The organism is Streptomyces sp. NPDC058955 (genome assembly GCF_042741435.1).
Taxonomy (GTDB): domain Bacteria; phylum Actinomycetota; class Actinomycetes; order Streptomycetales; family Streptomycetaceae; genus Streptomyces.
This window is the reverse complement of sequence record NZ_JBHYKM010000010.1, coordinates 61,505-103,195: the sequence shown is the minus strand read 5'-3', so window position 1 is coordinate 103,195 and position 41,691 is coordinate 61,505. Positions and strand designations below refer to the sequence as shown.

General features: G+C 73.8%; 44 protein-coding genes, 1 tRNA gene, 2 rRNA genes and 3 pseudogenes (1 of these 50 running past the window's edge). 29 read left to right on the top strand and 21 right to left on the bottom strand.

All coding sequences use genetic code 11. The features are described 5' to 3' along the window. The 3 genes from ACFW1I_RS07300 to ACFW1I_RS07290 form a co-directional block, all read left to right on the top strand. Positions 1-104, top strand: a 23S ribosomal RNA gene (locus ACFW1I_RS07300); the annotation flags it as partial. Between the two features lie 76 nt (positions 105-180). Next, positions 181-297 (top strand): 5S ribosomal RNA (rrf, locus tag ACFW1I_RS07295). Positions 298-428: 131 nt separating this feature from the next. Next, on the top strand, positions 429-800 hold the full coding sequence (locus ACFW1I_RS07290) for a hypothetical protein (RefSeq protein WP_384666911.1): 372 nt from the start codon (positions 429-431) through the stop codon (positions 798-800). 2 nt (positions 801-802) lie between these two features. On the opposite strand, the pseudogene ACFW1I_RS07285 reads toward ACFW1I_RS07290, so the two are convergent. The 8 genes and pseudogenes from ACFW1I_RS07285 to ACFW1I_RS07250 all read right to left on the bottom strand — a co-directional run. Further along, positions 803-1,141: pseudogene (locus ACFW1I_RS07285) on the bottom strand (transposase family protein); the annotation flags it as partial. Positions 1,142-1,665: 524 nt separating this feature from the next. Further along, a complete protein-coding gene (locus tag ACFW1I_RS07280) occupies positions 1,666-2,886 on the bottom strand; it encodes a VWA-like domain-containing protein (protein WP_384666909.1) in 1,221 nt (406 codons plus the stop codon). 14 nt (positions 2,887-2,900) lie between these two features. After that, the gene (locus ACFW1I_RS07275) at positions 2,901-4,136 is read right to left on the bottom strand and encodes an AAA family ATPase (RefSeq protein ID WP_384666906.1); all 1,236 of its coding nucleotides are present in this window, start codon (positions 4,134-4,136) and stop codon (positions 2,901-2,903) included. Further along, a complete protein-coding gene (locus ACFW1I_RS07270; RefSeq protein ID WP_384666904.1) occupies positions 4,133-6,019 on the bottom strand; it encodes an ankyrin repeat domain-containing protein in 1,887 nt (628 codons plus the stop codon). The genes ACFW1I_RS07275 and ACFW1I_RS07270 overlap by 4 nt, the downstream gene beginning before the upstream one ends. Beyond that, a complete protein-coding gene (locus ACFW1I_RS07265; RefSeq protein WP_384666902.1) occupies positions 6,016-7,170 on the bottom strand; it encodes a gala protein in 1,155 nt (384 codons plus the stop codon). The genes ACFW1I_RS07270 and ACFW1I_RS07265 overlap by 4 nt, the downstream gene beginning before the upstream one ends. A 57-nt stretch (positions 7,171-7,227) precedes the next feature. Then, positions 7,228-7,300 (bottom strand): annotated as a pseudogene (locus ACFW1I_RS07260). 17 nt (positions 7,301-7,317) lie between these two features. Then, the gene (locus ACFW1I_RS07255) at positions 7,318-8,970 is read right to left on the bottom strand and encodes a hypothetical protein (protein ID WP_384666899.1); all 1,653 of its coding nucleotides are present in this window, start codon (positions 8,968-8,970) and stop codon (positions 7,318-7,320) included. A gap of 158 nt (positions 8,971-9,128) precedes the next feature. Next, positions 9,129-9,845: a hypothetical protein gene (locus ACFW1I_RS07250; RefSeq protein ID WP_384666897.1), complete on the bottom strand. Its 717-nt coding sequence runs from the start codon at positions 9,843-9,845 to the stop codon at positions 9,129-9,131. A gap of 180 nt (positions 9,846-10,025) precedes the next feature. Here ACFW1I_RS07250 and ACFW1I_RS07245 point away from each other — a divergent pair, with 180 nt between their 5' ends. Continuing rightward, complete coding sequence (locus ACFW1I_RS07245) at positions 10,026-11,231, top strand: NAD(P)/FAD-dependent oxidoreductase (protein ID WP_384666894.1); 1,206 nt, start codon at positions 10,026-10,028, stop codon at positions 11,229-11,231. Between the two features lie 27 nt (positions 11,232-11,258). Continuing rightward, positions 11,259-12,215, top strand: coding sequence for a sigma-70 family RNA polymerase sigma factor (locus ACFW1I_RS07240; RefSeq protein ID WP_384666891.1), 957 nt, complete (start codon positions 11,259-11,261; stop codon positions 12,213-12,215). Between the two features lie 49 nt (positions 12,216-12,264). Here the strand turns inward: ACFW1I_RS07240 and ACFW1I_RS07235 are convergent, their stop codons facing one another. Beyond that, on the bottom strand, positions 12,265-13,125 hold the full coding sequence (locus ACFW1I_RS07235) for an alpha/beta hydrolase (RefSeq protein ID WP_384666889.1): 861 nt from the start codon (positions 13,123-13,125) through the stop codon (positions 12,265-12,267). A 113-nt stretch (positions 13,126-13,238) separates the two neighbouring features. Further along, the gene (locus tag ACFW1I_RS07230) at positions 13,239-14,261 is read right to left on the bottom strand and encodes an alpha/beta hydrolase (protein WP_384666887.1); all 1,023 of its coding nucleotides are present in this window, start codon (positions 14,259-14,261) and stop codon (positions 13,239-13,241) included. A gap of 242 nt (positions 14,262-14,503) precedes the next feature. Between ACFW1I_RS07230 and ACFW1I_RS07225 the strand changes: the two genes are divergently transcribed. Next, positions 14,504-15,499 (top strand): helix-turn-helix domain-containing protein, encoded by a 996-nt coding sequence (locus ACFW1I_RS07225; protein ID WP_384666918.1) that lies wholly within the window; start codon positions 14,504-14,506, stop codon positions 15,497-15,499. Between the two features lie 21 nt (positions 15,500-15,520). On the opposite strand, the gene ACFW1I_RS07220 is transcribed toward ACFW1I_RS07225, so the two are convergent. Continuing rightward, positions 15,521-16,159 (bottom strand): endonuclease, encoded by a 639-nt coding sequence (locus tag ACFW1I_RS07220; RefSeq protein ID WP_384666886.1) that lies wholly within the window; start codon positions 16,157-16,159, stop codon positions 15,521-15,523. Between the two features lie 159 nt (positions 16,160-16,318). Here ACFW1I_RS07220 and ACFW1I_RS07215 point away from each other — a divergent pair, with 159 nt between their 5' ends. From ACFW1I_RS07215 to ligD, 3 genes are read left to right on the top strand one after another with little or no spacing between them, the layout of a single operon-like run. Further along, positions 16,319-16,951 carry a DNA polymerase ligase N-terminal domain-containing protein gene (locus ACFW1I_RS07215; RefSeq protein ID WP_384666884.1) on the top strand — a complete coding sequence of 211 codons (633 nt, stop codon included), beginning with the start codon at positions 16,319-16,321 and terminating at the stop codon, positions 16,949-16,951. Continuing rightward, positions 16,948-17,355, top strand: a complete 408-nt coding sequence (locus ACFW1I_RS07210) for a hypothetical protein (protein WP_384666882.1) — start codon at positions 16,948-16,950, stop codon at positions 17,353-17,355. Before ACFW1I_RS07215 ends, ACFW1I_RS07210 begins: the two co-directional genes overlap by 4 nt. Then, a complete protein-coding gene (ligD, locus tag ACFW1I_RS07205) occupies positions 17,352-18,260 on the top strand; it encodes a non-homologous end-joining DNA ligase (protein WP_384666879.1) in 909 nt (302 codons plus the stop codon). Before ACFW1I_RS07210 ends, ligD begins: the two co-directional genes overlap by 4 nt. 208 nt (positions 18,261-18,468) lie before the next feature. Here the strand turns inward: ligD and ACFW1I_RS07200 are convergent, their stop codons facing one another. Beyond that, positions 18,469-18,843, bottom strand: a complete 375-nt coding sequence (locus ACFW1I_RS07200; RefSeq protein WP_384666876.1) for a hypothetical protein — start codon at positions 18,841-18,843, stop codon at positions 18,469-18,471. Between the two features lie 120 nt (positions 18,844-18,963). Here ACFW1I_RS07200 and ACFW1I_RS07195 point away from each other — a divergent pair, with 120 nt between their 5' ends. The 5 genes from ACFW1I_RS07195 to ACFW1I_RS07175 all read left to right on the top strand — a co-directional run bounded on the left by ACFW1I_RS07195 (position 18,964) and on the right by ACFW1I_RS07175 (position 24,415). Continuing rightward, on the top strand, positions 18,964-19,653 hold the full coding sequence (locus tag ACFW1I_RS07195; RefSeq protein WP_384666874.1) for a helix-turn-helix transcriptional regulator: 690 nt from the start codon (positions 18,964-18,966) through the stop codon (positions 19,651-19,653). 32 nt (positions 19,654-19,685) lie between these two features. Beyond that, complete coding sequence (locus tag ACFW1I_RS07190) at positions 19,686-20,174, top strand: DUF3291 domain-containing protein (RefSeq protein WP_384666872.1); 489 nt, start codon at positions 19,686-19,688, stop codon at positions 20,172-20,174. 72 nt (positions 20,175-20,246) lie between these two features. Continuing rightward, complete coding sequence (locus ACFW1I_RS07185) at positions 20,247-21,734, top strand: hypothetical protein (RefSeq protein ID WP_384666869.1); 1,488 nt, start codon at positions 20,247-20,249, stop codon at positions 21,732-21,734. Between the two features lie 327 nt (positions 21,735-22,061). Continuing rightward, complete coding sequence (locus ACFW1I_RS07180) at positions 22,062-24,047, top strand: MFS transporter (RefSeq protein WP_384666867.1); 1,986 nt, start codon at positions 22,062-22,064, stop codon at positions 24,045-24,047. Positions 24,048-24,163: 116 nt separating this feature from the next. Beyond that, positions 24,164-24,415 (top strand): hypothetical protein, encoded by a 252-nt coding sequence (locus ACFW1I_RS07175; protein WP_384666864.1) that lies wholly within the window; start codon positions 24,164-24,166, stop codon positions 24,413-24,415. Here the strand turns inward: ACFW1I_RS07175 and sigJ are convergent. Then, positions 24,393-25,328 carry an RNA polymerase sigma factor SigJ gene (sigJ, locus tag ACFW1I_RS07170; protein ID WP_384666861.1) on the bottom strand — a complete coding sequence of 312 codons (936 nt, stop codon included), beginning with the start codon at positions 25,326-25,328 and terminating at the stop codon, positions 24,393-24,395. The genes ACFW1I_RS07175 and sigJ overlap by 23 nt on opposite strands. A gap of 213 nt (positions 25,329-25,541) precedes the next feature. Here sigJ and wrbA point away from each other — a divergent pair, with 213 nt between their 5' ends. From wrbA to ACFW1I_RS07150, 4 genes are all read left to right on the top strand, one after another. Further along, positions 25,542-26,150, top strand: a complete 609-nt coding sequence (gene wrbA, locus ACFW1I_RS07165) for an NAD(P)H:quinone oxidoreductase (RefSeq protein ID WP_384666859.1) — start codon at positions 25,542-25,544, stop codon at positions 26,148-26,150. Positions 26,151-26,213: 63 nt separating this feature from the next. Continuing rightward, on the top strand, positions 26,214-26,660 hold the full coding sequence (locus ACFW1I_RS07160; protein ID WP_384666857.1) for a YybH family protein: 447 nt from the start codon (positions 26,214-26,216) through the stop codon (positions 26,658-26,660). Between the two features lie 44 nt (positions 26,661-26,704). Next, a complete protein-coding gene (locus ACFW1I_RS07155) occupies positions 26,705-27,175 on the top strand; it encodes a hypothetical protein (protein WP_384666855.1) in 471 nt (156 codons plus the stop codon). Positions 27,176-27,336: 161 nt separating this feature from the next. After that, positions 27,337-27,924: a hypothetical protein gene (locus ACFW1I_RS07150; protein WP_384666852.1), complete on the top strand. Its 588-nt coding sequence runs from the start codon at positions 27,337-27,339 to the stop codon at positions 27,922-27,924. 59 nt (positions 27,925-27,983) lie between these two features. Here ACFW1I_RS07150 and ACFW1I_RS07145 read toward each other — a convergent pair whose 3' ends face one another. Continuing rightward, positions 27,984-29,021 carry a winged helix-turn-helix domain-containing protein gene (locus tag ACFW1I_RS07145; RefSeq protein WP_384666850.1) on the bottom strand — a complete coding sequence of 346 codons (1,038 nt, stop codon included), beginning with the start codon at positions 29,019-29,021 and terminating at the stop codon, positions 27,984-27,986. A 131-nt stretch (positions 29,022-29,152) separates the two neighbouring features. Between ACFW1I_RS07145 and ACFW1I_RS07140 the strand changes: the two genes are divergently transcribed. Continuing rightward, the gene (locus ACFW1I_RS07140) at positions 29,153-30,121 is read left to right on the top strand and encodes a hypothetical protein (RefSeq protein WP_384666848.1); all 969 of its coding nucleotides are present in this window, start codon (positions 29,153-29,155) and stop codon (positions 30,119-30,121) included. A 42-nt stretch (positions 30,122-30,163) separates the two neighbouring features. After that, a complete protein-coding gene (locus ACFW1I_RS07135) occupies positions 30,164-30,721 on the top strand; it encodes a GNAT family N-acetyltransferase (RefSeq protein WP_384666847.1) in 558 nt (185 codons plus the stop codon). A 12-nt stretch (positions 30,722-30,733) separates the two neighbouring features. Here the strand turns inward: ACFW1I_RS07135 and ACFW1I_RS07130 are convergent, their stop codons facing one another. Beyond that, on the bottom strand, positions 30,734-31,219 hold the full coding sequence (locus tag ACFW1I_RS07130) for an SRPBCC family protein (protein WP_384666844.1): 486 nt from the start codon (positions 31,217-31,219) through the stop codon (positions 30,734-30,736). Positions 31,220-31,365: 146 nt separating this feature from the next. Here ACFW1I_RS07130 and ACFW1I_RS07125 point away from each other — a divergent pair. Beyond that, positions 31,366-31,440: transfer RNA gene (locus ACFW1I_RS07125), tRNA-Trp, on the top strand. Between the two features lie 160 nt (positions 31,441-31,600). Further along, positions 31,601-32,278: an HAD family hydrolase gene (locus ACFW1I_RS07120; protein WP_384666841.1), complete on the top strand. Its 678-nt coding sequence runs from the start codon at positions 31,601-31,603 to the stop codon at positions 32,276-32,278. On the opposite strand, the gene ACFW1I_RS07115 is transcribed toward ACFW1I_RS07120, so the two are convergent. Both ACFW1I_RS07115 and ACFW1I_RS07110 read right to left on the bottom strand, forming a co-directional pair. Then, entirely contained in the window at positions 32,234-32,977 is a 744-nt protein-coding gene (locus ACFW1I_RS07115; protein ID WP_384666838.1) for a hypothetical protein, read from the bottom strand. The two genes, ACFW1I_RS07120 and ACFW1I_RS07115, sit on opposite strands and share 45 nt — an antisense overlap. Before the next feature lie 111 nt (positions 32,978-33,088). After that, positions 33,089-33,280 (bottom strand): hypothetical protein, encoded by a 192-nt coding sequence (locus ACFW1I_RS07110; protein WP_384666835.1) that lies wholly within the window; start codon positions 33,278-33,280, stop codon positions 33,089-33,091. A gap of 118 nt (positions 33,281-33,398) precedes the next feature. Here ACFW1I_RS07110 and ACFW1I_RS07105 point away from each other — a divergent pair. After that, positions 33,399-33,757, top strand: a pseudogene (locus ACFW1I_RS07105) (class I SAM-dependent methyltransferase); the annotation flags it as partial. Positions 33,758-33,972: 215 nt separating this feature from the next. Here ACFW1I_RS07105 and ACFW1I_RS07100 read toward each other — a convergent pair. After that, the gene (locus tag ACFW1I_RS07100; RefSeq protein WP_384666832.1) at positions 33,973-35,064 is read right to left on the bottom strand and encodes a serine hydrolase domain-containing protein; all 1,092 of its coding nucleotides are present in this window, start codon (positions 35,062-35,064) and stop codon (positions 33,973-33,975) included. 95 nt (positions 35,065-35,159) lie between these two features. On the opposite strand from ACFW1I_RS07100, the gene ACFW1I_RS07095 reads away from it, so the two are divergent. Then, the gene (locus ACFW1I_RS07095; RefSeq protein ID WP_384666830.1) at positions 35,160-35,936 is read left to right on the top strand and encodes a MerR family transcriptional regulator; all 777 of its coding nucleotides are present in this window, start codon (positions 35,160-35,162) and stop codon (positions 35,934-35,936) included. Between the two features lie 66 nt (positions 35,937-36,002). Here ACFW1I_RS07095 and ACFW1I_RS07090 read toward each other — a convergent pair whose 3' ends face one another. Beyond that, complete coding sequence (locus tag ACFW1I_RS07090; RefSeq protein WP_384666828.1) at positions 36,003-38,030, bottom strand: hypothetical protein; 2,028 nt, start codon at positions 38,028-38,030, stop codon at positions 36,003-36,005. Between the two features lie 76 nt (positions 38,031-38,106). Then, positions 38,107-38,565: an Lrp/AsnC family transcriptional regulator gene (locus tag ACFW1I_RS07085; RefSeq protein WP_384666826.1), complete on the bottom strand. Its 459-nt coding sequence runs from the start codon at positions 38,563-38,565 to the stop codon at positions 38,107-38,109. Between the two features lie 62 nt (positions 38,566-38,627). Between ACFW1I_RS07085 and ACFW1I_RS07080 the strand changes: the two genes are divergently transcribed. The 4 genes from ACFW1I_RS07080 (at position 38,628) to ACFW1I_RS07065 (ending at position 40,466) form a co-directional block, all read left to right on the top strand. Further along, on the top strand, positions 38,628-39,377 hold the full coding sequence (locus ACFW1I_RS07080) for an AzlC family ABC transporter permease (protein WP_384666824.1): 750 nt from the start codon (positions 38,628-38,630) through the stop codon (positions 39,375-39,377). Continuing rightward, positions 39,370-39,696: a branched-chain amino acid transporter permease gene (locus ACFW1I_RS07075; RefSeq protein WP_384666822.1), complete on the top strand. Its 327-nt coding sequence runs from the start codon at positions 39,370-39,372 to the stop codon at positions 39,694-39,696. The genes ACFW1I_RS07080 and ACFW1I_RS07075 overlap by 8 nt, the downstream gene beginning before the upstream one ends. 204 nt (positions 39,697-39,900) lie before the next feature. After that, entirely contained in the window at positions 39,901-40,206 is a 306-nt protein-coding gene (locus tag ACFW1I_RS07070; RefSeq protein WP_384666820.1) for a DUF6247 family protein, read from the top strand. Beyond that, a complete protein-coding gene (locus ACFW1I_RS07065; RefSeq protein ID WP_384666818.1) occupies positions 40,203-40,466 on the top strand; it encodes a hypothetical protein in 264 nt (87 codons plus the stop codon). The genes ACFW1I_RS07070 and ACFW1I_RS07065 overlap by 4 nt, the downstream gene beginning before the upstream one ends. A 9-nt stretch (positions 40,467-40,475) precedes the next feature. On the opposite strand, the gene ACFW1I_RS07060 is transcribed toward ACFW1I_RS07065, so the two are convergent. After that, positions 40,476-41,240 (bottom strand): TIGR04222 domain-containing membrane protein, encoded by a 765-nt coding sequence (locus ACFW1I_RS07060; protein ID WP_384666816.1) that lies wholly within the window; start codon positions 41,238-41,240, stop codon positions 40,476-40,478. Between the two features lie 147 nt (positions 41,241-41,387). Between ACFW1I_RS07060 and ACFW1I_RS07055 the strand changes: the two genes are divergently transcribed. Then, positions 41,388-41,691, top strand: the beginning of a protein-coding gene (locus ACFW1I_RS07055) for a nitrilase-related carbon-nitrogen hydrolase (RefSeq protein WP_384666916.1). 611 nt of this gene lie beyond the right edge of the window; the window shows 304 of its 915 coding nt (coding positions 1-304); it begins with the start codon at positions 41,388-41,390; its stop codon lies beyond the right edge, outside the window.

Genomic DNA, 41,691 nt, shown 5'->3' with positions numbered 1-41,691 from the left:
TGAGAGGGTAAGGCTCCCAGTAGACGACTGGGTTGATAGGCCGGATGTGGAAGCCCAGTAATGGGTGGAGCTGACCGGTACTAATAGGCCGAGGGCTTGTCCTCAGTTGCTCGCGTCCACTGTGTTAGTTCTGAAGTAACGAACTCGCCAAGTTCCGGCTTGAGTTCAACTTCATAGTGTTTCGGTGGTCATAGCGTTAGGGAAACGCCCGGTTACATTCCGAACCCGGAAGCTAAGCCTTTCAGCGCCGATGGTACTGCAGGGGGGACCCTGTGGGAGAGTAGGACGCCGCCGAACAATCATTGTGGGAAAGCCCCGCACCTTCTGGTGCGGGGCTTTTCTGCGTTCTGCGGGACCCAGTGGCCGGAGCCGGCGGGGCAACCGCCGGCCAGCGCCATTGTCATGGGCGTCTGATATAGATCCTGCTCATGAAGTTCATAGTGCTGGTCGAGGGGGATGCTGGCGGATGGCACATCGATCGAGGTGCGCTGACGGAGGCGATCCGTGCTCGGTGGGCTGAAGTCGAGATCGATTCGTCGGCCCGTAGTGCAGTACGCAGTCTTATCTGGGAGTTCGAGTCGGAGAACGGCCCGGGTGAGGCTTATCTCCATGAAGACGGCACCTGTCTGTACGTGGATGCGTGGGAGGAGGATGCGATCTGGTTGGCGACGGCCTTCCGCGGGCTGACACCCATGCACCTTGACCTGGTGTTCTGCGATGAGGGGTACACCTTCGACGTGCGCGTTCCGGTCGGGACCACCAAGGCCGAACTGACCGCTCTGGTGAATGCCGCTGGCTGAGCTCAATCCGAAGTAGCGAGGTGGAGGACCAGGACGGCCTTCACTGTGGCGGTACTATGGGTCGTGCTGCACCGGAGCTTCCGCAGCAGGCGCCACTGCTTCAGGGCGGCTATGGCCTGCTCGTCCACTGCACGGATACGCGCATGGGACAGATGGACGGTTCGCTGACCTGTCGGAAGCCGCTCCCACCTGCCGCGGAAGGGTACTCGGACCGTCCCAGCGGCGACCTGATAGCCCTTGTCTGCCCAGCAGGCCAAGCCCGCGCCTCCACGATCAAGCACCAGTCCGAACCGGTCGTGATGTGCGTGGCTCCTGCCTCGCTGTCGATCAGTCACACGTCCAGCGGGCCGGACGGGGCCTCTGGTGCGTACCGGTGCCACCAGGCGATGACCTGCTCCAGACGTCGCCCGACCAGGTAGGCCCGGCGTTGATGAGCTCGTTCGTGGGTGGTAGGGAGAGTGGGTGACGTACTACGCGGACTTGACGCCTTACAGGTATGGCGGGGAGCAGGCGGTGGGGGAGGTCGCTGGGCGATGGCCTGGGGTTTCGGTGGTGAATGTGGGGTGGCTCGGGTGGGGGCGGGGGTTTCGCCGGGGGGTGGCTCCTGAGGGGCTGGCTTTGGTGTTGCGGGGGATGGCCGTGACGCATCGGGCTCGGCAGACACGTGGGCTTCACCCTTGCCCGTTCTGTCGCTCGCGGATGTTCGGGCGGCGGGACGGGGTGGCGGTGGGGAGTGCCGAGGTGTGGGTGAGGGGTGGGGAGGTCGCTTATGCGGCGCCCGAGTTGATCGCCCACTATGTCGAGGCGCACGGGTACGTGCCGCCGGCCGCCTTCAGTCGGGCGGTGTTCGCCTCCGTGGGGGATGTCAGGGGCGTGGGGGGATTCTGATCGTTTCCGCCCAGGGTGGGGGCTCGGGGGCGTTCGGGCCTATGAGGGCGGCGATCAGGCGGGCGGTGAGGGGTTCCGGGGGCCAGGGGGTGTAGCCGTCGGTGAGGACCACGATGATGTTCGGCGGGTCGGGGGCGGCCAGGGCCGTACGGATGCCGACGGTCATGTCCGTGCCGCCGCCGCCCGCCAGTTCGACCTGGTCCACGGTGGTCACCCGGGCGACGGCGTGGACGTCCGCGTCGCAGGCGAGGACGGTGACGCGGTTGCCGCCGACGCCTACTTCGCGGAGTACGCCGGAGACCTCGGCGAGGGCGGCTGCCAGGTCGTCCTCGGTCATGGAGCCGGAGGTGTCGACCACGATGGCGACGCGGGGCAGCGGGCGGCGGAGGGTGGGCAGGACCACGCGGCCGCCGAGGGCCGGGGTGCGGCGTGAGGGGCGGCGGTAGGTGTAGTCGACCGCGCCGCCCGCCCAGGCCGCCGCCTCGCGGACCGCGCCGGTGAGGGCCTTGCGCCAGTCGACGGTGGGCTCCAGGACCTCCTCCGCCCAGCGCTGCCAGCCCGCGGCGATCGTGCCCCGGGAGCGTACGTGGGCGCGGATGGCCTGGGCGGTCTGGCGGCGCAGGGCCTCGGCTTCCACCGGGCCCAGGCCGGTGGTGCCGGCGGAGCCCTGCTCGCCCAGGTCCCACGGCGCGGGGACGCCGTGCGCCCCGGAGCCGCAGTCCAGCTCGTGGGGGCAGGAGGGCGGGATGTCGCGCAGGTACTCCTCGAAGAGTCGGCCCGTCGGCAGGTCGAACAGGCGCGGCTCCATGCGTCCCGGGGGCAGCCGCAGTCCGTCGGCGACGAGGTCGTCGTTGATCTCGCAGTCCTGGGCGATGTTGACGCGCAGCCGGTCGCGCTGGTCGGCGGCGGGCAGCTGGTCGGCGCGGCCGTGATGGTCGCGCAGGAGGTGGGCCGCCTCGTGGATCCACACGCCGGCCAGCTCCTCGACGCCGGTCGCGTCGACGAAGGCGGGCGCGACGTAGCAGCGCCAGTACCGGTCCACCGCCATCGTGCGCACCTGCTCCGACGGGACGACGGTCAGGGCGTACAGGGCGGAGGCGAGGTACGGGCGCGCCTCCGCCGCCTTGTAGCGCGCGGCCAGCAGCTTGGCGCGGTCGAGTCGGGCGGAGCCGTCGGCCGGTGCGGGGTGCGGGGTCATGGCGTGGCGGCCGGTCAGCGCGCGCCCGGGAGGGCGCCGGCGAGCTGGAGCAGTTCGAGGAAGGCGTCGATGCCGGGCGGGATGGGCCAGTCGGGCTCGCGCATCGCGGCGAGGTCGCGGGCCGCCCGCGCCGCCACGTCGGGCACTCCGGCGTCCACGGCCTTGGCGAGGACCTCCCAGCCCGCCTCCCAGCGCGGACGGGTCGGCTCGCTCTGTACGGCGGCGACCACGGCGATGAGGAACGCCAGCTGGCGGTCGCCGCGTTCGGGCAGCGCGAAGGCCGACGGGTCGGCGAGCACCCGGTCCGGGTCGGGCAGGTCGAGGTTCTCCAGGTAGGCGAGGAGCTCGATGCCGGCCGCCTCGCCGACGGCGCCCATCAGGGCCGTGGCACGTGCCTCGCGCCCGGCGCCCGACGCGTACCCGGTGGCGAGGAGGCGCAGCGCCATCTCCCAGGTACGCGGTGAGGGCCAGGCGCGGCCTCGGCCCTCGGCCTCCTTCGGCAGGTGGTGCGCCAGGCCGGGGCGGGCGGTCAGGAAGCCGCTGATGACGCCCCGGGCGCGGGCGACCGCTCCGGACACCCGGCCCGGTTCCACCGTCGGCAGGGCGGTCTCGGGCCAGGTGCCGGCCATGCCGCGGGCCACCGTGCGCGGGTCGTGCGTCCAGTCGAGGTGGACGAAGCGGTTGGCGAGGGGCGGGCTCAGGTGCCAGCCGTCGGCGGCGCTGGAGGGCGGGTTGGCGGCGGCGACGATCCGTACCGACGCGGGGAGCGCCAGGCTGCCGACCCGGCGTTCGAGCACCACCCGCAGCAGCGCGGCCTGCACGGCCGGCGGCGCCGAGGACAGCTCGTCGAAGAACAGCAGGCCGTGCCCCGTACGGGCGAGCCGGACGGCCCAGTCCGGCGGCGCCATGGGCACGCCCGAGGCGGCCGGGTCGTCGCCGACGATCGGCAGGCCGGCGAAGTCGGACGGTTCGTGGACGCTGGCGACGACCGTCTCCAGGTGCACGCCGAGCGCGGCGGCGAGCTGCTCCATGCCGGCGGACTTGCCGATGCCGGGCTCACCCCAGAGGAGGACGGGCTGATTGGCCGTCACCGCCAGGGCCAAAGCCTCCAGTTGGGGGTTGTCGGCCGGTTCGGTTCGGGTGACGCTCAGGCGGGCGTTGAGGGCGTCGGCGGCCGCGAGAGCGGACACCGGCGGGGACGTCGGCGGGGACGTGGACGCGGAGGTGGATGCGGAGGTGGATGCGGTCATGGGTGGATCTCCTTGTCGTCCGCCGGGTCCTCCTCCGCGTTCCAGTCGACCTTGGAGGAGGACCGCTCGTCCATGTGGGCGTCGAACCAGTCGGAGCCGAGGCCCGGATGCTCCCGCAGCACGCGGCGGCGGAGGAACATGAGGTCGGTCCGCTCGTAGCGGCGGATCGCCTGGGCGAGGGACAGCTCCATCTCGTCGGTGACGTCGATCCTGGCGCCGGCGGCCAGCAGCTCCCTGACCAGGTCGACGGAACCGCCCTCGTGGACGGCGCTCTGGAGCGGGGTGCGGTCCGCCTTGTCCTTCGCCTCCAGGTCCAGTCCGGCGGCCAGCAGCCGCGGCAGCAGCTGCCGGTGGTCGAGCAGGTGGAGGACGTGCAGCAGACCGCGTCCCTTGAGGTCGCGGACGTAGGGGTCCGTACCGGCGTCGAGCAGCGCCAGTACGGCGGGCGTGTCACCGTGCTGGGCGTGCAGGAACAGCGCGTTCCGCTGCTCCCGCAGCGCGCGCGGCAGCCGTCCCTGGCCGCTGGTCCACGCCGCCTGCGCGGCGAAGCAGCCACTGATGGTGCCGCCGAAGGCGCGCAGCGCCAGTTCGCGCTGCCGTTCCTGTTCGGTGTGCGGGCCCGCCAGGACGCCGTCGCGCTGGACGACCTCGTGCCAGATCCCGCCGCAGCGGACCCTGACGGGCTCCGGCGTACGCGGGGCGGGCGGGCCGGACGCGGGTCCCAGGTGCGGGAACAGGGCGGCGACGACCAGCGGGTGCAGTTCCTCGGGCCGGATCCGGCCGGCCCGCAGCAGGCCGATGTCGGGCAGCCGCTGCCAGACGTACGAGGGGAGGCGCGGGATCCCGGCCTCCTGGCCGCGGTCGTGGCCGGAGACGCGCGGCGGGGCGCCGTCGGGGTCGGACGGGTCCAGCTCGACCCGCAGGTGACCGCGCCACTCCAGGTCGAGGCGGTGGCGCGACCCGCGGCCGGCGCGGGCGAGGAGACGGGTCTCGTGCGCCAGGCGGGTGAGGTCCGGGGCGATGAACGAGGTGAGCCCGGCGACGTCGAGCTGCCGGTAGGAACGCGGGCCCCGGGGCGGGGGAGTGAGGTCGAGGCCGAGTCCGGAGGCGGCGTACGCCTCGGTGTGCTCGCCGCGGGCCTGGAGGACCGCGATCCATTCCGCGAGGGCGGCCGGGCCGGCGCCGCTGCCGGGGGCCTCGTCCGGCAGCTCCTCGGGAGTGAGGGGCGTACCGTCGAGGTGCAGGAACGGCAGGCGGGCGGGGGGACCGGCGACGCGTGAGCCGACGGTGCCGTCGGAGAGGCCTTCGGCCGTGCCGCCGGTCGGGCCTCCGAGGGCGACGGCGTCCACGGCGCCGGCGCTCCAGCGCAGCTCGCCGGTGCGGCGGGCGTCCCAGAAGCGGCGGGCGGCGGTCCAGTCCTCCGTGACGTACCGCAGTCCGTGGAGCGTGTCGCCCTCGGCGGAGGGGCCGAAGTGCAGGCGGAGGCGCTGCGGTCCGGCCACCATCGGGGTGTTGGTCAGCGACAGGACGGGGCCCGGGCTGCCGTACGCGGCGAGGACGACGCGGCGGTAGGGGGCGAGGGTGGTGTGGCCGCCGAGGGTGCGCGGAAGGTGCCAGCGCAGCAGGTCGGGCGCGAGGTGCCGCAGGTCGTCGGCGACCTGGGCGGCGACCTCGGCGCCGTACCGGTCGGCGATCCGCTCGGGGTCGAGGTCGTCGGGCACGTCGACGGCGGCCGCGGCGCAGGCCGCGCGCCAGTCGCCGGACTCGCGGGCCTCCGTGGCGCGTTCGATCATCCAGCGGGGTACGGCGTAGCGGCGGACGCGGGCCCAGGAGGAGAGGTCCTCGGGGGAGAGGCCGCCGGGCAGGACCGGGCGTGTCGTCATCGGTACAGGCTCCCGATCGCCCGCAGGTCGGGGTGGGTCGGCCGGGCGGGCCGCAGCCGTTCGGCGAAGGACCGCTTGAGGCGGCGGGGCGTGCCCGGGCCGAGGCCCACGTATTCGAGGCGGTGCCCTGCGGGGAGTGAGGCGAGGAGGCTCTTGGCGCCGCGGCCGGTGATGCCGGTGTGGCGCAGTTCGAGGCGGCGCAGCGGGCTTCCGGGCAGGGCGGCGGCCAGCGCGCGGGCGCCGTCGTCGCCGGTGGTGTTGGCCGGTGAGCCGAGGCTGCGTTCGGACATGGCCCGGCCGAGGTCGAGGATCTCGATGCCGCCGAGGGCGTCGGCGAGGGCGCGGGCGCCGTCGGGGCCGATGCCGTTGCCGCCCAGGCCGAGTCGTACGGGCCGGGCCGGGTCGGTGGCGGCGGCCAGCACGGCGGTGCCCTCGTCGCCGAGGTGGTTGGCCGGCAGGTAGAGCTCGCGGACGCCGGCGTCGCGCAGGAGGGCGGCGAGCAGCGGGGCGTCGGCGGCCGTCAGGCCGTTGCCCCCGAGGAAGAGCCGTTCGAGCGGGGCCGCGCGGTCCAGGAGGGCGTCGAGGAGGAGCCGTACGCCCTCCGGTCCGATCCCGGAGTTGACGAGGTCGAGGGTGCGCAGCGTGCTGTTGCGGCGCAGCAGCCCGGCGAGGGTGCGGGCGCCGGTCGCCGTGACCGGGTTCCGCTTGAGCCACAGGGCGCGCACGGTGGTGTCCTCGGCGAGCGCGTCGGCGAGGGCGGTCACGCCGTCCGGGCCGATGCGGTTGCAGCCGAGGTACAGGGTGCGGAGGCCGTGGGCCGTGCCGGTGTCCTGTGCGGCGGTCAGGACGTCGGCGACGGACCGGGCGCCTTCGTCGCCGAGGGAGTTGGTGCCGAGCAGCAGGTGCGCGGCGTGCGGGGAGCCGGCGGCCGCCGGCAGCAGGTGCGCCGCTCCGTCGGGACCGAGCCCCTGCTTGCACAGGTCCACCCGGCCGTCGGCGCGCAACGTGCCGAGCGGGAACGCCTCGTCGGCGTCGACGGGCCGTGCGTCGGCGAGCCGGGCCACCAGGGGTGCGAGCAGCGCGGGGTCGGCGAGCGGTAGGTCGGGGTGCTCGATCGCGGGGCAGCGTACGGGCGTTGTCGGCTGGTTCATCACCACTCCACCGGTCCTCCGCCGGGGGCCGGCGTCCGCGTCGACATCAAGAAGGCGCAAGACCGGTCGGATTCGAACCGACGTCCTCCAGCTCGATGCGTGGGCGCGACGACCTCTGCGCTACGGCCTTGCTGCGGACGATCATAGTCACATCCGTTCCTGATTTCGATCATCAGTTTGATATGCGGGGGAAGGGTGAGCGGGAGGAGAGGGGAGGGGAGCGGGGGTGGTGCAGACCAGGACGCGACCGTCGGTGGTGCCGAGGAGCAGCCGGCCGGGTCCGGCGACGGTGAGGGCGCTGGCGACGACAGGCACTCCGGCGACGGTCAGGTGCCGACGGCGGCGGACGCTGCCGTCCTGCGGATCGAGCGCCACGATCTCGCCGTCGTCGTACGTGACGTAGACGGTGCCGGTGCCGGTGCCGGTGCCGTGGTCGAGGTCGAGGTCGAGGTCCGTGGCCTTCCGGTCGGTCCTGAAGTCCCAGGCGGGCCGTTCACCGCCCACCGTGCGCCGGACGACGAAGGAACCGCCCGGCTGCAGTCCGCGGCCGTCGTGGACGGTCCCGGCGTGGATCAGGTCGCCGTCGGCGGTCTCCACGCCGGGTCCGGCGAAGTGCGTCTCACCCGGCTCCCAGGAGTAGGGGGACACGTGGCGGGTGTCCGACCGTTCCGGCTCACGCGGACGTCCGGCATCCGGTACGGCCCCGAGGTCCACTGCCACCAGCCGGACTTCGCGACGCCCGTCCCGCCGCCGGCTCTTCCCTTCGGCGGTCTCCCGGAAGTAGATCCGGCTGCCGCGCCGGATGCGCAACCTGCTCCGCTCACCGTTCGCCCCGGCCGGCGCGAGGGCGGGCAGGCCGTCGGCACTCCGTACGAGGGACGCCGCGGTGGAGGGGGCGAGGTGGTCGAGCTGTGCCCCGTCGTGCAGCGCGAGCCGGACCACGGGACGGGCCCGATCCTGGGACGGAGGCCCGTGCAGACCGACCCAGGCGGTTCGCTCGTCGGGGGCGACGACGATGTCACGCCCGCCGTCGCCGTCGCCGTCGCCGTCGCCGTCGCGGTCCGGGACGGCCCACTGCCGCCGTCCCGAGGGCAGCCAGCACTCCAACCGGACGCCGTCGAGCGTCGCCACGATCCTGCCGTCGGAAAGCTCCTCGACCGCGCGCACGTTGCGTCGCGGGTTCCAGGCGGCGCTCAGGCCGGAGAGCGTCCGGCGGGCCTCCTCCCGGCGGTCTTCGCGCGGAGCGGTCACGCGTGGTCCGGCCAGGTCGCCCGCGCCGATCGACCGGGGCGGTACGGCCGTCCAGTCGGGCCGACGTATCACCGCGAGGTGGCCCTCGCGCCTGGCGGCCTCGTCCTGCCAGTCGTCGTACGGCGCCATCAGCACGCGCAGTTCGTGCTCGTCGAGCCATTCCAGGCCCAGGACCTGACGGCCCAGCGGGTGCTCGATGAGTGAGGTGGTCCTCCCCGTCTCCAGGTCCAGGAGGAGCAGCTCTCCCTCGAAGAAGTAGCCGCCGTCGTAGGCGCCGGAACCCACGGTGAGGAGGGGCAGGGTCGGATGGAACGCCATGGCATGCACGGGATGGCGGGCACGGAGAAGGGCCCTGCAGGCCAGATCGTCGGTGCCGTAGACGCCGACCGGCGCGACGAAGCCGAAGTCCGGCACCCCGGCGACCGGCAGGTGCCTGCCTGCCACGGCCATCAGGCCACGGCTCTCGTCGTCGACGGTGAGGACGGGCTCGCCGACTTCTGCGAAGGGGCGGTCGCCGAAGACGCGGTCGATGCGGAACGAGGTGGGCATGGTGTGATCTTCGCAGGGCCCTGGGGTTCCGTGCGGCGGTCGGGCCCCGGAAAACCGAGGGCGGCCGTGGAAGGTCGAGGGCGGCCACGGAAGGCCGAAGGCGGCCCCGGAAGCAGGCGGCCGTGGAAGGTCGCAGGCGATCAGGTCGGTCCGGAGCCTCACGCTCGGTCGGGTGGGCCCTGGTCCGGCCGCGGCTCGGCCGGGGCGGGTTCCTTGGGGCGGTCGGGGCGGGGGTGGGGGAATGCGTCGGCGAGGGGGGTGGGGTGGGTGTAGCCGGTGGGCTTGCTGGTGAGGTGCCAGACGCGGTCGTCGGCTTCGCAGCGGTAGGAGCGGGTCTCGGGGGGCCGGGTGTCCGGCTGGGCGGCTCGGACGGTGGTCACGTCCTCCAGGGCCGCCGCCGCGCGTGCGGCCGTCGGGTGCTGGACCTTGCCGCAGCGGCATTTGCTGGTGCCGACCAGGGGTTGCTCGGGGGTGCCCGGGGGCAGGTCGGCGTGTTCGGCGAAGTAGGGGAGGTCGGCGGTGCGCAGGCGCCGCCACCAGCCGACTCCCGGCCGGCGGAGGAAGTACGCGCGGACCCCGCCGCGCTTGGAGCTCCGGACGTCCGACGTGATCATGACGACGGCTCCGGAGGAGTGGAACGCCTCCAGACGGGCGCGGAGCGGGTGGACGGTCGTCTCGACCTTCCAGCCCGCTGCCTCCAGCACGGGGCCGAACGGGGCGATCCGCTCGGCGGGGGCCTCGCCGCGGATCCTGGGCGGCGCGACGCTGTCGCGCGCGGCTCGCTCGGCGGGGGTGAGCTGTTGCTCGCGGATGAGGGCGCGGGAGGCGAGGAACGCCGTGCTCGGCGGGGTGGGGCGTGGGGGCTGTGCGCTCATCCTGGATCCCGTCGGCGGCTCGAACCTCGCAGGGAATGATCATTCTTGCAGTTCCGGCCGGCGGGGGCCGGGGATCGACGCTCGGCGAGTGTGACCTGTATCACATCCGAGTTCTGTCAGGGATCGGGGTGCTGTCCCGCTCAACCGTCGGGAACGAATCAACCGACAGGAGTGACCCTCATGAAGCACCGCATCGTCGTCCTCGGCGCCGGTTACGCCGGTTCTCACGTCGCCGGGACCCTGGCCCGCCGGCTGTCCCCGCAGGACGCCGAGATCACCGTCGTCAACGCCGAGCCGGACTTCGTCCAGCGGCTCCGGCTGCACCAGCTGGCCGCCGGACAGGAGATCGACGCCCCGCAGCTCACCGATGTCTTCGCGGGCACGCAGGTGCGGCTGCGCCTCGGCCGCGTCACCGGCATCGACCCCGAGCGCCGGGCCGTCACCGTCGCCGACGCCGACGGAGGCGGCGAACTCGACTACGACACGCTGGTCTACGCCCTCGGCAGCCACTTCGCCGTCCACGGAGTGCCGGGTGTCGCCGAGCACGCCTTCGACGTCAGCGGACGTCCGTCCGCGCTGCGGCTGCGCGCGCGGCTGGAGACGCTCGAGGCACGGGGCGGGGAGGGGAACGTGGTCGTCGTCGGTGACGGGCTGACGGGGATCGAGACCGCCACCGAGATCGCCGAGTCCCGCCCCGCCCTGTCCGTGACGCTGATCGCCCGCGGCGAGCTGGGCGCCCGGCTCTCCGCCGGAGCGCGCGACCACCTGCGGCGGGCGTGCGACCGGCTGCGCATCACGGTCAGGGAGCACACCGAGGTCGAGGCCGTCGAGGCGGCTCGGGTGCGGTGCGCGGACGGCACCGTCCTGGCGGCCGACGCGACGGTGTGGACGGCCGGGTTCGCGGTCGGCCCCCTCGCGGCCGCCGCCGGGCTGCAGGTCACCGAGCACGGCCAGATCGTCGTCGACCGCACCATGAGGTCGGTCTCGCACCCCGACGTCTACGCCGTCGGCGACAGCGTGTACGCCCTCGGCGACAACGGCCTGCCGCTGCCGATGTCCTGCGCGACCGCCGGCGCGACCGGCATGCAGGCCGTGAAGGCGATCGTGGGAGGGCTGAGCGGCGGCAAGGTCGCCCACGCCAAGCTGGCCTACGTGGCCAACCACATCAGCCTCGGGCGGCAGGACGGGATCCTGCAGTTGGTCGACGGCGAGGGGCTGGCCAAGAACTCGTACGTGGGCGGGCGGAAGGCCGCGCGGGTCAAGGCCGGCATCGTCCGGATGTCGCTGTGGGCCACCTCGCACCCGACGTTCGGCCTCCCCCGGCGCAGCCACCGGGTGGCAATGGCGGTCGCGTCACCGGCCGCCGCGGAGAAGGCCGTTGTGTGACGGCCCGGGCAGCCTAGAGTGATCCACGTGGCCCACATCCCTGTCGACGGCTTCGACACCAGCCGGTTCGAGGCCAGCCGCAACCGGCTGGCCTCCCTGGCCTACCGTCTGCTCGGCTCCGCCACCGACGCCGAGGACGCGGTCCAGGACGCCTTCCTGCACTGGCAGGCCGCCGACCGGCAGCTGATCAAGGTGCCGGAGGCATGGCTGACCAAGGTCGTCACCAACCTGTGCCTGGACCGGCTCCGTTCGGCCCACGCCCGCCGCGAACGCACCGCCGGCGCCTGGCTGCCCGAACCGCTCCTCGACGGCGACCCCATGCTCGGCCCCGCCGACACCTTCGCCCAGCGCGAGTCGGTCTCCCTGGCGGTGCTCACCCTCATGGAACGCCTCTCGCCGCTCGAACGCGCCGTCTACGTCCTGCGCGAGGCGTTCTCGTACAGCCACGCCGAGATCGCCGGGATCCTCGACGTCACCGAGTCGGCCAGCCAGCAGCACCTCCACCGCGCCCGGCGGCGCGTCACCGCCGAGCGCCGCCGCGACACCGACGAGGTCGACCCGGCGTCGGCCCGCAAGATCGTCGAGGAGTTCCTCGCCGCCGCCTCCTCCGGACGCACCGAGCGGCTGGTGGCGCTGCTCACCGACGACGCGACCGCGATCTCCGACGGCGCCGGTCTGGCCGCGAAGCTGCTGCGGTACGACACCTCGGAGCGGATCGCCACCATCGCGCGCGCCGGCTTCACCCCGACCCCCGCGAAGCGGCGGCTGGCCGGCGGCACGCCCGCGATCCACTACGCGGTGGTCAACGGCGGCCCCGCCATCCTGTTCGTCGTCGACGACCGGGTCACCGGCTCGGTCACGTTCGACCTCGCCCACGGCCGGATCGCGACCGTACGGGGCATCGCGGCGCCCGCCCGCCTGACGCGGCTCACGGAAGCCTGGCGGCGACACGAGCCGGACGCGCCGCTCGTCGCCGAGTGGTGACGGCGGGGGTGTGTCCGCCGCCGCCACCCCGCCGGGCGTTCGTCCGCAGCTACGCCGCCGGGTCGGCGAAGCGGCGGACGAACGTGAGGGCGGTGTCGGCGACCTCGCGCCAGCCGTGGTCGATCGTCAGGGCGTGCCCGCGGCCGGGGATCTCGGTGATCTCGGTGACGGCGTGCTCGTTGCGCGCCTGCTTCTTGTAGGAGGCGTTGGCGATGGCCCAGGGGACCGTGTGGTCCTTCTCGCCCGAGATGACGAGGAGCGGCCCGCGGCCGGCGGCGGTGGTGTCCACCTTGACCTCGGTCCACGGGTTGATGTTGGCCGCCGCGGCCTGGAACAGCGGCTCGCCCGAGGCCGGCACGGCGAAGGTCGCGTACAGCTCGCGGGCCTCCTCCTCGCTCACGGCGTTGGCGAAGGAGTACCGGAACTGGTCGAACGTCAGGGGGACGGCCCGGTGGTGGTTGGCCGGGTTGCCCAGGACCGCGCTCGCCGCCCGCAGGGACGAGAGGGGCAGGGGCAGTACGCCGCGGAACGGGGCGGGGTCGATGGCGACGGACGCCTGGGACAGGCCGCGTCCGGCGACGATCTGGGTGATCAGGCCGCCGAAGGAGTGACCGATCACGGCGGGCCTGCGGTCCAGCCTGCCGATGAGGTCGCAGAAGTGGTCGGCCACCTGCCCCACGCTCTTGCCGGCGAACACCTCCGGGTGGGCGTTGGCCTCCTCGACCGTGTCCGGGTCGTCGGGCCAGCCGGGCAGGACCGGGGCGAACCCGGCCTCCTCGAAGACGGTGGCCCAGCGGTCCCAGCTGGTGGGGAGCAGCCACAGGCCGTGGATGAAGACGACCGGGATCCGGTCGGTGGCGTTGGCCCGTTCGATCTGCGCGAGATCGCGGGCGTGGGAGGAGGAGGTCACGGGGCGCTCCTTGTCGGGTGGACGGCGAGGGTTTCGGGGGAGGGGCGGGTAGGGGGGGCACCAGGCGGCGACGCGAAGCGCCGTGCGCCGCCGGACGGACGGTCGCCGCCCGGTCAGGCGTCGGCCAGGGCCCGCCGGAGCGTGCTGATGGCGAGTTCGATCGCCGACTGTGCCGCGTGGGTTCCGCGCAGGGCGTTGAGCATCACGAAGTCGTGGATGACGCCCTGGTAGCGGACCGCCGTCACCGGCACGCCGGCGGCGCGCAGCTTGTTCGCGTACGCCTCGCCCTCGTCGCGCAGGACGTCGGCCTCCGCGGTGACGACGAGCGCGGGCGGCAGACCGGTGAGCTGTTCGGTGGTGGCCCGCAGCGGGGAGGCGGTGATCTGGGCGCGCGCGGTCTCGTCGGTCGTGTACTGGTCCCAGAACCACCGCATGCCGTCGCGGCGCAGGAAGTACCCCTCGGCGAACTGCCGGTAGGAGCCGGTGTCGAAGGACGCGTCGGTGACCGGGTAGAAGAGCACCTGGTGGCGCAGGTCGAGGCCGCCGCGTTCCTTGGCCATCAGGGTGAGCGCGGCGCTCATGTTGCCGCCGACGGAGTCGCCCGCGACGGCGATCCGGGAGGCGTCCAGGCCGTGGGCGGCGCCGTCGGTGACGATCCAGCGGGCGGCGGTCCAGTTCTGTTCGACGGCCACCGGGTAGCGGTGCTCGGGGGAGAGGGCGTACTCGGGGAAGACGACGGCCGCACCCGTACCGACGGCGAGTTCGCGGACCAGCCGGTCGTGGGTGTGGGCGTTGCCGAACACCCAGCCCGCGCCGTGGAGGTAGAGGAGGACCGGCAGCAGGCCCGTGGCGCCCGCCGGTCGCACGATCCGGGCCCGGACCTCGCCCGTGGGTCCGCCCGGCACGGTCACCCACTCCTCGTCGACGGCGGGCAGGTCGACCGGGCCGGACTGGACCTCGTCGACGGCCTTGCGGCCCTCGGCCGGGGGGAGCTGGAAGAGGAACGGCGGCGTGGCCGTGGCCTGGGCGAAGTCGGCCGCGGCCGGTTCCAGGACCGGGGTGATGGGGGTGACGGGGGTGGCAGGGCTGACGGGGGTGGCGGGGCTGGCGGGGGTGGACGGGATCCGGTCGGTCATGATCCGGCGCCTCTCGCTCGGGACGGTCCGGCACGGCGGCGGGGGTCCGCCGGGCCGACCCCGCACGCGCACTGCGGGGCGGTTCCGAAAGCTATGCGCGTTCCCGCGGGCCGGGTCGCTCCTGGGTGCAGGGATCTTGCCCCTGTGTGCACGGTTCGCGCCTGCGGGGGCCGCCGCCTGCCGGAGAATGAAGGCCCGCGGGCATCCGACGAGCTCGGAGAAGAGGGGACCTCGTGCTGCTGATGGACCTGGACGCCTTCGCGCCGGAGGACCGGGCCGGTGCCTTCCACCACGCCCTGAACGACACGTCGGTGCCGAACGACGTCGTCCACGAGGCATCGGAAGACGGGATCCGCGCCCGGTTCGAGGCGTACCGGGTGGGGCCGCTGGACCTGTTCGAGATGCGGAGTACGGGATTCGAGGTGCGGCGGACGGCCCGGCACGTGCGGTGGCACCGCGACCGCCCGGTGGTCTCGGTCTCCCTCCAGACCCGGGGCGTCCACCGCGCCGAGAACGCCGGCGAACGCTACCTCCTCGGCCCGGACGACATCGCCGTCTTCCACGAGCTCACGCCCCGCCGCTACGGCTGGTCCGGCGAAGGCGCCTCGCAGGCCCTCACCGTCGACATGGAGCACCTCGGAGTGCCCGTGGACACGGTCGTCCGCGCCTCCGTACGGCTGCGGGACAGCCCCGTGCACGATCTGCTCCTGGCCCACCTGCGCGCCCTCTGGCGGGACCCCGGCCGCCTGGAGGCGGATCCCGGGGCGGCGGCCGTCGGCAACGCCACCACGGAACTCGTCCGGGCGCTGCTGACCTCGGCGGCGCACGGCGAGGACGACCGGCGCGTCCGGGCCGCGATGGACGATTCCCTCACCCACCGGATCATGGCCTACGTGCGCCGCCACCTGACCGACCCCGACCTCACCCCCGACCGCATCGCGCACGAACACGCCATCTCCCGGCGCCAGTTGTACGCGGTCCTCGGGCGGGCCGGCATCCGGCTCGAACAATGGGTCATCACCGAGAGGCTGGAGTCGGCCTGCCGCCTGCTGGCCTCCCCGCGCCACGCCGGACTGCCCGTCGCCGCGGTCGCGGCCCGCTGCGGATTCTCCAGCCCCAGCCACTTCGGCCGCCGCTTCCGTGCCGCGTACGGCGTCACCCCGCGCGACTGGCGTCGCCTGCGGAACGAGGACGCCGCACGGACCTCCCCGGGGACGCGCCGGGAGCGGGAGGCGTAGAGGATCCGTCGGGGCGACGGGTCACGCGGCCTGCAGCTCCCGTGCCGCGTCCTTGGAGAGGCCGACGCGGACGAGCGCGGCGGCGAGCCTCGCGTGGTCCTCCGGGGGCACCCGGCGCCCCAGACCGCGCGGCGTGTGCGGCAGGCCGAGGTCCCGCGCCACCGCGCACGCCCGCTCGTCGAAGTACGGGCGCAGCCACGGCCAGACCGCCTGCGCCTCGCGGCAGAAGATGTCCGCGCCGACCGGGCCGATCCGCGGAACCTCCTGGAGCAGCTCCCGCAGGGCGCCCGCGTCGCCGTCGGCCTCGTCGCGCATCCGGCGGAGGTCGCCGTGCCAGCGTTCGAGCACGAGCCGCGCCCCGTCGCCGAGGGCCGTGGCGGTGCTCTCGTCGTACCGCACGTAGTGGGCCCGGCCGAGGGCGTCCACGCGGTCCTGCCAGCCGGAGCGGGCCATCGACCGGGGCGTCCGGAATCCCGCCCGGGACAGCTCCCGGGCGGCCGCGACGGCCGTGTCGGCGCTGATCCGGATCGAGCAGAGCACCGTGAGCACGAGGAGCCGGTACAGCGGGGAGGGCGTGTCGCGCAGGGTGATGCCCGCCTGCTGTGCGTAGGTCCGGCCGTACTCGGACAACAGCCTGGAGGTCATCGTGTCGCCGGTCATGGCCCGCGCACCTCGCCTTCTCTCGGGGCGGCTGCCCCGCATCGGGGCCGTCACACCCGGCGTGTCGGCACCCGGCCGCCCCGCATCGGGGCCGTCACACCCGGCGTGTCGGCACCGGATCCGCGGGGTAGTCGCGGGGGCTGGAGAGGAGGAATGGCGATGGCCGGACCGGACGAGACGCTGACGGAGTACCGGCGGAAGCGGGACTTCCGCAGGACGCGCGAACCCGAGGGGGAGGGCGGCCGGGAGAAGGGGCGCGAGCCCGTGTTCGTGGTCCAGATCCACGACGCCACCACGATGCACTTCGACTTCCGCCTGGAGGTGGACGGGGTGCTCATGTCCTGGTCGGTGCCGAAGGGGCCCTCGGGCGATCCCCACGACAAGCGGCTGGCGATGCCCACCGAGGACCACCCCCTGGAGTACCGCGACTTCGAGGGGACGATCGCACCCGGTGAGTACGGCGGCGGCACGGTGATCATCTGGGACGAGGGCCGGTACGAGAACCGCAGCACCGACAGACGCGGCCACGAGATCCCCTTCGCCGAGGCGCTCGACGCCGGCCACGCCTCCTTCCGCCTCGCGGGGCGCAAACTGCACGGCGACTGGGCGCTCACCCGGTTCCGCCAGGGGGCCGACGGGGAGCGGGAGGCGTGGCTGCTGGTCGGACGCGGCCGCGGCGCAGGCGGCGGTACGCCCGACCCCCGGCGGGCGCGCTCGGCGCGCACCGGGCGGACGCTGAAGAAGGTCGCCGAGGAGGAGGAGACGAACGAGGGAGAGGCTGAGGCCGCATGAGTCTGACGGACCGGCTCTCCGGGGCCGAGCGCGCACGGCCGCGCAGCGCGGACACCGGCGTGGGTGCGCGGCGGCCGATGCCCGCCGTGCCCGGCGACCGCCGGACCGTCGCCGGCGGGATGCTGTCCGCGCGCGACGGCGTCCGTGTCGTCGCGATCCGCCGTGACGGTGGCGGGCCGAAGGGGCCGACGACCCCGGCCACCGGCATCCGGGTCGGATGCGGCGCGCCGCCCGTCGGCCACCGCCGGGGCGAGCGGCGCCGGTACGCGGGTGAGGGCGGCACCGGCTCCGACACGGCCGGACGGCGCGGGCCGCGCGGACGCCCGGACCGGCTGGGGCAGGACCAGGGCCCGCGCGGCGACGAGCGGCCCACCGACGTCATCCGCGAGCGAGGCACGCCATGACCACCACCGACATCCGCGTGAGCGGCCGGACCGTCGAGATCAAGCGGGCGGGCAAGGAGCTCTTCCCCGACGACGGCATCACCAAGGCCGACCTCGCCGACCACTACCGCCGGGTCGGCCCGCGCATCCTGCCGCACCTGCGCGGACGCCCCTTGATGCTGGAGCGCTACCCCGACGGCATCGGCGCCGGGCGTTTCCTGCAGAAGGACACCCCCGACCACTTCCCGGACTGGATCCACCGCGCGGAGCTGCCCAAGCAGGACGGCACCGTCACGTACCCGGTCTGCGACGACCTGGCCTCGCTGCTCTACCTGGTCGATCAGGCGTGCATCACCCCGCACCGCTGGCTGTCCAAGGCGGACCGGCCCGACCACCCCGACCGCCTGGTCTTCGACCTCGATCCTCCCGGCGACGACTTCGAACCGGTGAGGCGGGCCGCCGCCCACATGCGCGAGCTGCTCGACGAGCTCGACCTGCCGGCGGCCCTGATGACCACCGGCTCGCGCGGACTGCACGTCGTGGTTCCGCTCGATCGCCGCACCGCCTTCGACGAGGTACGGGCGTTCGCCGGCGACGTGGCCGAACTCCTCGCCGCCCGGCACCCGGAGCAGCTCACCACCGCGGTGCGCAAGCAGGCCCGCAAGGGACGGCTCTACCTCGACGTCCAGCGCAACGGCTACGGCCAGACCGCCGTCACGCCCTATGCCGTCCGCGCCCGTCCCGGCGCCCCGGTCGCCACCCCGCTGAGCTGGAGCGAACTCGACGCCCCCGACCTCACGCCGCGGCGCTGGACGCTGACGGGCTTCGACGCCCGCCTGGAGGACGACGACCCCTGGAAGCGGGAGCTGCCCCGCGGCCGCTCCCTGAGAGCCGCCCGCCGACGGCTGGAGAAGCTGATCCCGTGAGCTGGTGTGACCATGGAGAACGCCGCACGGACGGGGCCCCCGACCCGGCCGACCCCGCCGAAACCGGACGATCCGACGGGCCCCGGTGATCCGCTGGATCCGTCGAAGCCCCGCCCCGCGCCCCCGACGAACCCCTTCCCGCCGGGCACGCCGAAGCCTCCGCGGCCGGAACCGTACCCCGAGCCCGGGACCCGGACGCCGGGCGCGGTCAGCCGACCAGCGTCTCGAAACCGGCATCGCCGCAGTACGCCGTGACGTGGACCTCGGACTCGGAGTCACCCTGCTTGACCGCCAGCGAGGTCGCCTCGGGCAAGGTGCGGCCTCCCGTGACGTGCTCGTCCCGGAGGGCGCGTGCCGCGGTGAAGACGCTCTCGGCGGCCGGGCCGATCTTCCTGTACGCCGGGCTGTCCGGCGTCTTCGCGCCCTCGGCGCGGGACGCGTCCTGCCATCTGCCCAGCTCCTGGCAGTACAGCTTCCGCAGTTCGGTCAACCGCTGCCCGTTGCCCCCGTCGTCGGACGAGGAACACCCCGTCGTGATCGCCACCAGGGCGAGGACGGGAACGACGAATCTGCGCACGCGCACGCTGTGCCCCCCGGCTGTGGGTCCCTCCGCCGGTCACGGAGGTCTGGGAAACCCGGCAGCAGGCTACCGCCACCCTCCCGGCTTTCTATGTCCTATCCGCGTTGTCACTAGAATGCCTGGATGAAGGACATCGATGCGATCGTGGTGCTGCAGGACCCGGTGCGCCGCCGCCTCTACGAGTACGTGGTCGCGCAGGGCCGCGAGGTGGGCCGCAACGAGGCCGCCGAGGGGGTCGGGGTGGGGCGGACGCTCGCCGCGCACCATCTGGACCGGCTGACCGAGGCCGGGCTGCTGGAGAGCGGCAGCCGCCGCCTCTCGGGGCGTTCGGGGCCGGGGGCCGGCCGCCCCGCCAAGGTGTACACGCGGGCGCGGGGCGAGCGGTCGGTGTCGCTGCCCGGCCGCGACTACCGCACCGCCGCCGAACTGCTCGCCGAGGCCGCCGAACAGGCCGGCCTCGACGTCGGGCTCAACGCGGCCGCGCGCCGCCGGGGCGAGGCCCTGCGCGGCTCGGACGGGCCCTGCGTGGGGCTTGCGGAAGCCATGGCGGTGCTGGCCGAGCGGGGCTACGAACCGCACCTCGAAGCCGCCGAACCGGCCGACGAGGGAGCCGGCGAGGCCGAGGCCGTCATCCGTATGCGCAACTGCCCCTTCCACGCCCTCGCCGAACGCTTTCCGCCGCTCGTCTGCGGCATGAACCTCGCGCTCCTCGAAGGGCTGATCGGCGCCGACGGCCCCGTCCGCGCGCGCATGGACGCCCGGCCGGGGGAGTGCTGCGTGGTGATCGAGGCTTCTAAAAACAATCAAGATTGACATAGAAAAGCGGGGCGTGCTGGGATGGGGCCATGACCGCACCCCTGTCCGCCGCGCCCGCCGTCCACCTCGCCCAACTCAACGTGGCCACCCTCCTCCACCCCCTCGACGACCCGCGCATCGCGCCGTTCGTCGAGATGCTCGACCCGGTCAACGCCGCCGCCGACCGTGCGCCCGGCTTCGTGTGGCGACTGGTGGAGGACGGGACGGACGACGCCACCGGGCTGCGCCCCGCGGGCGAGAACGTCATCGTCAACCTCTCCGTGTGGGAGTCCCAGGAGGCGCTGTGGGACTTCACCTACCGCAGCGGGCACCTGGAGGTGATGCGGCGGCGCCGCGACTGGTTCGCGCGGCACGTCACGGCGCACCTGGTGCTCTGGTGGGTGCCCGCCGGACACGTCCCGACCGTCCACGAGGCCCTGGAGCGGCTGGCCGACCTGCGGGAGCACGGGCCCTCCCCGCGCGCCTTCACCTTCGCCTCCTCGTACGCCGCCGCCGAGGCCGCCCCGCAGGGCCACTAGGTCGCGGACGCCAACGGGTCCCGGGGCGGGGAGCGCGGGCCGGGCGGTGACGCCGTCTGGGAGCATCGCGGCATGACCACTCCTCCTTCTCCCGCGTCCGAGGCGCCGCGCTCGCCCGGGCGTTCCGCGTCCGCCATGACCGTGCTGGCGGCGCTGCTGGACCGTTCGGTGGAGCGGATGGCGGAGGCCGCGGCGGACGTCCGCCTGTTCGACCGGGAAGCGATTCGCGTCGCGGCGGATGTGTGGGACAACAACCTGTTCCCGCTGTTCCGGGCCGCGAGCGCGCCGAGCGCCGGGGAACGCGAGCGCCGGGCGGCGGCCGTACTGGAGTGGATGGCCGGTCTCGGCGAGCGGCGACGCGCATGGATGGCCGAGCAGGCCGCCGTCGCCGGGTACGACGTCGAGGCGCTCCTACCGCCACCGGCCGAACGGCACGCGCCGGGCCGGGACTTCCGCGGGCACGTCATGGCACCGCAAGGCCGGCTCACGCGGGAGAACGTGGAGGAGCTGGCCGCCGACTACGACCTGACGACCGCGACCGTGCGCCACCTCCGGGTGGAGCGGGCCGGCAGTCGGCTGACCGCCTTCCTGCAGGTGGTCGTCGACCGGGGGTTCGCCGTCGAAGAGCCCGCGCCGCCCGCCCTGTTGAACATGTGGCTGGACGGCGTCACGCAAGCCGACTTCGTCCCCTCCGGCACGGGTGGAACCGCTCTGGACGCCGGATCGCGCGGGATCGAGGTGTCCCTGGGCGGCAGCGGGCGGCTCCGCGCGGCCGGGGGCGAGTACCACCCGGACGACCGGTCATGGCACCTGTCGGCCGCCGGGCGGCGCGCGGACGCGGCCACGCCTCCTCGCACCGGCCCGTCGGATCGGCCCCCTCAGCCGCCGGGCGGAGACCTGGGACCCGACGCGCACGCCGCCGCCACGCTCCTTCGCGACGCGATGTGGGAGCTGCGGTCCGTGCGCTACCCCGAGCACGCGGACCGCGTCCCCGTGCTCGCGCTCTGCCGGACCTTCTCAGGGGCGGGCGAAGCGATCCTCGCCGCCGGCGCGCAGGCCGACGCCCGCACCCGCGAGGCGGCCTTCCGCGACGTGATCCGGGGGTGGGCCGCCCAGGGCGGCCCGCGCGCCGCCCGCTGGTGCGCCCACGTCCTCAGGGAGCGGGCAGGGCGAACGGACCTCATCGAGACGCCGAGGACCGCCGACCGGACGCCGCCCTCCCTCGCCGACGGCTCGCCCGAGTCCCGTACGCCCGCACGGGCCGCGCTCGTCATGGCCTCCTGGACGGCGGCGCACACCGACCACCGGCTGGAACGCCCGGCTTCCGCGCAGCTCCAACTCGCCCTGCCGCCGCGCCCCGGGGCGACGACGCCGGGGCACTGGCGGCTGCGCACGGTCGGCTGCGTCGAGCCGGACGCCTTCCGCCTCCGTGCCGCCGCGTTCAAGGGCGCCGGCCCGCTCCTCCAGGCGGGCACGCCGACCGCGGCCCGCAGTCTCGATCTGCACCAGGGAGCCCTGTACGTCGCCACCCGGGACGGCTGGAGCGCGTCCGTGAGCTGATCGGCGTGCGCACCACCGCGGCAGCGACCGCGCGGTCGGTACCGGCCGCAGCCGTCGCGGCGCCCCGGCCCGTCGTCGTTCCGGGGGCTCGCGTCACAGCGGCATGCGGTGTCAACACCCCCGGCTGGTGGGGAGGTTGGCGCCGTGCGGTACGTTCTGGAATTCTGTTCTAGCTTGAGATCGCCGCATCCATCCGGGGGAAACACCACACATGGGCCGTGACGCACTCCGCTCGGCGCAACCGCGCGCCTCCGCCCCGCACGCCTCCGCCCCGCACGCCGCACCCGGCGGCCCGGGCGACCGGCACCGAAAGGGCTGACCTCCACCGTGGAACAGCTGACGGGGGAGGACCCCGCGCACATCGGCCCGTACCGCCTGATCGCCCGCCTCGGCGCGGGCGGGATGGGCCTCGTCTACCTGGGCCGCTCCGACCTCGGACGCACCGTCGCCGTCAAGGTCGTCCAGGCCGAACACGCCCAGCACGCGGAGTTCCGCCGCCGGTTCGCCCGCGAGGTGGCCGCGGCCCGGAGGGTCGGCGGCGCCTGGACCGCCGACGTCCTGGACGCCGACACCGACGCCGCCGTGCCGTGGGTGGCGACCCAGTACATCCCCGGGCCCGACCTGACCACCGTCGTGGCCCAGGACTTCGGGCCGCTGCCCGAGCACTCGGTCCGCACCCTCGCCAACCGCCTGGCCCTCGCCCTCCAGGCCGTGCACGAGGCGGGCCTGATCCACCGGGACCTCAAGCCGTCCAACGTCCTGGTCACCGTCGACGGCCCCCGCGTCATCGACTTCGGGATCGCCCGGGCGATGGACGGCCTGGCCGGCGACAGCCTCCACACCCGCACCGGCATGCTGATCGGCTCGCCCGGCTTCATGTCGCCCGAGCAGGTGCGCGGCCTCGAACTCACGCCCGCGTCCGACGTGTTCTGCCTCGGCGCGCTCCTCGTCTACGCCGCCACCGGACGGCTCCTCTTCGGCGCCACCGACACCGGCCTGAACGCCCACCTCTTCCGCGTCGCAGAGGAGGAGGCGGACCTGACCGGCGTACCGGACGCGCTCGTCGACCTCGTCCGCGCATGCCTCGACAAGGACCCGGCCAAACGGCCCACCCCGCACGAGGTGGCCGCGCGCACGGCGACCGACCGGGCGGGGGAGTGGCTGCCGGGGGCCGTACTCGCCCAGCTCGGCCGCCGCGCCGCACATCTGCTGGACTATGCTCCCGCCCCCGCCCCCGCGGACGCCGGGGTCGCCGCGCCGCAGGATCCCCGCGTCCCGCCCGCCAGATCGCCGGTCCCCGCGTCGCCCGCTTACGTCCCGACCGCCCCGGCCCGCTCCGGCGCCGCCCCCGGCTTCGGTGCGCCCCTGCCTCCGTCACCCGGAGCCTGGGGGGCACCCACGTCCCCGGCCGGCCTCCCCGGAGCGGAGGCCCCGCAGCCGCGGCGCTGGTGGGGGCTGGTGGCGCTCGCGTTCGCCCAGGCGGTCGCCCTCTTCGACGCGGCGTTCTCCAACACGGCCATGATGGTGGCGGGCGCCGACGTGGACCTGGGGCTTCCTGGCGACGGCTGGAAGGTGTCGTCCACCGTCTACCTGGACGTGATGCCCCTCGCCTATGTACTGGCCTTCGTCGGGGTGCTGCTGTTCGGCGCCGGGATCGCGGACCTGATGGGCCGCAAGCGGATGCTGGTGATCGGCCTGGTCGGCTTCGCGGCGGCCGCCGCGCTCGGCGGCACGGCGCCCTCCTCCGGCGTCTGGATCACGGCCCGCGCCCTGCAGGGCGCCTTCGCCGCACTGGTCTCGTCGTCCGCGCCGGCCCTGGTGTCCGCCTCCTTCACGGACCTCCAGGAGCGCCGCAGGGCGTTCGGGATCTACGTCGCGATCGTGGGCGTCGGCGGCCCGGTGCTCGGCCTGTCGGCGGCCTGGTGGCTCCCCATGAGCCTGGACTGGCGTGTCTGCCTGTTCGCCGGGATCCCCTTCGCCGTGGCCGCCGCGATCGCGACGGCGGCCCTGGTGCCCGACCGTCCCGGCCGGATCGGCCTCCGCTTCGACGGGCCGGGTGTGCTGCTCGGCGCCGCCGGAGTCGCCGGCGTCAGCGGGGCGGTACCGCACTTCACCGGCCAGGTCGTCCTGCTCCCGACCGCCGTCCTCCTGCTCGCGGCCTACGCCTGGTGGCAGACCAGAACGGTGGGCGCCCTCGCCGCGCCGCCCGGCACCCGAGCCCAGGCGCCCGTCGCGTACCTCCTGGCGACGGCTCTCACCGGCGTCGGCGTCACCGTCCTGCTCACGGCCGCGGGATACATCCACTCCTCCTAGGCACTGACCGGCGAGCCATGTGATCCTCTCCGTCGTCCTCGGCCTCGGCCTCGCGCACCGGATGGTCCGGAGGAGGAATCCCTGGAACCGGCCCCCCCGCCCCTTACGATCACGCCATGCCGATGACCTCCCCGATACCCGTCCTCCGCGGCGCCGGTGATGCCGTCCTCCGCTCCGACGGTGATGCGCTTCTGCTGAGCCGGCCGGACGAGGAGACGCGGATCCCGCTGCGGGCCGTCCGTCGGGTCCGCACCGAGGGCGGCACGGTCGTCGTGGAGCTCACCGCCCCGGAAGGGGACACCAAAGACGACCGCCCAGTCCCGTCAGCGGCGGGCCGAGTCCTCGTCAGGCCGACTTCCAGGGCCTGAGCTTCTCGGGGTTGAGCACGGCCCAGATGTGCCGGATCCGGCCGTCCGCGATGTCGAAGGCGTACACCGACACGACGGCGCCGTCCACGTGGGCCGCCAGGCCGGGCTGGCCGTTGACCGTGCACTCCCGGACCGTGAGCCGGCCGGGGAGGGTCCGGTCGGCGAAGAAGCGGGCGACGGGCTCGGCGCCCTCGATCGGGTGGAGCGTGGCCGTGACGAGTCCGCCGCCGTCACCGACGGCGACGGCACCGGGGTCGAGCAGGCCGATGAGGGCGGGGATGTCCTTCGCCTCCCACGCCCGCTTGAACGCCTTGACGACGCCGGCCCGTTGGGCCGCCGGTGACAGGGGTGCCCGTGAGGCGTCGACGCGGCGGCGGGCCGAGGCCGCCAGCTGGCGGCAGGCCGCCGGGGTGCGGCCGACGATGTCGGCCACCTCGGAGAACGGATAGCGGAAGACGTCGTGGAGCACGAACGCCACCCGCTCCGCCGGGGTCATCGCCTCCAGGACGACGAGGAAGGCCATGCTGACCGACTCGTCGAGCGTGACCCGATCGGCCGGGTCGGCCGTGCTGTCGTCCGTCGCGCCGGTCGGCCACTCGGCACGCGCGGGCAGCGGCTCGGGCACCCATTCCCCCACGTAGCGCTCCCGCCTGGCCCGTGCCGAGCGCAGCACGTCGAGGCAGATGCGGCCGGCGACCTTGGTCAGCCAGCCGCCGGGGGACGCCACCGACTCCCGCTGCCGCGGGGACATCGCGTACCAGCGGGCGTACGTCTCCTGCACGATGTCCTCGGCCTCGGCCAGGGAGCCCAGCATCCGGTACGCGAGGTTGATCAGCCGGCGGCGCTCGGCGGCGAGGGCGCTTGCCGCCGAGTCCGCTCGGTCGTCCTGCAGCGCGGTCGAACGGTACGTCATGGTCCTGAGGCTCCTCGGTCGGGTCTTCCTTCACCGTCATGACGCGGCAGCGCCCCGAAACGTGACCTCGCCGACCCGCCTGCCTCGATCCGCCGCCCCACCTCACATGTCGCCGCCCCACCTCGCATTCCGCCGGGCCGCCTCACATTCCGCCGGGCCGTCTCGTCGTACCCGGCAAAGGAACGCGACGGAAGCAGACGGAGGTAGAACGGCATGGAGCCCGTGAACGTCGCAGTCATCTACTACAGCACCAGCGGCAACGTGCACGCCCTGGCGAGAGCCGTCGCCGAGGGCGCGCAGAAGGCCGGGGCCCACGTCCGGCTCCGCAAGGTCGCCGAGACCGCCCCGGCCGAGGTGATCGACGCCCACCCGGCCTGGGCCCGTCACCACCGGGACACCGCCGAGGTCGCCGAGGCCGGGCACGGCGACCTGGAGTGGGCGGACGCGGTGCTGTTCGGCACCCCGACCCGGTTCGGCAACCCCGCGGCCCAGTTGCGGCAGTTCATCGACGGAACGGGGCCCCTGTGGTTCGCGGGCAAGCTCGCGGACAAGGTGTACTCGTCCTTCACCGCCTCCAACAGCGCCCACGGCGGGCAGGAATCGACCCTCCTGGCCCTCGGCAACACCTTCTACCACTGGGGCGGCCTCATCGTGCCGCCCGGCTACACGGACCCGATCCAGTTCACGTCGGGCAACCCCTACGGCACTTCGGCCGTGGTCGGCGACGCGGAGCCCGGCGAGGTGAGCCTGGAGGCCGCCCGCCACCAGGCCCGCCGGGTCGTCGGCGTCGCCGCCGCGCTCAAGGCCGGACGCGCCGCCTGAAGCCGGCCCTCTCGGCCCTCCCGGCCCTCCCCCTCCAGCACACCACCAACGAAGGAGTACGCGATGACCACCACCCACGAGTCCGAGCTCCGGGCGCTCCTGGCGAGCCGCGCCGACGCCCAGCAGACCAAGGACATCGACCGGCTCATGTCCTTCTACGCCGCCGACGCCGTCTACTACGACGTCGTCCCCCCGCTGAGGTTCACCGGCACCGACGAGATCCGCCGCAACTTCCTGCGGTGGTTCGACGGGTACGTCGGCCCCATCAGCCTGGAGACGCACGACCTCACTCTCGTGACCAGCGGGGACACCGCCTTCGCGCACATGCTCCACCGCGACTCGGGGGAGCGGAAGGGCGGTCTCCAGGCCTCGATATGGGTGCGGGAGAGCGTCTGCCTCCGGCGGACGGACGGAGCGTGGGCGATCACGCACGAGCACATCTCGATCCCCATCGACCCGGCCACCATGTCGGTCTGGCTCCCGTCCGACAAGGACCAGCAGCTCGCCTGACCCCCGATCGCCTACGGAATTCCTTCACACCGAGGAGCATGATCATGGCCACCAAGGGGACGCGGCTCGCCGCCCTGTCACTCGCCGCGGTCGCGGCCGGCATGTGGGCGGTCGAGGGAGCGGCCGCCGGGACCACGAAGAAGCCCGAGGTCATCGAACTCAAGGTGCGGAACGAGCAGTACACCGCCGTCGATCTCGGCCCCGCCGGGCCGAGCCTGGGCGACATGGACGTGTACTCCGGCACCGCCGTCGAGGACGGCCGGAGCGTCGGACGCGGGGGCGGACACTGCCAGGTCGTCCACACGAAGGGCGAGAGGACGACCTCGCAGTGCCTGATCACGATGGAGGTCGAGGAGGGCTCCTTGACGATGCAGTCGCTGTGGACGAAGGGAGCGGTCTCCCTCGACATGGCCGTCACCGGCGGCACGGGCGTCTACCGCGACGCGCGGGGCATCGCCCGCTTCTGGGACATCGCGACGCCGGACGAGCGGGTGCGGATCGAGATCCTGCGCTGAGAACGCCGAGGCCCTGCCGCACGGTTCGGCAGGGCCTCGACCCCGATCGCGACCGGGGGAGCCCGGCCAGGGCCCGCCCGGCCGATCATGCGACCGCGCCGCACCTGGACCGCCTTGATCGGTTAAGACGGCTCTCATGTGAGGCGCCTAGCGTGCGTCGCATGGAAACGAAGACGACCGAGAAGACCGACGGGACGGCAGCGCGCCCGGACGCCGACACCGTCGAGGACACCGCCGTCGCCGACGGCGCCGACCTGCTGGACGAGTCCCTGGAGGGGTCCCTGGAGGGGTCCCTGGACGAGCCGCGGGACGAGGAGGACGACGAGGAGGACGTACGGGACGAGGCCGGGGGCGAGGACTCCGGGCTGGAGACGGGCGGGGTCGGCGCCGCCGCCGCTGCCGTCGTGTCCGTCGCCCTCTCCGTCGTCGCCCTCACCGGCACCTGGACCGGCAAGGTCGTCGCCGAGCGCGAGACGCTGATCGGCCAGATCAAGACCTCCGGCAGCGGCACCCCCGCCCAGCAGATCAGCGAGATCTACGGCGACGCCTGGCACAGCACCGCCCTGGTCAACGGCGTCTTCGCCCTCCTCGCCGTGGTCGTCGCCGGACTCGTCCTGACCCTGCCCCGGCGCTCCGCCCGGGTCCGCGCGGTCGCCGTCGCGGGTGCCGTCCTGGGCGGCCTCGGGCTGCTCCTGTCGGTCGGCACCTACTTCGACCTCTTCCTGAGCCTCCCCACCGCCGGCTCCTGAGGCCCGCCCGGCGGGGCCCGGCCGGGGGTGCCGGGCTCCGCCTCACGCGGGACCACCCCTCAGTCCGCCACCCCCGCCAGCACCGCGTGCCCGAGGGGCGTGAGGCTGTGCAGCACCGCCGTCCCCGTGCGGACCGTGTCGACCAGGCCCGCGCCCCGCAGGACCGCCGCGTGCTGGCTGGCCGCCGCGAGGGACACGGAGGCGCGGTCCGCGAGGGCCGACGTGGTGGCCGGTGAGCGCAGCAGGGCGAGGATCCGGGCCCGGGTGCGGCCGAGCAACGCCGCCAGGGCCTCCGGCCGTTCACCGGAGGGCGCCGCGTCGCCGGAGTCGTACAGCGGGTAGACGAGCACCGTCGCCGCCTCGGGGCGGTACATCACCATCGGGCCTGTCGCGAACCACGAGGGGACGAGCAGCAGACCCCGCCCGCACAGCGGGATGTCGTACGTCGACGCCGACGGCAGGTGCAGCGTCGGCGTCTGCCACCGCCAGGTCGTGCCGAGCGTGGTCAGCAGCGCGTCGACACCACCGCGCAGCAGCATCTCCGACCGCAGCGCGCGATCGGCGAGGGCGTCGCGGCGGATCCGCGGCCACAGCGGTTCCACCGACGACGCGAAGGAGCGGCGGATGTCGTCCAGCAGGGCGCGGGCCGCGGCCGGCGACCCCTGCGCGAGCTCGTGCGCCCACCGTCCCGGCCGGGCCAGACCGCCGTTCCAGCCGGAGACCTCCGGGATCCCGAGATCCAGCGCCAGGCGCTCCACCGGCGTCGACGCGGCCGCCCCGAGCCCGTCGGCGAAGTCGGGGACCGCCGGCTGCATCAGGAAGTCCGGTACGAAGCCGTCGTCGGCGAGCAACTCGGCGAGCACACCCGCCCGGGCCACCGCACCGCCCGGCAGGGAACGGTGCCACGCGCGGGCGGCGGCCCGCGGACGGTCCGACAGCCCGGCACCCCGGCCCGGACCGCCGCGCGCGCCCGGACGCGGACCCGGACCCGTCCGCAGCGCCGCTCGCACGCTCAGCACGGTCTCCGACAGCGCGTCGACCGTCGGAGCGAGCGTGATCCGGCACAGATCGGCTGCCGTGAAGTGAAGACGGATCATGCCGACCGATTATCCGCCCTGCGGACCCTTTCACCCAGGGGTGAAAGGCAGTGCGCTCCGCACGCGGGCGCGGCACGCTCCTGTCGACCGCCCCTCGCCCCTGCGCCGACTACCCGCCGGAGGTCGCACCGATGCGCCGCATCCCCGCCCGCACAGCCTGCCTCACCGCCACCCTCCTCCTCACGACCCTCGCCGGAGCGCCCGCCCCCGCCGGCGCCCGCGAACTGCCCGACACGTACGTCGTCTCGCACGAAGCCGGCGTGCTGCCCGAAGGGATCACGATCACCCCGGACGGCACGATGTACGTCTCCTCCGACGGTCTCGGCACCCTCTACCGGGGCCATGTCGGCGACCCCGACCTGAAGCCGTTCCCGGCGCGCGGCTTGGCGGACCGCCCCAGCACCCTCGGCGTGCACACCGACCGGCGGGGCCGCGTCCTCTCCGTGGGAGGCGCCACCCTGACCGTCCACGACCGCCACGGACGCCTCCTCGCCACGCGCACCGCCCAGGCCGGACCGCTCGGCGCGCCCCGCCTCAACGACCTGACCGTGACGAAGGACGCCGTGTACGTCACCGACTGGGCCAACCCGGTCATCCACCGGGCGGAACTCCGGGGCAAGACGCTCGGCCCCCTCGAACCCTGGCTCGACATCCGCGCCGCCTTCCCCCAGTTCCCGCCCCAGTACTGGCTGTTGAACGGCATCGTGGCCGACGGGACCGGCAGCACCCTCCTCGTGGCGTCCAACGGCACCGAGGCCGTCTGGCGCGTCTCCACCGCCGACAAGGACGTCAGCCGGCTCGACCTCGGCGACCAGTCCTTCGGCGCCGACGGCATGGTGCTGCGCGACCGGACGCTGTACGCCGTCCTCAACTACGGCGCCCCGCACGGTGTCTACATCGCCCGGCTCGACGAGGACCTGCGTACGGGCACGGTGACCCACCGCCTCACCGACGAACCCTTCGACCTGCCCACCACCCTGGCACGGCACGGCTGCCGCCTCTACGTGGTCGACAGCCAGCTCGACGAGCCGCCGGGCCGGCCCCCGTACACCGTCACCGCAATCGACGACCCGACCTGCGGGACGACCCCGGCGCCGTAAAACCGATCGACACCCCGGCCCCGGACACGTTGGCTGGACCGCATGACAGAACTGCGCACGGAACGCCTGCTGCTCCGCCGATGGCGCCGGTCCGACCTCGCACCGTGGGCGGCCATGAACGCCGATCCCGAAGTCCGCGCCCACCTCGGCGACCCGCTCACCCGCCGGCAGAGCGACGCCGTCGCGGCCCGCATGCGGGCCGAGTTCGAGGAGCGGGGCTTCGGCTGGTGGGCCCTGGAAGTGCGGGCGACCGGCGCGTTCGTCGGCCGCGTCGGACTGGACGTGGTCGGCGACGACATGCCCTTCACGGGCGTGGACATCGGCTGGCGCCTCACCCGCTCGGCATGGGGACACGGGTACGCCACCGAGGCCGCCCGGGCCTGCCTGGCCTTCGGCTTCGACGTCCTCGGACTGCCGGAGGTGCTGGCGTCGACGACCGTCGGCAACGTCCGCTCCCAGGCCGTGATGCGCAGGCTCGGCATGACCCGGGACCCGGCCGACGACTTCGAGGACCCGAGCGTCCCCGAAGGCCCGCTGCGCCGCTGCGTGTTGTACCGGACGTCGGCCGGCCCGCGCACCGCCGACGGTGACCACCGGTGAGGACCTCGGCCCTCAGAGCCCGGCGGTCGCCGTCCGCGCGATGCGGTCCAGGGTGGTGCGCATCCCGGCCCTGTTGACCTCCGCCCGCCGGGCGGGGTTGGTTCCGGCGAACAGCACTCCGAGGAACTCGGCGATCCGGGCGCGGTACCCCTCGGTCCGCAGGTCCTGCCAGAACTCGGTGACCCGTGTACCCGAGCCCTCCGGCGCGAAGCGGTAGCCCCAGCGTGCGATCGGCAGCCCCAAGGCGCTGATGTCGAAGACGAACTCGCTGTCCGTGCGCGCCTGGGTCACCCGTCCGAACGTCGGCCAGACGAACAGCCCGCGCCGGTTGAAACCGACGAACCGGGAACCGGCACGCGCCGGAGGCCGCAGCACCCACACGGACCGGCACTCCGGGCTCCACCGCCCCATGTTCCGCAGGTCCGACACCAACCCGTAGACGACCGAAGGCGGCGCGTCGACCACCACGCTCTCCTCAAGGCTCCACTGCCGGTCCATGGTCCGCTCCCCTCGTCCCCGGCGACACCGTCGCCCACTTCCTACTCGCGCGTACGCTAGTGGGTGCGGTGACCACCTGTCCCCCAATCTCCGCCGCCCGTCCGGAAGTCGTCGCAGGGCGTTCTCTCGTAGGATGCCTGGCGGGCGGGGCCGTAGCGCAGAGGTCGACGCGCGCGGTCTCCACCATCGCGAGGACGCCGGTTCGAATCCGGTCGGCTCCGTCCGTCCTCCGCGAGGCGCACGTCCGGCACGGGACGGGCCTGTGGCAGGCTCGGTCGCGTGGACCGCGTGTTCTGGGACCTCATGTGGGACGACGCCGCCGCACCGGGTGGCGCGTACGGCCCCGGGCACGCGCCTTCCCGCAGCGAAGAGGAGAGGGACTTGACCGAGACCTGCGTCATTCTCGACATCGGCGGCGTGCTGGAGATCACGCCGGACACGGGATGGGTGCAACGGTGGGAGGAGCGGCTGGAGTTGCCGCGCGGCTCCGTGCACGCACGGATGCACGACATATGGCGGGCCGGGAGCATCGGCAGCATCGGCGAACGGGACGTGCACGCGGAAGTGGCGTCCCGTCTGGGGCTCGACGCCCCGCAGACCGACGCCTTCATGGCCGACCTCTGGACGGAGTACCTGGGGACCCCGAACGACGAACTCATCGCCTACGTCCGAGGCCTGCGCGGCAGCTGCAGGCTGGGCATCCTGAGCAACAGCTTCGTCGGCGCACGCGAACGGGAGACGACGCTCTACCACTTCGACGAACTGGTCGAGCAGATCGTCTACTCGCACGAGATCGGCATCGAGAAGCCCGACCCGCGCGCCTTCGACGCCGTCTGCGCGGCCTTGGACGTACGTCCGGAGCACTGCCTCTTCATCGACGACGCCGCGGTCAACGTCGAGGCCGCACGGGCGACCGGCATGCGGGCGCACCTCTTCGAGGACAACGCCCGCACCATCGAACGCATCGCGGCCCACCTCGACGCCGGCGCCTCCACCCCGGCCGGGCCGAACCCCTCAGACCGAACCCGAGCCGGATGGCCTCTGCCGGGGAGGGCCTGACCGTACCTCGTGCTCCGGTGCCGGCTGCCCGGGGTTCTTCGTGAAGAGCAGCCACGCGTTCAGGGCGGCGTGGAGCTCGATCACGTCCGCCCGGTCCAGGACCTCGCCCATCGTGCCGACGCGCAGCCGTACGCCCTGGCCCGTCACGGTCCACCCGACGGGAAGCCGCCGCGACGGCGTGAGGGGCGAGCCGTGCGCCAGGGTGCGCAGCATCGCGGCGACGCGCGGCGGGATCCCGTGCGGGCGGGGCACGGGCGCGCCGGCGACGCGCTCGGGCCGGGAGGGCAGCCCGCGCGCGGTCCGGAAGGCCGTGATGGCCGCTTCGAGCGACTGGGGCGTGCTGGGCGCCGCGTCGACGAACGCGTGGATCAGCTCACGATGGCGCACCAGGGGCCGGGGCGGGTGCTCCCGCACGTCCACGCGCACCACCGACGGCGGGATGAGCGTCCGGTCGTACCCCTTCCGCGTGTACGAGGCGTGCTGCAGGCGCAGGTCGGCGATGGGGCGGGCCAGCGGGTTCTCGCCCCGGAAGTCCGGGAGGGACGTCGTCAGCGCGACCGACGGCACGGGCGGGGAGACCCGCGGCAGTTTCCCGTAGAGGCCCTGGGCCCGGTGCAGGACGCCGCTCTCGGTCACCAGGACCGTCACCTGCCGGGTGAGGGTGTCGTTGCCCAGCCGGAAGCCCACAGTCAGCGTCACTTCTGTCCCCTTTCCGCCGTGACTGCCACGCTAGCGAGTGGTGCGGGCGGCGGGGAGCTGATTCGCCACCTTCCTGCCCCCGTCGGTGAACGACGGCCCGCGGCCTTGGTGTCAGTCGACGCGGAGGGCCGGCGCGCAGGCGTCGTCGTCGTGACCGGACTGCCGCTCCGGGTCGGCGAGGACGGTGCCGATCAGGACCCGGGGCGCCGGGGGCCTGCGCGGGGTGTCAGGTGGGCGAGGGCGCCCGCGCGGAGCCGGCGGTGTTCCTGCGGGGCGCGGTCGACGGCCGCTGGTGAGGATCACCGCTTCAGTCTGCCGGGGGTGCGGAGGCCGGGTGTTCCGTACACCGGGTGACGCCCGGTCTGCGGTGCGTCGAGGACGGACTCTCCGGCGGCCACGCCCCGGACGGTAGTCTCACGCGATGCGAGACACCTCCGTCGCGCGGTTCTACGACGAACTGGCCGACGACTACCACCTCATCTACGCGGACTGGGACGCGAGCCTCCACCGGCAGGGGCGAGCCCTGGACGCGCTCGTCGGCGCGGACCGGGCGGCGGCCGTGCTCGACTGTTCCTGCGGTATCGGCACGCAGGCCATCGGCCTGGCGCTGCGCGGCCACCTCGTCACCGGCACGGACCTCAGCCCCCGCGCCGCCGCCCGAGCGGCCCGCGAGGCTGCCCGGCGGGCGTGGACCTGCGTAACGCCGCCGCCGACATGCGCCGACTCCCTTTCGTGGAAGGCCGGTTCGACGTGGTCGTCTGCGCGGACAACGCGAGGCCGACGCGGCCGGGGAGATCGACTGGGACATCTCGGTCGACACCACCATCGTGCGGGCACGTCGCCACGCCGCCGGAGCCCGGACCGAAGCACCGCCGACGGTGTCTGCGCTGCCGGGGCATCCGGCTACGGCACACGCGGTCACGTCTTCCTCGGCACCGCGACCGCCGCAACCCAACGCTCGCCATCGGCTCCGCACATGATCGGCCGGACAAGTCTCAGGCGAACACCGCCTTGACCAGGGTCTGCTTCACCTTCTCGAATGTCCTGGCCGTGGTGGGCAGGTCCATTTCGGCGCCCCCGGAGGTCACTGAGCCGGTCAGGGTCCTGGTGCCGTCGGGCGTGCTGTACATCAGCGCGCCCCAGCCCCAGAACCCTCCGTTGTGGTGGAGGACGGTGCCGCCGCCGTCCAGCTCCTCCACGAACACGCCCAGTCCGTAACCCATCGTGGGGTCCGCGGCGCGCATCTCGGCGAGCAGCTCGGACGGGATGAGCCTGCCGCTGTTCAGTGCGGAGAAGAAGGTGTGGAGGTCGCGGCTGGTCGAGATCATGTCGCCGGCGGCGGACACCCAGGAGGGGTTGAAGCGGGTGGTGTCGACCACCTTCCACTGTCCGGCGTCGTCGTAGCCGAAGTAGCCGTGGGCGTGCGGCTCGGGGATGTCCTCCCGGGCCTCCGGCAGCAGGGTGCCCGTCAGCCCGAGCGGGCCCAGGATCAGCCGGTGCGTCTCCTCGGGCAGCGAGCGGCCGGTGACCTGCTCGATCAGCAGCCTGGCCAGGACGTAGTTGGTGTTGGAGTAGCTCCATGCCGTCCCCGGCTCGAACCGCGCCGGCTTCGCCAACGCCCCCCGCACCAGCTCCTCCGGCCGGTAGGTCGCGTGCTGCAGGTCCACCCACTCCTTGCCCCATCCGGCGACCACACCGGGTTCGACCGATCCGTCCTGGGCGAACTCGCCGGTGAAGTTGAACAGTCCGCTGGTGTGCTGCAGGAGCATCCGTACGGTGATCCGCCGGTCGAGACCGAACTCGGGCACGTGGTCGGCCACCAGGTCCTCGAGGCCGAGCCGGCCCTCGGCCACCAGCTGCAGGACGACGGTCGCGACGAAGGTCTTGGTGACGCTGCCGACCCGGAAGTGCCCGTCGGTCGGCGGCTTCGCGGTCCGGCCCAGCTCGCTCACCCCGGCGCTGCCGACCCACTCGCCGCGTTCGTCGTTCACGCGCAGCTGCACGCCGGCGAAACCGGCGTCGACGATCTCCTGCACGGCCTTCCGCAGCTCGGGGCGGTCCTGCGCGGTGGTGTGCTGCTCACTCATGGTGATTCCTCATCTCGCGTCGGCGGGTGTGAGTCGAGCGTGGACCCTGACCCAAGGTCAAGGTCAAGGCGAGAGCGGAGCGCTAGGCTCGCCCCATGGCAGACGGGCTCACGATCGGTCAGGCGGCGGCTTTCGTCGGCATCACCGTCAAGACGGTGCGGCACTACCACCGGCTCGGCCTGGTCGCCGAACCGGAACGGGACCATTCCGGCTACCGGCGCTACGGTTCGGCCGACCTGCTGCGCCTCGTCCAGGTCCGGGCCCTGGCCGGGGCGGGCGTGCCGCTGGCCGAGATCGGCGAGCTGCTCGACGCGGAGCCCGAGCGGTTCGCCACCGCCCTGGACGACGTCCGCCGCCGGCTCACCGAACAGATCGAGGAGCTGACCGCCCGCCGCGACACCCTGCACCGGCTCGCCCACGGTGACCGCGCCCTGCTGCCCGACCGGGCCTGCGCGGTCCTGGAGCGACTCGCCGAGCTCGACTTCAGCCCCGACCACGTCACCACCCAGCGGGAGGCCATGGTGCTGTCGCGGGCGCTTGCTCCCGACGTCTTCGACCTCTTCCTGGCCAACCTCGAACACCGGCTCGACGACCCCGAGTTCGTCGAGCTGACCAAGCGCGGCTGGGAGGCGAGGTCCTGGGATCCCGACGACCCGCGCATCGAGGAGCTGGCCTCGGCGGTGGCCGCCAACCTGCTGGGCGTCCGCGCGCTGCTGACGCTGCCGGCCGAGCGACCGCCCGGGCCCGACGCGGCCTCCCGGTACGGCGTGGTCAACCACCACCGGGAGGACGAGGCACCGTCCATCGCGCGGCTGAACGGTCTGGTCGAGGGGCACCTGCGCGCGGCGGGCATCGACATCCCGCGGCAGTGACGGACCGCTGCGCACTCGATCGCCCGGACAGGGCCTGGACGCCGTGGTCGAGGCGGTCGCCGACCGTCACGGGCCCGCGGTCGTGGGCGAGTGCGAGCTCCGGCCCGCCAGATGGTCCTGGAGCTCCCGGTGGCGGAACTGGTAGGCGGCCCCCGCCGTGCGCAGTATTCCGGCCTGGTGGCACTCGTGCAGGAAGCGGCCGAGCCGCCACGGCAGAACGTCGCGCGCCAGGACGAGGAAGACCACGTACCGGAACCACAAGGAGTGGAGGACGAGCGGAGCGATGACGGTGAGGGGCGCGAGGATCAACCAGAGGCCGCGCCACCCCGCCGTGCCGTAACCCAGCAGGCCGAAGATCGCCAGGACGTCGCCGAGGAAGAGCGCGCAGCCGACCGCGTCGGCGCGCACCAAGGAGCGTGGCCCGTTGCGGCGTTCGTCGGGTGCGACGGCGACGCCCATGGCGCCGCCGACCATCAGCCCGAAGGCCGCCGCGAGCACCATCCACCCGGTCGGCGAACCCGTGCCCGGCGTCAACAGCCCGAGGAGTACGGGAGGGGCGGAGCCCAACGCGCACCCGAGCGCGAAGCGCCGCGGCCGCAGGAACATGCGGTCCTCGCCGTCCCACAGGTCCGGCTCGAACGCGAACAGGACGGCGAAGAACGGCAAGAAGGAGAGGGCGAGTTGGTCCCAGGAGGTGGCGGCCGCCCGGACCACCACTACGAGTTCGGCCACGGCGGCCCAGCCGAGACAGGCCGCTCGGACGGCACGCTTCGTGCGGTCCGCCCCGACCATGGGCCACAGTTCGGGCAGCACGAGGTCCGTCGCGGAGAGCGTCCGTCCTTCCGCCTGCCGGCCGTCACGGTTGCCGTCGAGGTACGTGGCGAGCACGGCCAGCCGGCTCCGGGCCGGGCCGTCGGGGTCGATCGCTTCATCGCTCCGCGCGGCCAGCGCCGCGGGGACGTAGAGGTCGAGGAGGTGCCGGCGGAGCGTCCCGGCTTCGGCGAGCGGGAGGAGGTCGGCGGGCTCGCGGCGATACCGGCCGTCCCCGGTCCGCTCCTGGTAGACCGCCGTCGCGAGCGACAGACGCCAGGGAGTCGCCAGCGCCTCGCGCAACCGGACCGCACCCGGCGCCTCCGCACCCTGCGCTCCCTGTGCTCCTTGTGGCGGGCCGGCCAGCGCGTCGAGCACCGGCCGCCAGCGGCTCAGCCCCGCCTCGGTGTCGGCCACGCTCGCGCGCAGGAACGCGCGGCTCTGCTCCGCGTCGACCGGCGCCAGCCGCACCACGGCCGCGGCCCGCAGATGCGCCTCCACGCCGACGAGGCCGTCGTAGAGGCCGCGGCGGCAGGTCAGGATCACGGCGGCGGGCTGCGTGCCGTGCTGCCAGTCGTTGAGGAGGCGCACCAGTCCGGCGGCGCGACTGGAGTACGGAGCGGTGCCCGGCGGGTCCAGCTCGTCGACGCCGTCGACGACGGGGAGCACGAGGCGTGACTCCACCAGCCGTCGAGCCGGCCCGCGGCCCACGCCGAACACGTTCACCACATGCCGGACGAGCCATTCCTCCAGGTCCTGGCCGGTCCACGAGGTGGCCGCCACGCGCAGGGCGACGGCCTGCCCGGGCTGCCTGTCCCGTGCGAGGTCGAGCACCATCGACAGCGCCGCCAGGGACTTCCCGGTCCCGGCGTCGTCCGTGACGTCGGCGCCGGTGATGACCATGCGCGGCGGCGAGAGCCGACGGTGCAGCGCGGTCAGGTCGCTCAGCCGGCCCTCGGCCGGTGCCCCGTCCACCTGGCCATGGACCAGCACGGTGTACGCGAGGTCGATGCGCCCGCCGGTACGCCCGTCCAGCCAGCGCACGTACTCGCCCTGCTCCCGTCGCACGACTTCGCCCGCCAGCCGCTCGGCGAGTTGTTCCGCGTCCAGCGGAGCGACCAGGGCGTAGACCAGCCCCGTCACGCCGGCCAGGGCCCCCACGACACTGGCGACGGGGTCCGCGACGTCCCAGCCGCCCCGGAAGCCCAGCACCAGCAGCCACACCGCGACCGCGCCCGCCGCCGACCACAGCAGGCGACGCCGCATCATTCGCCGCACCCCCATGTCCGGAGATCCTGCCGATCGGAGACGTCCGGCGCCACCCCACAACTCGGCCTTCGGGAAATGGACTTGGTTCCGGTCAGCCGACGGACTTGATCGTCTTCATCGTGAGGTGGGAGGTGAAGCGCAGGACACCGGGAAGCCCGCTCAGCTTGTTGGTGAGGAAGGCCTCGCACGCGGCGTGGTCGGCGACCGCGGCGCGGATGAAGTAGTCGGGGCGCCCGTACATCCGGCGGAACTCGATGACCTCCTCGTAGGAGGCGACGGCCTTCTCGAACTCCTCGAAGCTCTTGCGGTCGTTGGCGTAGATCTCCACGTCGACGAGGACTTCGAGGCCGCGGCCGACGGCGGCCGGGTCGACGACGGCCCGGTAGCCGGTGATGACGCCCGCCTCCTCCAGTCGCCTGACGCGGCGCAGGCACGGCGGCGGCGTGAGGCCGACCCGTTTGGCGAGTTCGACGTTGGTCAGACGTCCGTCCTCCCGCAGATGAAACAAAATGTCGCGGTCGATCGCGTCAAGTGCCACTTCATTGCTCATATCAAGAGCATAGCGCCATGATGCGCAACCATATTAAGGGACATCTTTTCTAAAATGTCTTCATGCGAACACGTTCCGCCGCTCCCGTGGTCTCCCGTCTCCCGTACGCCGAACCGCCCGCACGGGTCCCTTCCTCCGCGGCCCCGGCGTTCAGGGACTCCCTCGCGGTGGGACTGGGTTTCGTGCCGCTGGGGCTCGCCTTCGGGGCGCTCGTCGTCCAGTCGGGTCTGGACTGGTGGTGGGCCTCGCTGTCCGCGGCGGTGGCCTTCGGCGGCTCGTTCGAGTTCCTGCTGATCGGTCTCGTCGTCGCCGTGGCCCCGCTCGCCTCGGTCGCGGCCGCCGCGTTCCTGGTGAACGTCCGGCACGTCTTCTACGCGCTGTCGTTCCCCCTGCACCGGGTGCCCGGCCGGCTCGGCAAGGCCTACGCCACGTTCGCGCTGTGCGACGAGGCGTACGCGCTGGCCTCCACCGAGCGGGCACGCACGTGGCCCGGCCCGCAGATCCTGTGGACGCAGCTCTACCTGCACCTGTACTGGGCGGGCAGCGCCACCGTCGGCGCCCTGCTCGGCGCGCTCGTCCCCGAGAACGTCACGGGACTCGACTTCGCCCTGACGGCGCTCTTCACCGTGCTCGCCCTGGACGCCGCACGCCAACTGCGCGGCGACCTCGCCACCCCGCTGCTCGCCCTGTCGAGCGCCCTCGTGGCCCGCGCCCTCGCCCCCGGGCAGATGCTGCCGGTCGCGTTCGCCCTGTTCACCGCCGGCCTGCTGGTCCGGCACCGGATGACCACCAGGAGGCCGAACCGTGCCTGACACCCCGTACGCGATCGCCGCGGTCCTCGTCACCGCCGCCGTCACCTGGACACTCCGCGCGCTGCCCTTCGCCGCCCTGGCCCCGCTGCGGGCGAGCGGCACGGTGCGGTACCTCAGCACGCGCATGCCGGCCGGCGTGATGATCATTCTGCTCGTCTACTGCCTGCACGACCTGCCGGTCACCGAGGTCCGCGCCGCCGCGCCGCTCACGGCGCTGGCCGTCACCGTCGGCCTGCACCTGTGGCGCCACCACGCCCTGCTCAGCATCGTCGGCGGCACCGCCGTCCACGTCCTGATGACCAGCACGCTCTTCGGCTGAGCGGCACACAGGGAAGGACCCGGCGCCCGGGACCCCGACGAGACGCACGTCAACCCCCTCGCGGGCCTCGTCGTCCACGCCCGGCAGATCCACGTCGTCCGCCCCGGCCACCCCCCCCCGAACGAAGGGTTTCCCCACGGAGCCGTCCCCGCCACCCCACCCCGCGCGTACAGTGGCGAGACCACGTCCCCGCTGGAGGTGCCGATGAGCGCGGATCCCGACCACACCCCCTTCACGCCCCACGCACCCGCGCCCGGCGCGCCGGCCGAACTCCTCGCCCGACTGCGCTCCAGCGCCCGCGCGGAGCGGTGGGTGGTGGCGTTCGAGCGGGAGTGGACGGCCGCGCTGGAGGAGTCCCGCCGGACGTTCTCCCTCGCCGGGCTGTACGAGGTCGTCCAGGACTGGCAGGGACGCGTCGCCCACGCCTCGGCCGTCGATGCCTTCATCACCTCCGGCTACGACGACAGCGACGCCATCGACATGGCGGAACTGCGAGGAAGGCGCCGGTGACCGGGCCCCCGTACGCGGTCCGTCTCTCCTCGACGGCGGCGAAGGTGCTCGACACCCTGCCCGATCGAGTGGAGGACACCGTGTGGGACGTCCTGGACGCGGCGGCGGCCGACCCGTGGGGCTTCCGCCAGTGGAACGCCGACGACCCCGAGGGCGACGACGTCCGCTACGTCTCCGTGGGCCAGATGTCCCTCACGTACTGGGTGAACCGGCCGCTGCGCCACCTGACCGTCCTGAACATCGTGTGGCTCGGCTCCTGACGCGGCACCTCAGACGCTCTCGCCGTCACCGGTGAGGGCGCTCCTGCCGTACGGGTCGCCCTCCTCGCGGGCGACGGTCTCCCGGGCGGCACGGCCACCGAACAGACCGGCGCGTGCGGCGAACTCCGGCACCAGCAGACGCAAGGCCCGGTGCCCGTACAGCGCGGCAAGGAGCCCGATCTCCGCCGGCTCGGCCTCGGGGCGGCCGGACAGGGGATGCAGTCGGCGCAACTCCCGCAGGAGCCGGTGACCGGCCGGCGTCCGCTCCGGGGCGCACAGCACGGCGAGTGACAGCACGGCCAGGGGCGCGCCCGCCCAGGGAGCGCCCTGTACCGCGACGACCAGGGCCGTACCGCCCGCCGCGAGGGCCAGCAGGCGTGCCGCTGCCAACCGGGCCCGCCCGCAGCGCAGTCCACGCGCGGCCAGGTCGGCACGCACCTCCTCCTGGGCCCGCCGTATCGCCGGAGCGACGGCCGCATCCGCCATCGACAACTCCCGGCCGAGCACCGCCCACGCCGCACGGTGCAGCACGGTGACGTCCCGCCCGGGGCCGGAGTGCACCAACCGCCGCAGCCTGCCGCCCCGTCCGACCGCGATCACCCCCGCGAGCCGGAGCTCCACGACGGCCACCGTCAGCGCGGCCCGGGCACCGCCCCGCACGCCCGCGACCCCCACCGCCGTCAGCCCGTCCGCGCGCCCCCTGGCGGGCAGCCACCGCAACGCCCCCGCGGCGACCAGCCCGGCCAGCGCGCACACGGCACCGATCGATCCCACCACGCACCCCCGTCGAACGGACTGCAGAACCTCCGAATATAGGGGCGACTCGTCTAGCGTCGGGGCATGAATGCGACCACCACCGACACGACCACCACCGACACGACCGTCGCCGCCCCCACGACACCGCCCGAGTCCCGCCGTGCCGTGACCGTCGCCGTCGTCCAGGCCGCCGCACCGCTCTTCGACACCCCCGGCGCGGTGGCCCGGGCCGAGGAGCTCATCCGCGAGGCCGCCGGACGGGGCGCGGCGGTGGTCGTGCTGCCGGAGGCGTTCCTCGGGGGCTACCCGAAGGGGCTGGACTTCGGCATCACCGTGGGCAGTCGGAGCCCGGCCGGCCGTGAGCTGTTCCGGCGGTACCATGCCGCCGCCGTCGAGGTCCCGGGTCCGCAGACCGACGCGCTGGCGGCCGTCACCCGCGAGCTCGGCGTGCACGCCGTCGTCGGGGCGG

Coding starts and splice junctions, on each gene's coding strand:
- ACFW1I_RS07290 (WP_384666911.1), top strand. CDS start 429: ATGAAGTTCATAGTGCTGGTCGAGGGGGATGCTGGCGGATGGCACATC.
- ACFW1I_RS07280 (WP_384666909.1), bottom strand. CDS start 2,886: ATGACCCCGCACCCCGCACCGGCCGACGGCTCCGCCCGACTCGACCGC.
- ACFW1I_RS07275 (WP_384666906.1), bottom strand. CDS start 4,136: ATGACCGCATCCACCTCCGCATCCACCTCCGCGTCCACGTCCCCGCCG.
- ACFW1I_RS07270 (WP_384666904.1), bottom strand. CDS start 6,019: ATGACGACACGCCCGGTCCTGCCCGGCGGCCTCTCCCCCGAGGACCTC.
- ACFW1I_RS07265 (WP_384666902.1), bottom strand. CDS start 7,170: ATGAACCAGCCGACAACGCCCGTACGCTGCCCCGCGATCGAGCACCCC.
- ACFW1I_RS07255 (WP_384666899.1), bottom strand. CDS start 8,970: ATGCCCACCTCGTTCCGCATCGACCGCGTCTTCGGCGACCGCCCCTTC.
- ACFW1I_RS07250 (WP_384666897.1), bottom strand. CDS start 9,845: ATGAGCGCACAGCCCCCACGCCCCACCCCGCCGAGCACGGCGTTCCTC.
- ACFW1I_RS07245 (WP_384666894.1), top strand. CDS start 10,026: ATGAAGCACCGCATCGTCGTCCTCGGCGCCGGTTACGCCGGTTCTCAC.
- ACFW1I_RS07230 (WP_384666887.1), bottom strand. CDS start 14,261: ATGACCGACCGGATCCCGTCCACCCCCGCCAGCCCCGCCACCCCCGTC.
- ACFW1I_RS07225 (WP_384666918.1), top strand. CDS start 14,504: ATGGACCTGGACGCCTTCGCGCCGGAGGACCGGGCCGGTGCCTTCCAC.
- ACFW1I_RS07220 (WP_384666886.1), bottom strand. CDS start 16,159: ATGACCGGCGACACGATGACCTCCAGGCTGTTGTCCGAGTACGGCCGG.
- ACFW1I_RS07215 (WP_384666884.1), top strand. CDS start 16,319: ATGGCCGGACCGGACGAGACGCTGACGGAGTACCGGCGGAAGCGGGAC.
- ACFW1I_RS07210 (WP_384666882.1), top strand. CDS start 16,948: ATGAGTCTGACGGACCGGCTCTCCGGGGCCGAGCGCGCACGGCCGCGC.
- ligD (WP_384666879.1), top strand. CDS start 17,352: ATGACCACCACCGACATCCGCGTGAGCGGCCGGACCGTCGAGATCAAG.
- ACFW1I_RS07195 (WP_384666874.1), top strand. CDS start 18,964: ATGAAGGACATCGATGCGATCGTGGTGCTGCAGGACCCGGTGCGCCGC.
- ACFW1I_RS07190 (WP_384666872.1), top strand. CDS start 19,686: ATGACCGCACCCCTGTCCGCCGCGCCCGCCGTCCACCTCGCCCAACTC.
- ACFW1I_RS07185 (WP_384666869.1), top strand. CDS start 20,247: ATGACCACTCCTCCTTCTCCCGCGTCCGAGGCGCCGCGCTCGCCCGGG.
- ACFW1I_RS07175 (WP_384666864.1), top strand. CDS start 24,164: ATGCCGATGACCTCCCCGATACCCGTCCTCCGCGGCGCCGGTGATGCC.
- sigJ (WP_384666861.1), bottom strand. CDS start 25,328: ATGACGTACCGTTCGACCGCGCTGCAGGACGACCGAGCGGACTCGGCG.
- wrbA (WP_384666859.1), top strand. CDS start 25,542: ATGGAGCCCGTGAACGTCGCAGTCATCTACTACAGCACCAGCGGCAAC.
- ACFW1I_RS07160 (WP_384666857.1), top strand. CDS start 26,214: ATGACCACCACCCACGAGTCCGAGCTCCGGGCGCTCCTGGCGAGCCGC.
- ACFW1I_RS07155 (WP_384666855.1), top strand. CDS start 26,705: ATGGCCACCAAGGGGACGCGGCTCGCCGCCCTGTCACTCGCCGCGGTC.
- ACFW1I_RS07150 (WP_384666852.1), top strand. CDS start 27,337: ATGGAAACGAAGACGACCGAGAAGACCGACGGGACGGCAGCGCGCCCG.
- ACFW1I_RS07145 (WP_384666850.1), bottom strand. CDS start 29,021: ATGATCCGTCTTCACTTCACGGCAGCCGATCTGTGCCGGATCACGCTC.
- ACFW1I_RS07140 (WP_384666848.1), top strand. CDS start 29,153: ATGCGCCGCATCCCCGCCCGCACAGCCTGCCTCACCGCCACCCTCCTC.
- ACFW1I_RS07135 (WP_384666847.1), top strand. CDS start 30,164: ATGACAGAACTGCGCACGGAACGCCTGCTGCTCCGCCGATGGCGCCGG.
- ACFW1I_RS07130 (WP_384666844.1), bottom strand. CDS start 31,219: ATGGACCGGCAGTGGAGCCTTGAGGAGAGCGTGGTGGTCGACGCGCCG.
- ACFW1I_RS07100 (WP_384666832.1), bottom strand. CDS start 35,064: ATGAGTGAGCAGCACACCACCGCGCAGGACCGCCCCGAGCTGCGGAAG.
- ACFW1I_RS07095 (WP_384666830.1), top strand. CDS start 35,160: ATGGCAGACGGGCTCACGATCGGTCAGGCGGCGGCTTTCGTCGGCATC.
- ACFW1I_RS07090 (WP_384666828.1), bottom strand. CDS start 38,030: ATGGGGGTGCGGCGAATGATGCGGCGTCGCCTGCTGTGGTCGGCGGCG.
- ACFW1I_RS07085 (WP_384666826.1), bottom strand. CDS start 38,565: ATGAGCAATGAAGTGGCACTTGACGCGATCGACCGCGACATTTTGTTT.
- ACFW1I_RS07080 (WP_384666824.1), top strand. CDS start 38,628: ATGCGAACACGTTCCGCCGCTCCCGTGGTCTCCCGTCTCCCGTACGCC.
- ACFW1I_RS07070 (WP_384666820.1), top strand. CDS start 39,901: ATGAGCGCGGATCCCGACCACACCCCCTTCACGCCCCACGCACCCGCG.